This is a genomic window from Priestia sp. ABM2_011 (assembly GCF_056158845.1).
The window spans coordinates 162,501-215,000 of sequence record NZ_JBSWUB010000001.1 but is presented as its reverse complement, the minus strand read 5'-3'; the positions used below and the strand labels follow the sequence as shown (position 1 = coordinate 215,000).

The 52,500-nt window shown below is 38.7% G+C and carries 51 protein-coding genes, 2 tRNA genes and 3 rRNA genes (2 of these 56 running past the window's edge); 53 read left to right on the top strand and 3 right to left on the bottom strand.

Annotated elements, in window-relative coordinates:
• The 12 genes from ACXAE4_RS01235 to rsmI all read left to right on the top strand — a co-directional run.
• A 23S ribosomal RNA gene (locus ACXAE4_RS01235) occupies positions 1-1,701 on the top strand (it extends 1,235 nt beyond the left edge of the window).
• Between the two features lie 63 nt (positions 1,702-1,764).
• Positions 1,765-1,880: ribosomal RNA gene (gene rrf / locus ACXAE4_RS01230) — 5S ribosomal RNA — on the top strand.
• 138 nt (positions 1,881-2,018) lie between these two features.
• Complete coding sequence (locus tag ACXAE4_RS01225; protein ID WP_013081329.1) at positions 2,019-2,201, top strand: sigma factor G inhibitor Gin; 183 nt, start codon at positions 2,019-2,021, stop codon at positions 2,199-2,201.
• 152 nt (positions 2,202-2,353) lie between these two features.
• Positions 2,354-3,778, top strand: coding sequence for an aminotransferase class I/II-fold pyridoxal phosphate-dependent enzyme (locus ACXAE4_RS01220; RefSeq protein ID WP_154990949.1), 1,425 nt, complete (start codon positions 2,354-2,356; stop codon positions 3,776-3,778).
• A gap of 16 nt (positions 3,779-3,794) precedes the next feature.
• The gene (tmk, locus tag ACXAE4_RS01215; RefSeq protein WP_028412632.1) at positions 3,795-4,421 is read left to right on the top strand and encodes a dTMP kinase; all 627 of its coding nucleotides are present in this window, start codon (positions 3,795-3,797) and stop codon (positions 4,419-4,421) included.
• Between the two features lie 63 nt (positions 4,422-4,484).
• On the top strand, positions 4,485-4,814 hold the full coding sequence (locus ACXAE4_RS01210) for a cyclic-di-AMP receptor (protein ID WP_013054845.1): 330 nt from the start codon (positions 4,485-4,487) through the stop codon (positions 4,812-4,814).
• Positions 4,815-4,847: 33 nt separating this feature from the next.
• Positions 4,848-5,840, top strand: a complete 993-nt coding sequence (gene holB / locus ACXAE4_RS01205) for a DNA polymerase III subunit delta' (protein WP_013054846.1) — start codon at positions 4,848-4,850, stop codon at positions 5,838-5,840.
• Positions 5,841-5,844: 4 nt separating this feature from the next.
• Positions 5,845-6,672 carry a PSP1 domain-containing protein gene (locus ACXAE4_RS01200; protein WP_013054847.1) on the top strand — a complete coding sequence of 276 codons (828 nt, stop codon included), beginning with the start codon at positions 5,845-5,847 and terminating at the stop codon, positions 6,670-6,672.
• Between the two features lie 14 nt (positions 6,673-6,686).
• Entirely contained in the window at positions 6,687-7,052 is a 366-nt protein-coding gene (gene yabA / locus ACXAE4_RS01195) for a DNA replication initiation control protein YabA (RefSeq protein ID WP_013054848.1), read from the top strand.
• A 78-nt stretch (positions 7,053-7,130) separates the two neighbouring features.
• Positions 7,131-7,877 carry a tRNA1(Val) (adenine(37)-N6)-methyltransferase gene (locus ACXAE4_RS01190; RefSeq protein ID WP_028412633.1) on the top strand — a complete coding sequence of 249 codons (747 nt, stop codon included), beginning with the start codon at positions 7,131-7,133 and terminating at the stop codon, positions 7,875-7,877.
• Entirely contained in the window at positions 7,864-8,151 is a 288-nt protein-coding gene (locus ACXAE4_RS01185; protein WP_013054850.1) for a GIY-YIG nuclease family protein, read from the top strand. The genes ACXAE4_RS01190 and ACXAE4_RS01185 overlap by 14 nt, the downstream gene beginning before the upstream one ends.
• Complete coding sequence (gene rsmI / locus ACXAE4_RS01180; RefSeq protein WP_016762698.1) at positions 8,129-9,001, top strand: 16S rRNA (cytidine(1402)-2'-O)-methyltransferase; 873 nt, start codon at positions 8,129-8,131, stop codon at positions 8,999-9,001. The genes ACXAE4_RS01185 and rsmI overlap by 23 nt, the downstream gene beginning before the upstream one ends.
• A gap of 32 nt (positions 9,002-9,033) precedes the next feature.
• Here the strand turns inward: rsmI and ACXAE4_RS01175 are convergent, their stop codons facing one another.
• Positions 9,034-9,324 (bottom strand): AbrB/MazE/SpoVT family DNA-binding domain-containing protein, encoded by a 291-nt coding sequence (locus ACXAE4_RS01175; protein ID WP_170836841.1) that lies wholly within the window; start codon positions 9,322-9,324, stop codon positions 9,034-9,036.
• A gap of 565 nt (positions 9,325-9,889) precedes the next feature.
• Between ACXAE4_RS01175 and metG the strand changes: the two genes are divergently transcribed.
• The 25 genes from metG (at position 9,890) to ACXAE4_RS01050 (ending at position 33,266) form a co-directional block, all read left to right on the top strand.
• Positions 9,890-11,872, top strand: a complete 1,983-nt coding sequence (gene metG, locus ACXAE4_RS01170; protein ID WP_098627513.1) for a methionine--tRNA ligase — start codon at positions 9,890-9,892, stop codon at positions 11,870-11,872.
• Positions 11,873-11,943: 71 nt separating this feature from the next.
• Positions 11,944-12,714, top strand: a complete 771-nt coding sequence (locus ACXAE4_RS01165; RefSeq protein ID WP_028412635.1) for a TatD family hydrolase — start codon at positions 11,944-11,946, stop codon at positions 12,712-12,714.
• 223 nt (positions 12,715-12,937) lie between these two features.
• Complete coding sequence (rnmV, locus tag ACXAE4_RS01160; protein WP_028412636.1) at positions 12,938-13,501, top strand: ribonuclease M5; 564 nt, start codon at positions 12,938-12,940, stop codon at positions 13,499-13,501.
• Complete coding sequence (gene rsmA, locus ACXAE4_RS01155) at positions 13,495-14,373, top strand: 16S rRNA (adenine(1518)-N(6)/adenine(1519)-N(6))-dimethyltransferase RsmA (RefSeq protein ID WP_475235288.1); 879 nt, start codon at positions 13,495-13,497, stop codon at positions 14,371-14,373. Before rnmV ends, rsmA begins: the two co-directional genes overlap by 7 nt.
• 77 nt (positions 14,374-14,450) lie before the next feature.
• Positions 14,451-15,323, top strand: a complete 873-nt coding sequence (yabG, locus tag ACXAE4_RS01150; protein ID WP_028412638.1) for a sporulation peptidase YabG — start codon at positions 14,451-14,453, stop codon at positions 15,321-15,323.
• A gap of 273 nt (positions 15,324-15,596) precedes the next feature.
• Positions 15,597-15,830 carry a biofilm formation stimulator Veg gene (gene veg, locus ACXAE4_RS01145; protein ID WP_013054859.1) on the top strand — a complete coding sequence of 78 codons (234 nt, stop codon included), beginning with the start codon at positions 15,597-15,599 and terminating at the stop codon, positions 15,828-15,830.
• A gap of 194 nt (positions 15,831-16,024) precedes the next feature.
• Positions 16,025-16,195, top strand: coding sequence for a small, acid-soluble spore protein, alpha/beta type (locus tag ACXAE4_RS01140; RefSeq protein ID WP_016762700.1), 171 nt, complete (start codon positions 16,025-16,027; stop codon positions 16,193-16,195).
• Between the two features lie 193 nt (positions 16,196-16,388).
• A complete protein-coding gene (gene ispE, locus ACXAE4_RS01135) occupies positions 16,389-17,258 on the top strand; it encodes a 4-(cytidine 5'-diphospho)-2-C-methyl-D-erythritol kinase (protein WP_013054861.1) in 870 nt (289 codons plus the stop codon).
• A gap of 56 nt (positions 17,259-17,314) precedes the next feature.
• Positions 17,315-18,136: a pur operon repressor gene (purR, locus tag ACXAE4_RS01130; RefSeq protein WP_013054862.1), complete on the top strand. Its 822-nt coding sequence runs from the start codon at positions 17,315-17,317 to the stop codon at positions 18,134-18,136.
• Positions 18,137-18,157: 21 nt separating this feature from the next.
• The gene (locus tag ACXAE4_RS01125; RefSeq protein ID WP_013054863.1) at positions 18,158-18,535 is read left to right on the top strand and encodes a RidA family protein; all 378 of its coding nucleotides are present in this window, start codon (positions 18,158-18,160) and stop codon (positions 18,533-18,535) included.
• Positions 18,536-18,690: 155 nt separating this feature from the next.
• Positions 18,691-18,981 (top strand): septation regulator SpoVG, encoded by a 291-nt coding sequence (gene spoVG, locus ACXAE4_RS01120; RefSeq protein WP_013054864.1) that lies wholly within the window; start codon positions 18,691-18,693, stop codon positions 18,979-18,981.
• Positions 18,982-19,175: 194 nt separating this feature from the next.
• A complete protein-coding gene (glmU, locus tag ACXAE4_RS01115) occupies positions 19,176-20,555 on the top strand; it encodes a bifunctional UDP-N-acetylglucosamine diphosphorylase/glucosamine-1-phosphate N-acetyltransferase GlmU (RefSeq protein WP_475235282.1) in 1,380 nt (459 codons plus the stop codon).
• A gap of 18 nt (positions 20,556-20,573) precedes the next feature.
• Positions 20,574-21,527, top strand: a complete 954-nt coding sequence (locus ACXAE4_RS01110) for a ribose-phosphate diphosphokinase (protein WP_014462059.1) — start codon at positions 20,574-20,576, stop codon at positions 21,525-21,527.
• A 186-nt stretch (positions 21,528-21,713) separates the two neighbouring features.
• Positions 21,714-22,343, top strand: a complete 630-nt coding sequence (locus ACXAE4_RS01105; protein ID WP_028412640.1) for a 50S ribosomal protein L25/general stress protein Ctc — start codon at positions 21,714-21,716, stop codon at positions 22,341-22,343.
• Positions 22,344-22,482: 139 nt separating this feature from the next.
• On the top strand, positions 22,483-23,040 hold the full coding sequence (gene pth, locus ACXAE4_RS01100) for an aminoacyl-tRNA hydrolase (protein WP_028412641.1): 558 nt from the start codon (positions 22,483-22,485) through the stop codon (positions 23,038-23,040).
• Positions 23,041-23,099: 59 nt separating this feature from the next.
• On the top strand, positions 23,100-23,330 hold the full coding sequence (locus tag ACXAE4_RS01095; protein ID WP_013054869.1) for an anti-sigma-F factor Fin family protein: 231 nt from the start codon (positions 23,100-23,102) through the stop codon (positions 23,328-23,330).
• Positions 23,331-23,399: 69 nt separating this feature from the next.
• A complete protein-coding gene (mfd, locus tag ACXAE4_RS01090; protein WP_154990951.1) occupies positions 23,400-26,930 on the top strand; it encodes a transcription-repair coupling factor in 3,531 nt (1,176 codons plus the stop codon).
• A 249-nt stretch (positions 26,931-27,179) separates the two neighbouring features.
• Complete coding sequence (gene spoVT / locus ACXAE4_RS01085) at positions 27,180-27,716, top strand: stage V sporulation protein T (RefSeq protein WP_028412643.1); 537 nt, start codon at positions 27,180-27,182, stop codon at positions 27,714-27,716.
• A gap of 229 nt (positions 27,717-27,945) precedes the next feature.
• Entirely contained in the window at positions 27,946-29,550 is a 1,605-nt protein-coding gene (locus ACXAE4_RS01080; protein ID WP_475235276.1) for a putative polysaccharide biosynthesis protein, read from the top strand.
• Between the two features lie 12 nt (positions 29,551-29,562).
• Entirely contained in the window at positions 29,563-31,023 is a 1,461-nt protein-coding gene (gene yabN / locus ACXAE4_RS01075; protein ID WP_154990953.1) for a bifunctional methyltransferase/pyrophosphohydrolase YabN, read from the top strand.
• Between the two features lie 20 nt (positions 31,024-31,043).
• Positions 31,044-31,310: an RNA-binding S4 domain-containing protein gene (locus ACXAE4_RS01070; protein WP_013054875.1), complete on the top strand. Its 267-nt coding sequence runs from the start codon at positions 31,044-31,046 to the stop codon at positions 31,308-31,310.
• Positions 31,311-31,409: 99 nt separating this feature from the next.
• Positions 31,410-31,715 (top strand): sporulation protein YabP, encoded by a 306-nt coding sequence (gene yabP / locus ACXAE4_RS01065; protein ID WP_013054876.1) that lies wholly within the window; start codon positions 31,410-31,412, stop codon positions 31,713-31,715.
• Positions 31,712-32,335 (top strand): spore cortex biosynthesis protein YabQ, encoded by a 624-nt coding sequence (gene yabQ / locus ACXAE4_RS01060; RefSeq protein ID WP_028412646.1) that lies wholly within the window; start codon positions 31,712-31,714, stop codon positions 32,333-32,335. Before yabP ends, yabQ begins: the two co-directional genes overlap by 4 nt.
• A 129-nt stretch (positions 32,336-32,464) precedes the next feature.
• Complete coding sequence (locus ACXAE4_RS01055) at positions 32,465-32,710, top strand: FtsB family cell division protein (protein ID WP_372780677.1); 246 nt, start codon at positions 32,465-32,467, stop codon at positions 32,708-32,710.
• A gap of 88 nt (positions 32,711-32,798) precedes the next feature.
• Positions 32,799-33,266, top strand: a complete 468-nt coding sequence (locus ACXAE4_RS01050) for a S1 domain-containing RNA-binding protein (RefSeq protein ID WP_013054879.1) — start codon at positions 32,799-32,801, stop codon at positions 33,264-33,266.
• Positions 33,267-33,387: 121 nt separating this feature from the next.
• Here the strand turns inward: ACXAE4_RS01050 and ACXAE4_RS01045 are convergent.
• Both ACXAE4_RS01045 and ACXAE4_RS01040 read right to left on the bottom strand, forming a co-directional pair.
• Positions 33,388-33,459: transfer RNA gene (locus ACXAE4_RS01045), tRNA-Glu, on the bottom strand.
• A gap of 10 nt (positions 33,460-33,469) precedes the next feature.
• Positions 33,470-33,543: transfer RNA gene (locus tag ACXAE4_RS01040), tRNA-Met, on the bottom strand.
• Positions 33,544-33,855: 312 nt separating this feature from the next.
• Here ACXAE4_RS01040 and spoIIE point away from each other — a divergent pair.
• The 16 genes from spoIIE to ACXAE4_RS00960 form a co-directional block, all read left to right on the top strand.
• Positions 33,856-36,333 (top strand): stage II sporulation protein E, encoded by a 2,478-nt coding sequence (gene spoIIE / locus ACXAE4_RS01035; RefSeq protein WP_013054880.1) that lies wholly within the window; start codon positions 33,856-33,858, stop codon positions 36,331-36,333.
• A gap of 71 nt (positions 36,334-36,404) precedes the next feature.
• Entirely contained in the window at positions 36,405-37,145 is a 741-nt protein-coding gene (locus ACXAE4_RS01030) for a VWA domain-containing protein (protein ID WP_013054881.1), read from the top strand.
• Positions 37,114-38,079, top strand: coding sequence for a protein kinase domain-containing protein (locus ACXAE4_RS01025; RefSeq protein ID WP_154990954.1), 966 nt, complete (start codon positions 37,114-37,116; stop codon positions 38,077-38,079). The genes ACXAE4_RS01030 and ACXAE4_RS01025 overlap by 32 nt, the downstream gene beginning before the upstream one ends.
• Positions 38,080-38,175: 96 nt before the next feature.
• The gene (gene tilS, locus ACXAE4_RS01020) at positions 38,176-39,552 is read left to right on the top strand and encodes a tRNA lysidine(34) synthetase TilS (RefSeq protein ID WP_028412648.1); all 1,377 of its coding nucleotides are present in this window, start codon (positions 38,176-38,178) and stop codon (positions 39,550-39,552) included.
• Positions 39,553-39,579: 27 nt separating this feature from the next.
• On the top strand, positions 39,580-40,119 hold the full coding sequence (hpt, locus tag ACXAE4_RS01015) for a hypoxanthine phosphoribosyltransferase (protein ID WP_028412649.1): 540 nt from the start codon (positions 39,580-39,582) through the stop codon (positions 40,117-40,119).
• Positions 40,120-40,212: 93 nt separating this feature from the next.
• Entirely contained in the window at positions 40,213-42,123 is a 1,911-nt protein-coding gene (gene ftsH / locus ACXAE4_RS01010; RefSeq protein WP_013054885.1) for an ATP-dependent zinc metalloprotease FtsH, read from the top strand.
• A 220-nt stretch (positions 42,124-42,343) separates the two neighbouring features.
• Positions 42,344-43,111, top strand: a complete 768-nt coding sequence (locus ACXAE4_RS01005) for a type III pantothenate kinase (RefSeq protein WP_013054886.1) — start codon at positions 42,344-42,346, stop codon at positions 43,109-43,111.
• Between the two features lie 12 nt (positions 43,112-43,123).
• Positions 43,124-44,002, top strand: coding sequence for an Hsp33 family molecular chaperone HslO (gene hslO / locus ACXAE4_RS01000; RefSeq protein ID WP_028412650.1), 879 nt, complete (start codon positions 43,124-43,126; stop codon positions 44,000-44,002).
• 201 nt (positions 44,003-44,203) lie between these two features.
• Complete coding sequence (gene cysK / locus ACXAE4_RS00995) at positions 44,204-45,142, top strand: cysteine synthase A (protein ID WP_013054888.1); 939 nt, start codon at positions 44,204-44,206, stop codon at positions 45,140-45,142.
• A 97-nt stretch (positions 45,143-45,239) separates the two neighbouring features.
• Positions 45,240-46,655 (top strand): aminodeoxychorismate synthase component I, encoded by a 1,416-nt coding sequence (gene pabB / locus ACXAE4_RS00990; protein WP_154974717.1) that lies wholly within the window; start codon positions 45,240-45,242, stop codon positions 46,653-46,655.
• A gap of 2 nt (positions 46,656-46,657) precedes the next feature.
• Positions 46,658-47,239: an aminodeoxychorismate/anthranilate synthase component II gene (gene pabA, locus ACXAE4_RS00985; RefSeq protein ID WP_154990956.1), complete on the top strand. Its 582-nt coding sequence runs from the start codon at positions 46,658-46,660 to the stop codon at positions 47,237-47,239.
• A gap of 4 nt (positions 47,240-47,243) precedes the next feature.
• Positions 47,244-48,107 carry an aminodeoxychorismate lyase gene (gene pabC, locus ACXAE4_RS00980; RefSeq protein ID WP_033580816.1) on the top strand — a complete coding sequence of 288 codons (864 nt, stop codon included), beginning with the start codon at positions 47,244-47,246 and terminating at the stop codon, positions 48,105-48,107.
• A gap of 21 nt (positions 48,108-48,128) precedes the next feature.
• Positions 48,129-48,488: a dihydroneopterin aldolase gene (folB, locus tag ACXAE4_RS00975; protein WP_028412654.1), complete on the top strand. Its 360-nt coding sequence runs from the start codon at positions 48,129-48,131 to the stop codon at positions 48,486-48,488.
• A complete protein-coding gene (gene folK / locus ACXAE4_RS00970; RefSeq protein ID WP_033580815.1) occupies positions 48,489-49,034 on the top strand; it encodes a 2-amino-4-hydroxy-6-hydroxymethyldihydropteridine diphosphokinase in 546 nt (181 codons plus the stop codon).
• A 272-nt stretch (positions 49,035-49,306) separates the two neighbouring features.
• Positions 49,307-50,791 carry a lysine--tRNA ligase gene (lysS, locus tag ACXAE4_RS00965; RefSeq protein WP_013054894.1) on the top strand — a complete coding sequence of 495 codons (1,485 nt, stop codon included), beginning with the start codon at positions 49,307-49,309 and terminating at the stop codon, positions 50,789-50,791.
• 284 nt (positions 50,792-51,075) lie between these two features.
• Positions 51,076-52,500: ribosomal RNA gene (locus tag ACXAE4_RS00960) — 16S ribosomal RNA — on the top strand; it runs 127 nt beyond the window's last position.

The following is a 52,500-nucleotide window of genomic DNA, read 5'->3' as shown; positions in this document are numbered from 1 at the left end:
GAGAGCGTTCTAAGTGCTGTGAAGTTAGACCGTAAGGACTGGTGGAGCGCTTAGAAGTGAGAATGCCGGTATGAGTAGCGAAAGACAAGTGAGAATCTTGTCCACCGAATGCCTAAGGTTTCCTGAGGAAGGCTCGTCCGCTCAGGGTTAGTCGGGACCTAAGCCGAGGCTGAAAAGCGTAGGCGATGGCCAACAGGTTGATATTCCTGTACCACCTCCCCGCCGTTTGAGTAATGGGGGGACGCAGTAGGATAGGGTAAGCGCGCTGCTGGATATGCGCGTTCAAGCAGTTAGGCTGATGAGTAGGCAAATCCGCTCATCATAAAGGCTGAGCTGTGATGACGAGGGAATTATAGTACCGAAGTTCCTGATTCCACACTGCCAAGAAAAGCCTCTAGCGAGGCGGGAGGTGCCCGTACCGCAAACCGACACAGGTAGGCGAGGAGAGAATCCTAAGGTGATCGAGAGAACTCTCGTTAAGGAACTCGGCAAAATGACCCCGTAACTTCGGGAGAAGGGGTGCTCTGGTAGGGTGTATAGCCCGAGAGAGCCGCAGTGAATAGGCCCAGGCGACTGTTTAGCAAAAACACAGGTCTCTGCGAAGCCGCAAGGCGAAGTATAGGGGCTGACGCCTGCCCGGTGCTGGAAGGTTAAGAGGAGGGGTTATCCTTTGGGAGAAGCTCTGAATCGAAGCCCCAGTAAACGGCGGCCGTAACTATAACGGTCCTAAGGTAGCGAAATTCCTTGTCGGGTAAGTTCCGACCCGCACGAAAGGCGTAACGATCTGGGCACTGTCTCAACGAGAGACTCGGTGAAATTATAGTACCTGTGAAGATGCAGGTTACCCGCGACAGGACGGAAAGACCCCGTGGAGCTTTACTGTAGCCTGATATTGAATTTTGGTACAGCTTGTACAGGATAGGTAGGAGCCTGAGAAGCCGGAGCGCTAGCTTCGGTGGAGGCGTCGGTGGGATACTACCCTGGCTGTATTGAAATTCTAACCCGCGGCCCTGATCGGGCCGGGAGACAGTGTCAGGTGGGCAGTTTGACTGGGGCGGTCGCCTCCTAAAATGTAACGGAGGCGCCCAAAGGTTCCCTCAGAATGGTTGGAAATCATTCGTAGAGTGTAAAGGCACAAGGGAGCTTGACTGCGAGACCTACAAGTCGAGCAGGGACGAAAGTCGGGCTTAGTGATCCGGTGGTTCCGCATGGAAGGGCCATCGCTCAACGGATAAAAGCTACCCCGGGGATAACAGGCTTATCTCCCCCAAGAGTCCACATCGACGGGGAGGTTTGGCACCTCGATGTCGGCTCATCGCATCCTGGGGCTGTAGTCGGTCCCAAGGGTTGGGCTGTTCGCCCATTAAAGCGGTACGCGAGCTGGGTTCAGAACGTCGTGAGACAGTTCGGTCCCTATCCGTCGTGGGCGTAGGAAATTTGAGAGGAGCTGTCCTTAGTACGAGAGGACCGGGATGGACACACCGCTGGTGTACCAGTTGTCTTGCCAAAGGCATCGCTGGGTAGCTATGTGTGGACGGGATAAGTGCTGAAAGCATCTAAGCATGAAGCCCCCCTCAAGATGAGATTTCCCATAGCGCAAGCTAGTAAGATCCCTGAAAGATGATCAGGTTGATAGGTCAGAGGTGGAAGCGTGGCGACATGTGTAGCTGACTGATACTAATCGATCGAGGACTTAACCAAACTTTTAAAAGCGTAAGCTTTACTCAGCAAACTGTTACCTAGTTTTGAGAGAGCAATCTCTTGTCTGGTGGCGATAGCGAAGAGGTCACACCCGTTCCCATACCGAACACGGAAGTTAAGCTCTTTAGCGCCAATGGTAGTTGGGACTTTGTCCCTGTGAGAGTAGGACGTTGCCAGGCACTTGAAAAAAGACTAGCTATTTTAGCTAGTCTTTTTTTATTATTCACAAAGTATAAGCTATCTACATAAAATGGGGTAAATGAACTGCATAAAGAAGTTACATCTTGTCGATACTTATTTAGTGGAGGTGGAGAGTAATGGAAAAACAAATTAAAACATGTTCCGTTTGTCATGAACAGCATACAAAGGGTATTGAGGTGTTTTCCAGCTTTATATGCCAACACTGCGAGGTAGAGATTGTAGAGGTGGATTCATCTCATTTTCGTTATCAATTGTTAGTAAATCAATTAAAGAGAATATCAGGAGCGTTTTCTTACTAAAAGCCCTTTTTTATAAGGGCTTCTTTATATGGCTCAAAAAAATCATCTAAGTTTGTTATAATGAAAGAAAAATGAATTTTGATAGGAAAATGCTTACATATTCTTTTATCAAGTTAACAATGTTATATTTACAAAAAGTAAGGAATGGATGTATGGATACATATTTACCTTTATATAACCGTTTAGTAAGGCATAGCGAAAAGAGGTCACTCTCTTACCACGTGCCCGGCCATAAAAATGGTCAAATTCTACCTTCACATATTCAGTCTTCTTACGCAGATTTTTTGCAATACGATTTAACGGAAATTAGCGGATTAGATGATTTACATGAAGCAGAATCTGTTATTAAAGAAGCACAAGAGTTAACGGCAAAGTTGTATGGAGTAGATGAAAGCTTTTTTTTAGTTAATGGTTCTACTGTAGGCAACCTCTCAGCAATTTTATCTCTTTGTCAAGAAGGAGATAAAATTGCTGTTCAAAGAGATTCTCATAAATCTATTTTTAATGCTATTACTTTATCAAAGGCATCACCTATTTTTTTAGCTCCTGAAATAGATTCAAAAACACATCTTAGTACAGGTATATCCATTAAAACAATTAAAGCGGCTTTAGAGCGTTCTGAGGATATAAAAGCATTTGTATTAACAAATCCTACTTACTACGGGGTGGCACGAGATTTAAAGGAGACCATTGACTTTATTCATAGCTACAATATTCCTATAGTTATTGATGAAGCTCATGGAGCCCATTTTATTTTAGGCAATCCTTTTCCGTCGTCAGCTGTTACGTATGGAGCTGACCTTGTCGTTCAGTCAGCACATAAAACGCTACCAGCTATGACAATGGGTTCTTATTTACATATGCAGGGAACATTAGTGAATAAGCAAGCGGTGCGCCATTACCTACAAGTACTTCAGTCAAGCAGTCCTTCATACCCTATTATGGCTTCTCTCGATTTGGCACGGTATTATCTGCAGCAGTTTACACAGCATGATATCGATAGAATGACTGACAATATTCATTCGTTTGTTGAAAAGATTAATAAGATTGATACACTTTCAACTATTAATGTGGAAACAGATCAAACTGCTACCGACCTTTTGAAAATGACATTGACTTGTTCGGCGGCAACAGGATATGATTTGCAAAAGGAACTGGAAAAACAAGATATTTATACAGAACTAGCTGACGTTAACTATGTATTGTTTGTTCTACCGTTAAGCAGCAGTTGGGACTTTAATGATACAATTAAGCGGGTTAGACAAGCAGTAGCAAATATACAGCGTAAGTCGTATGAAAAACCACTAATCAAACCATTTCATTTTTCAAGGGCAACGGTTCTCCTGTCTATGGAAGAAAGAAAATTAAGGACAAAGCATATGTGTTCGTTTGAAGAAGCGATTGGGTGTGTAAGCGCACAATCTATTATTCCATATCCTCCTGGAATTCCTATTTTAATGGAGGGAGAAACGATTACGAGCAATCATATTGACTATATTTTGCATATTCAAAGGTTAAATGGTCATATTCAAGGCGGCTCTTGTATAGAAGAAGGAAAGATAGAAGTATTTAAATAGAGAAAGGAATTTATACATGTCAGGAACGTTTATTACATTCGAAGGGCCAGAGGGTGCTGGTAAGACGACCATCATCCATATGGTTCAACAAAAATTAATACAAGATGGCTATAACATTGTATTAACAAGAGAGCCTGGAGGCATACGAATTGCTGAACAAATTCGTGAAATCATCTTAAATCCATCTAACACGGAAATGGATGCCAGAACAGAAGCACTTCTTTACGCTGCGGCTAGGAGACAACATCTTGTAGAAAAAGTGATTCCTGAGCTAAATAAAGGGAATATAGTATTATGTGACCGTTTTATTGATAGCTCACTTGCTTATCAAGGAAATGCGCGGGGGATAGGTGTAGAAGATATTTTTGCTATCAATCAATTTGCTATTGAGCAAACGATGCCACAGGCCACTTTATATTTTGACATTGAGCCTGAGGTAGGATTAGAAAGAATTAATAAAGGTCGAAAAGATGAGATTAATCGATTAGATTTAGAATCCTTAGACTTTCATTACAAAGTACGAGATGGATATCTATCTCTTTTGAGTCAATTTCCAGAGCGTATTCGCCGAATTGATGCAAATCAATCCATTGAAAAGGTCTGTGAAGAAGCTTATAAACAGATACAATTGATTTTAAAATAAATACAGATGATTGTTATTCTTGCTATACTATTCTTAACAATAAAGTAAAATGAGGTGTTATTCATGAAATTAGTAATGGCCGTTATTCAAGATTCAGATAGCTCAAAGCTTTTAAATGCACTTGTAGAAAGAGGATTTCGTTCAACCAAATTATCAAGTACGGGCGGATTTTTAAAATCAGGGAATACAACAATTATGATTGGTACAGATGATCATAAAGTAGATGAAGTACTTGATATTATTAAGGGCCAATGTGAAAACCGCAGACAGATGATTTCTCCTGTGGCACCGATGGGTGGTAATGCAGATTCATACATTCCGTATCCTGTTGAAGTTGAAGTGGGCGGAGCTACAGTATTCGTACTACCAGTAGATCAATTTCATCAATTTTAAGAGAGAAGATTTTAAATAGAAAGTGATGATTGAATGGGAAATACATGGGAACAGCTTGAAGCTCTTCAGCCGAACGTATTAAAGATTTTGCAAAACAGCTTACTTAAAGAGCGAGTTGCTCATGCTTATTTATTTGAAGGAAGCAAAGGAACAGGTAAAAAACAAATTAGTTTTTTGTTTGCTAAAGCACTGTTTTGCCAAAATCCAGTTAATCATAGGCCATGCCATGAGTGCAGTAACTGCCGGCGAATTGATTCAGGTAATCATCCAGATATTCACTTGATTGAGCCAGCTGGTTTATCGATTAAAAAAGAGCAAATTCAATTCTTGCAATCAGAATTCACAAAAACCGGTGTTGAATCTAATAAAAAGTTATATATTGTGAATCATGTTGATAAAATGACAGTAAGCGCAGCAAATAGTTTACTGAAATTTTTAGAAGAGCCTGGCAACGGAACTTATGCAATTTTATTAACAGAAAATATACAGCGCTTATTAGATACGATTATCTCACGTTGCCAAGTAATATCATTTCGATCTCTTACACCAGAACAGTTAGCTGAAAAACTAGTAGAAAATGGCCTTTCCGCAGTAGATGCGTCCATCTTGTCTAATTTAACAAACAGCATTGATGAAGCAATTGAATTAAGTAAAGATGAATGGTTTGGACTTGCAATAAAGTTAGTGATACAATTATATGAAGTGTTAACAACGAGACCTCAACAAGCTCTTCTTTTTATTCATGAAAAGTGGGTAACACATTTTAAAGAAAAAGAACAAGCTCATATTGGTTTAACTTTATTGATGCTTCTTTACCGTGATTTGTTGACGCTGCAAGTTGGACAAGAGTCTAAAATCGTCTATCGTCATAAAATAGAAGAATTAAAACAGCAAGCTCTTCAGACAACGCAGGAAAAAGCGATTTATCGCTTAGAGGTTATCTTGAAGGCCAAAAATAAATTAAATTCAAATATGAATCTACAGTTATTAATGGAACAGCTGGTGTTGGATTTGCAGGAGGGATAAAAGCTTGTATGATGTAGTAGGCGTTCGCTTTAAAAAAGCGGGAAAAATATATTATTTTGACCCTGGAGAACTTACAATTCCAGATGGTGAGTTTGTTATTGTAGAAACAGTTCGTGGTGTTGAATTTGGCAGAGTGGTTATTAACAAAAAGCAAGTAAGTGAACATGATGTCGTGCTTCCTTTGAAAAAAGTAATCCGCATTGCTGAACAAAAAGACAGGCTGATTGTGGATGAAAATAAACAAGCTGCTAGAGAAGCGTATGACGTATGCGTGCAAAAAATTCAATCACACGATTTAGATATGAAGTTAGTAGATGTAGAATATACGTTTGATCGTAATAAAGTCATTTTTTATTTTACAGCAGACGGCCGTATTGATTTTAGAGAGCTAGTTAAAGATTTAGCTGCTATTTTCCGTACGCGAATTGAGCTTCGTCAAATTGGTGTACGAGACGAGGCAAAACTGTTGGGCGGGATAGGTCCTTGTGGACGTATGCTATGTTGCTCAACGTTTTTAGGTGATTTTGAGCCGGTTTCTATTAAGATGGCCAAAGACCAAAACCTATCGCTTAATCCAACGAAAATTTCTGGTTTATGCGGACGTTTGATGTGTTGTTTAAAATATGAAAATGATGAGTATGAAACGGCAAAAGAACAGCTTCCTGATATAGGCTCAACAATTAAAACTTCAGATGGTTCAGGACGTGTAGTAGGTTTGAATATTTTGGAAAGAATTATTCAAGTGGAACTGTCAGATCACGAACAAATTTTAGAGTATACTCTGGATGAGATCAATAATGAAGGTGCTGTTTCGTTTCAAGCCACAGATTAACGAGGTGGGCAAAGGTGGATAAAAAAGAGATTTTTGATTCGGTGACAAACATGGAGGAACAAATTGGTCATTTATATAAGCAGTTAGGTGAGTTGAAAGAGCATCTTGCTGAGCTAATTGAAGAAAATCATCATCTGCAAATAGAAAATGATCATTTGCGCCGTCGCCTTGACCAGACAAACTTCGAAACGAAGCTGAAAAATAGACATTCAAAAGCAAGCGCTCAAACAAAAGAGCAAAAACAAATTGATATCGGAGAAGGATATGACAATTTGGCTCGCCTTTACCAAGAGGGTTTTCATATTTGTAACATTCATTATGGAAGTGTGCGTAAAGATGGAGACTGTTTGTTTTGCTTGTCATTTTTAAATAAAAAGTAACAACACCTCTCCCTTTTGGAGAGGTTCTTTTTATGAGTAAAAGATGTAAATAATAGATGTACAAGGAGAAGAACGATTATGGTTGAGTTATATGGAGATGAACGTTTAGATTATCTATTAGCCGATGAGGAAATGCGCATTATTCAAAGTCCATCTGTCTTTTCCTTTTCATTGGATGCTGTGCTTTTATCTCACTTTGCTTATGTCCCAATTCGTAAAGGCAACTTGGTTGATTTATGTTCAGGAAACGGTGTAATCCCACTGTTTTTATCTAAACGAACAAAGGGAAAAATCATTGGTGTAGAAATTCAAGAGCGGCTACATAGTATGGCACAAAGAAGTATTGCGTATAATCAGCTGGATGGGCAGATTAAAATGATACATGGTGATTTAAAAAATGCACCTCAAGAACTGGGTTATGGAAAATATGATGTTGTAACATGTAATCCTCCTTATTTCACCACATCCAATAAAGAAGAAATAAATGAAAACGAACACTTTGCAATCGCTCGCCACGAAATTCATTGTTCGTTGGAAGATGTGATTAGAGCCAGTAGTCAACTAGTTAAGCAAGGCGGAAAAGTAGCATTGGTTCACCGTCCAGGGAGACTATTAGATATCGTTACGTTAATGAGGCAATACCGTTTAGAGCCAAAGAGACTTCAGTTTGTCTATCCTAAAGATGGGAAAGAAGCAAATACACTTTTAATTGAAGGTACGAAGGATGGAAGTCCAGATTTAAAGATTCTTCCTCCGCTGGTGGTCTACCAAGATAATGATGAATACACGGACGAATTAAAAAGGATTTTATATGGAACAGAATAATCATTATTTTTATGTAGTTGAATGCAAGGACTGTACGTATTACGCTGGTTACACGAATAATTTGCAAAAACGTATTTCTGTCCATAATGAAGGGAAAGGGGCAAAATATACGAGAGCAAGAAGGCCTGTTTCATTAATTTGGCATGAGGTGTTTACTTCTAAAACAGAAGCTATGCAAAAAGAGTATTGGTTCAAACAGTTAAGCAGAGTGCAAAAACAGGCTTACATTCGAAGGGAGCAAGAAAAGCAGAATGAAATCACAAAAAAGTTATGATGTATCGAATGAACGAGGCGTTTTATATTTAGTTCCCACTCCTATTGGAAACTTAGAGGATATGACATTTCGTGCGATTCGAATTTTAAAAGAAGTTGATTATATTGCCGCAGAAGATACGAGACAAACGAAAAAACTATGTAACCACTTTGAGATCGATACGCCTATTACAAGTTATCATGAACATAATAAACATACAAAAAGTGAACAGCTGTTAAGCGACTTGGACAGTGAAAAAAATATTGCTTTAGTAAGCGACGCGGGTATGCCCTGTATTTCAGATCCTGGTTATGAGTTAGTGGTAGCTGCCGTTAAAGAAGGATATACGGTTGTTCCGCTGCCAGGGCCTAACGCAGCATTAACAGCTTTAATTGCTTCTGGTCTACCTACAGGGCAGTTTTATTTCTATGGATTTTTAAACAGAAATAAAAAACAGCGTAAAGAACAGCTTCAAGAGCTTCAGTATATTAAAGAAAGCATGATATTTTATGAAGCCCCTCATCGATTAAAAGAAACGCTAAAGAGTATAGAAGAAATTTTAGGGAACCGATCTATTGTGTTATGTAGAGAGTTAACCAAACGCTATGAAGAATTTTTAAGAGGAAGCGTATTAGAAGCAATTGAATGGACAAATGCCACAGATATTAGAGGGGAATTCTGCTTAATTCTTGAAGGGACAAATGAAGAAGCGCCAGATGAAAGTAATCTATGGTGGGAACAGCTCACCATTATCGAGCACGTTGATCACTATGTAGAAGAAGGACTTTCAAACAAAGAAGCGATTAAACAAGTGGCAAAAGACCGAGATGTATCAAAACGAGACATTTATAGTGAATATCACGTACATTAAAAAAAGCTGTCTATCATAGACAGCTTTTCGTTTTATTTAGAAGCTTGTAAAGAATCTTGAAGTTCTTTCATGATTTGTTCTGCACCTTCACGGCTTAGAATTAATTTGCCGCTAGCAAGTTGAATGTTATCATCAGATACTTCACCTGTTACTTGGCAAGTCATGTTTGGTTTATATTTTTTTAAGATGATGCGCTCTTCATCTACATAGATTTCTAGAGCATCTTTCTCTGCAATTCCTAATGTACGACGTAATTCAATTGGAATTACTACGCGTCCTAATTCATCAACTTTACGAACAATACCTGTAGATTTCATGTTAATCGTTCTCCTCTCAATGATCATTTTTCTATGTTATTACTTTCGTCATTATTCGACAATTTCAACGTACTTTCATAATACCAGCGTTTCCAAAACTAGTCAATCATTTTATATGTAAAAAAATGTAGCTGGGAAAAAATTTTCCCCCGACTCGTTTAGAAGCTAATTGTGACCGTCAGTCAAGGAATGACAAGGGGTTTCATTGGAAAAAAGATTAATCGCCTAAATAGCTTGATATTAACTATTTTGAAGATAGGGTAAATATAATTCGACATAAAACGACAAAATTAGACCTATTTGTCGTTTTTATCAAAGTGACTTTTTGAATGGGGGTATATTTTATATAAAAATAGGGCGAAGCTGATACAATTAACAGGATTATTTTTTGGGAAAATAACGATTATTTAAAAATGAAGTGAATCCGTCATATTCCCGTGTATATAGGAAGAGAATGTTTTGAAATTATCATGTAAAATAGTATGATAGATAGTAGAATAAGAAGACAGGGTTTATATGATTACATCCATATAAATCAAAATGTTGAAATGGAATGTTGGAGGTTATGAACATGGCAGATGGAAATAATACATTTTACATTACTACGCCGATTTATTATCCGAGTGGTAAATTACATATAGGGCACGCATACACGACGGTAGCGGGAGATGCAATGGCTCGTTATAAACGTTTGAGAGGGTTTGACGTACGTTATTTAACAGGTACGGATGAACATGGTCAAAAAATTCAGCGAAAAGCAGAAGAGAAAAACGTGTCACCTCAGCAATACGTAGATGATATTGTCTCTGGAATCAAAGAGCTGTGGGATAAGATGGATATTTCGTATGACGATTTTATCCGTACAACAGAACCAAGACATAAAGAAATCGTGGAAAAGATTTTCGCGCGCCTTTTAGAACAAGGTGATATTTATCTTGATGAGTATGAAGGTTGGTATTCAGTTCCCGATGAGACGTACTATACAGAGCATCAACTAGTAGATCCAATCGTTGAAAATGGAAAAGTTGTAGGTGGGAAAAGCCCGGATAGCGGACACCCTGTAGAGCTCGTTCGAGAAGAGTCCTATTTCTTTAAAATGGGGAAATACGTAGATCGTTTACTAGCTTTTTATGAAGAGAACCCTTCATTTATTCAACCGGAGTCTCGTAAAAACGAAATGATCAATAATTTTATTAAGCCGGGTCTTGAAGACTTAGCTGTTTCTCGTACGACGTTTGATTGGGGGGTAAAAGTTCCAGGTAACCCAAAACACGTTATTTACGTATGGATTGATGCGCTTTCTAACTATATCACCTCTCTTGGGTATGATACTGAAAATGATGAAAACTATCGAAAATACTGGCCGGCTAACGTACATTTAGTAGGAAAAGAAATCGTACGTTTCCATACCATTTATTGGCCAATCATGTTGATGGCACTTGATTTGCCACTTCCTAAGAAAGTATTTGCTCACGGCTGGTTATTAATGAAAGATGGAAAGATGTCGAAGTCAAAAGGGAATGTAGTAGACCCAGTGACATTGATTGACCGCTATGGGTTAGATGCCCTTCGTTACTACTTGCTTCGTGAAGTTCCATTCGGTTCAGACGGTGTATTCACACCAGAAGCGTTTGTTGAACGTATTAACTTTGACTTAGCAAATGACCTTGGCAACCTAGTTAACCGTACAGTGGCGATGATTAATAAGTATTTTGATGGTGTTATTCCGACTTATGAAGGAAATGTAACAGAGTTTGATGCACTTATCGTACAAGCTCAAAAAGATACAGTGAATAAATATGAAGAAGCGATGGAGGATATGGAGTTTTCAGTGGCTCTTGCTTCTATCTGGCAATATGTAAGCCGCACGAATAAATACATTGATGAAACGCAGCCTTGGGCGTTAGCAAAAGATGAGAATAAGCGTGCAGAACTTGCTTCCGTTATGACACATCTAGCTGAATCAATTCGTCACATTGCGGTATTACTACAGCCATTCTTAACACGTACACCTGAGAAAATTTTTGCTCAGATCGGTGTAAAAGAAGATGTGTTAAAAACGTGGGAAAGCACGACGCGCTTTAATATGCTTAAAGAAGGCACAAAAGTAGAAAAAGGTGAGCCAATGTTCCCTCGTCTAGATCGAGAAGAAGAGGTAGCGTTTATTAAAGAGCAGATGCAAGGAAGTGCTCCAAAGGAAGAAAAACCTGTTGTGAAGGAAGAGCCTTCTGAAGAGATTACGATTGATGATTTCATGAAAGTAGAGCTTCGTGTAGCGCAAGTTACGCAAGTAGAACCAGTTAAGAAGGCAGATAAACTATTAAAGCTGCAGCTTGATCTTGGCTATGAAAAACGCCAAGTTGTATCAGGTATTGCCAAGTTTTATAAGCCTGAAGAATTAGTAGGTCGCAAAGTAATTTGTGTAACCAACTTAAAACCTGTAAAATTGCGCGGCGAACTATCACAAGGAATGATTTTAGCCGGTGAAGATGAGAATGGTCTTTCACTAGCAAGCGTAGATCAAAACTTAGCAAACGGCACGAAGATAAAATAAGTATAGGTAAAAGGGGTGTTTCACGTGTAACATGCGAGGACCCCCTTTTATTCATGGAAAGGATCGATTAGATGTTATTTGATACACATGTTCATTTAAACGCAGAACAGTATGAAGACGATTTGCAAGAAGTAATTAATCGCGCGTTAGAAAAAGGTGTTCAAAACATGGTGGTTGTTGGATTTGATGAACCTACCATTAAAAAAGCTATTCAAATAGCTGAAACGTACGACTTTATCTATGCTAGTGTAGGCTGGCATCCAGTAGATGCAATTGATATGACGGATGAGCATTTAGCTTGGATTGAAGAGTTAGCTCAGCATCCGAAAGTTGTGGCTTTAGGAGAGATGGGATTAGACTATCATTGGGATAAATCACCTAAAGAGGTTCAAAAGGACGTATTTCGCCGTCAAATTCGCTTAGCGCGCAAAGTGAATTTACCTATCATTATTCATAATCGTGATGCCACCGAAGACGTGGTAACAATTTTAAAAGAAGAGCACGTAGAGGAAGTAGGAGGTATTATGCATTGCTTCACGGGTAGTATTGAAGTAGCGAAGCAGTGTATGGATATGAATATGTATATTTCTTTTGGTGGACCTGTTACATTTAAAAATGCAAAAAAACCAAAAGAAGTTGCTGCAGAACTTCCTTTAGATAAACTATTAATTGAAACAGACTGTCCTTATCTAACTCCTCATCCATTCCGCGGCAAGCGTAATGAACCTGGTTATGTGTCATACGTAGCGGAGCAAATTGCAGAGTTAAAAGGCATAACGTATGAAGAGTTGGCTGATATTACAACAGCTAACGCTAAAAAGCTATTTGGCATTAATGATTAAAACTTTTTCTCATATAACAATCATTTTCGTGTTAAAGTAAAGATAGGCGCAGAGGAGAATGTTATCCTCTGCCTTTTTCAGTTAAAATAACAGATAGATGCTTTTTAATTTAGTTGATAATAAGATAAAACGTTGATTTCATAGAAGAAAAATGATGTGAGTAACGAGCATTTCATTTTTACTGAAAAGCAAATGAACAAAACTGAATGTTTTGGAGGAAGAAATGAAGATTAAAGAAATTATTGTAGTAGAAGGTCGGGACGATACCGTAGCGATTAAACGTGCAGTGGATGCGGATACTATCGAGACAAATGGATCAGCTGTAAATGAAGAAACCATTGAAAAAGTAAAATTAGCTCAAAAAACAAGAGGCGTAATTATTTTTACAGATCCAGATTATCCAGGACAGCGAATTCGAAATATTGTTTCAGAACGTGTTCCAGGATGTAAACATGCATTTTTAGATAAAGAAGAGGCTCGCCCTAAAAACGGCAAAGGTATTGGAGTTGAACATGCTTCTATTGCGTCTATTCAAAAAGCACTAAAAGATGTAAAGCAAGAGTGGGTAGAAGCAGATATGGAGATTTCTCAAGAGGATTTAATCGTAGCTCGTTTGGTAGGAGATAGTAAAGCCAAGTCTCGACGTGAAAGAATAGGAAAGTTATTAAAAATAGGCTATGCCAATGGAAAGCAGCTTCATAAACGATTACAGATGTTCCAAATTTCAAAAGAGGAGTTTATCAAAGCTGTTGAGCAGATAAATAAGGAGGAAAAGGAATCGTGTTAAAAGATATTGCAACGCCTAATCGAACCAAGGAAATTTTAAAGAAATACGGTTTTACATTTAAAAAGAGTTTGGGACAAAATTTTTTAATTGATACGAACATTTTAAATCGCATTGTTGATCATGCAGAAATAACAGAAGAAACGGGAGCAATTGAAATTGGACCCGGTATCGGAGCGTTAACTGAACAGCTAGCAAAGCGCGCAAAAAAAGTACTGGCATTTGAAATCGACCAGCGTCTGCTTCCGATTTTAGCCGACACTCTTTCTCCTTACCCAAATGCAAAAGTTATTCATCAAGATGTGTTAAAAGCGGATTTAAAAGAGACGCTCGAACAAGAATTCGAAAACATAGAAGATTTAATGGTCGTTGCGAATTTACCGTATTACGTGACGACACCCATTTTGATGAAATTATTAGAAGAGCAAATTCCGGTACGGGGAATCGTTGTTATGCTTCAAAAAGAAGTTGCCGACCGTATAGCAGCTAAACCGGGAACAAAGGAGTACGGTTCACTTTCTATTGCGATTCAATACTATACAGAGGCTGAGACGGTTATGATTGTGCCCAAAACAGTATTTAATCCGCAGCCTAATGTAGATTCAGCTGTTATTCGGCTGCTGAGAAGACCGAAGCCAGCGGTAGAAGTACAAGATGAAGCATTCTTCTTCCAAGTTGTACGAGCAAGTTTTGGACAGCGCCGAAAAACCATTTTAAACAATCTAGTGAACAACTTGCCAAATGGGAAACAGAAAAAAGCGGACATTGAGCAAGCACTTGCAACTGCTGAAATTGATCCGAAAAGAAGAGGCGAAACGCTGTCTATTCAAGAATTCGGAGCGTTAAGTGACCAACTTTTAAAATCATTTCGCTAAATCATCACATTTTTATCATGAAGTCATAGGCTATGAAGAGAATTTATTTTTGAAGTAGCAAAGACGGAGTGAAGCATATGAACATCAAAATTGGTGATATAGTTACACGACCTTCTTATCAAAGAGATTTGCTTTTTCGTGTTATAGCTATTAATGACAGCGAAGCGGGGAAATATGCGACTTTAATAGGAGAAGACGTTCGGTTGATTGCCGACGCTCCTTGTACAGATTTAGAGGTTGTGGATGCTAAAGAACAGGATCAAAGAAAAAAACAAGAAGAAGAACTTTTAGAAAGATCCTTGGAGCTTATTCAACAGGATTATCGGCTCGTTCGAGAGAAAACTGAATATAGCATGACTAATGGATACAGCCATTCACATCGCTTGTTTCAAATTCCTGGAAAGGTCCTGCACGTAGACGGAGACCCTAATTATTTACGTAAATGTTTGTTGGTTTATGAAAAAATTGGTGTTCCTGTTTATGGTGTTCATTGCGTAGAGTCAGAGATGCCGGAGAAAGTTGGAAAGTTAATTGAGGATGTAAGGCCTGATATTCTGGTGCTGACAGGGCATGATGCTTATTCCAAAGGAAAAGGAAATAAGGATGATCTTCTTGCTTATAGACATTCCAAGCACTATATTCGAACAGTCCAAGAAGCAAGAAAAAGAGTTGGTAATTTAGATCAGCTGGTGATTTTTGCAGGTGCCTGTCAATCGCATTTTGAATTATTGATTCAAGCTGGAGCAAACTTTGCTAGTTCACCTTCGCGTGTAAATATTCATGCGCTTGACCCCGTGTATGTAGTAGCAAAACTAAGTTTTACTCCTTTCACGGATCGTATTAATGTATGGGACGTCTTACGTAATACATTAACGGGTGCTAAAGGTTTAGGAGGAGTAGAAACAAAAGGGCTGCTTCGCACGGGCATGCCTTATGAAAGCGATGAGTAGAAATAAAAACAACTGGTTACAGCATGTACACGCATGATGTGCAACCAGTTGTTTTTTCGTATGAAGCCAAAGTATACGCTGAATTTCACAAAATCATTTTCAATATTTGCTAAAGATATACATATTTCGTTAAAAAACGAGCATACTAACAGCGAAATGTAGATTCATGTTGAAAATTATTTATTGACACAATTAGAGATAGATTGTTATAATTTTATGTTTTTGACTATTTTTCTAACATGTGTTACACTATACATAGTGAGGTGGACCAATATGGCGAAAACTTTGTCTGATATTAAGCAAGCGCTGGATTTGCACCTAGGCCAACGATTAACTTTAAAAGCAAACGGTGGTCGTAGAAAAACAGTAGAACGTTCAGGTGTATTAACAGAAACGTACCCATCTGTTTTTATCGTTGAATTAGATCAAGAGGAAAACTCTTTGGAGCGCGTTTCGTATAGTTACGCAGATGTGTTAACGGAAACAGTGCAACTAAAATTTTTCTAAGAATGACATAGGCAATATAGCAAGTGGTGATGAGCAGTGGACATTGGTTTACTGCTTTTTTATTGGTCTTTTTTTCAAATTATATATACATTATTTTTTATACATACTATACATATCGTCCTCGCATTTTCATGTATAAAGAGCGAGGAGATTCAGGTTGAAATTTCATTTTATACGTAAAGGAGCCATGTGCAATGTCAAGGCGTAGAGGGATTATGTCATCGAAGCTGAAAGAAGAACTGGCTAAAGAACTTGGTTTTTACGATACTGTACAAGCAGAAGGTTGGGGCGCTATTCGGGCAAAAGACGCAGGCAATATGGTGAAGCGAGCAGTGGAGCTTGCACAGCAGCAGCTAAGGCAATAGTGAAAATCAATGCTTATGCGATTATTTAAAGTGAAATGAGGAAAACCGAAGTGTATAACCGCTTCGGTTTTTTTGTCCCAAAATGAAAGATAAAATAGAGGATTAAACAAAGATGTTTAAATGAACAGCTATATCTTGTTCATTTTATGATAAAATAGCGTTAAACTCGATAAGATGAAGTAGGTGAAGTAAGTTGAAATTAATGGTGAAAGCACCGGCTAAAATAAATTTGTCACTTGATGTGTTACATAAACGCCCAGATGGTTACCATGAAGTTAAGATGATTATGACAACAATTGATTTAGCGGACAGAATTGAACTTTCTGATCGTGAAGATGGACGAATTGTTATTTATTCTCATAATCGCTTTGTTCCAGATGACCAGCGAAATCTCGCTTATCAGGCAGCGCAGATTTTGAAGCGACGTTATAACATTTCAAAAGGTGTAAATATATTAATTGATAAACATATTCCAGTAGCTGCTGGATTAGCTGGAGGCAGCAGTGACGCGGCTGCTACATTACGCGGTTTAAATACGTTATGGGAATTAGGGTTATCATTAGACACACTTGCAGAAATAGGGGCTGAGATTGGCTCTGACGTATCTTTTTGCGTGTACGGAGGGACAGCTCTTGCTACAGGGCGCGGAGAGATTGTAGAGCATATTGAGGCACCTCCAAGCTGCTGGGTGATTTTGGCTAAGCCTGAAATAGGTGTTTCTACAGCAGATGTATATCGAAACTTAAAAATTGAGGAAATGGATCATCCTAAAGTAGATGAGATGGTTCACGCCATACAATCAGGAAATTATGATCAAATGTGTAGCCTTGTCGGAAATGTATTGGAAGCAGTAACGCTGAAAATGCATCCGGAAGTAGCTCTCATTAAAGAACAAATAAAGCGTTTTGGCGCCGATGCTGTACTCATGAGTGGCAGTGGGCCAACTGTATTTGGACTTGTACAGCATGATTCACGTATGCATCGCATTTATAATGGATTACGTGGCTTTTGTGATAAAGTTTATGCAGTTAGGTTACTAGGTGAACGAATAACGCTTGAATAAATCCGTATGTTAATGTTATATTTACATTACAATATTCGGATTTTCAGGAGGATGTTATGAAGTTTCGACGTAGTGGACGATTAATTGATATGACCAACTATTTCATTCAAAACCCTCAGCGCCTTATCCCTCTTACGTATTTTGCAGATAAATATGATTCCGCAAAATCATCTATTAGCGAAGATATGGCGATTATTAAACAAACTTTTGAACAGCAGGGTATCGGAACTTTGGTTACGCTACCAGGGGCTGCCGGCGGAGTTAAATTCATTCCAAAGATGACGAATGAAGAAGCCGGTCAGCTTGTTCAAGAATTATGTGGGTTGATTGAAAAACCTGAGCGTTTATTGCCAGGTGGATATTTATATTTAACTGATATTTTAGGGAACCCCCGCGTTGTGAATAAAATCGGTCGCCTGTATGCATCGCTTTTTGCTAACCGCAAAATCGATGTGGTGATGACTGTAGCAACAAAAGGTATTCCTATTGCGTATGCGGTTGCTCAGTATTTAGACGTGCCCGTTGTTATTGTGCGCAGAGACAGTAAAGTAACTGAAGGATCGACCGTTAGTATTAACTACGTGTCAGGTTCATCTAAGCGCATTCAAACGATGCTGTTAGCTAAGAGAAGTTTAGCGGTGGGGTCAAATGTACTCATCATTGATGACTTCATGAAAGCCGGCGGTACAGTAAATGGAATGGTTAGTTTGCTTGAAGAGTTTGATGCAACTGTTGCTGGTATTGGAGTTTTAGTAGAATCAGAAGATATTGAAGAACGTTTAGTGGATGAGTATGTGTCTCTTGTACAATTAACAGATGTAAATATTAAAGATAAACAAATTCGTGTACAGGAAGGCAATTACTTAAAATATATTTGATCAAGTAAGGGAGAGGAACATATGTTACAGGTTCAAACAAAAAATGCACCGCAAGCTATTGGTCCATATTCACAGGGAATTGTTGTGAATAACTTGTTTTACAGTTCAGGTCAAATTCCACTTCGTCCAGATGGTACGTTGGTCGAAGGCGATGTTCAAGTACAAGCTACTCAAGTATTTGAAAATCTAAAAGCAGTTCTTGAAGAAGCAGGAGCTTCTCTAAATACAGTTGTAAAGGCAACCGTGTTCATTAAAGATATGAACGACTTCGCAGCATTAAATGAAGTCTATGGTGACTACTTCGGCGACCATAAGCCGGCACGTTCATGTGTAGAAGTAGCGAGACTACCTAAAGATGTACTTGTTGAAATTGAAGTTATTGCGCTTGTTAAAGGGTAATTAAATTAACAAATTTCTAACAAAAAGCAAGTAACTTCCAATTGTTCACTTTTTTTGCGAAAATTTTCTAAAAATTTTTTCTGAATAGCAGGAAAACACAAAATTCTGTGGAATTAAGTATGTAAAGCTTCGCATAGAAAAAGGTGGTGAACAAGATGGAAGTAACTGACGTAAGATTACGCCGCGTGAACACTGAAGGACGTATGAGAGCGATTGCTTCAATCACATTAGATGGTGAATTTGTTGTTCATGATATTCGTGTGATTGATGGTAATAATGGCTTATTTGTAGCCATGCCAAGTAAACGTACACCGGATGGTGAGTTCCGTGATATTGCACATCCAATCAATTCAAATACTCGCGGAAAGATTCAAGATGCTGTTTTAGCAGAATATCATCGTTTAGGTGAGGTAGAAGTTGAATTCGAAGAAGCGGGTGCTTCGTAAACATATGATACATTAAGAGTCTACTGAAAAGTAGGCTCTTTTCTTTTTGATTACCGCTTATATAATTTCACACCTTTGTAAAACTTTAGCATTACCAAAAAATAAAATTCATGACTTATAAATGATTCCTTGAAATGCTGTCATTTTTGATATAATATTCTTAATGGATAAAAAGGTAAAATTGGAGGCCTGTTATGTCAAAAAGATATGCAGTCATATTGGCAGCTGGTCAGGGTACACGTATGAAGTCATCTTTATATAAAGTGTTACACCCTGTGTGTGGCAAACCGATGGTGCAACACGTAATTGATCAGTTATCACGCTTAGATTTAACAAATTTAATTACAGTTGTAGGTCACGGTGCCGAAAAAGTGAAATCACATGTTGGAGATAAAAGCTTATTTGCTTTACAAGAAGAGCAGTTAGGAACAGCTCATGCAGTAATGCAAGCAGAATCTTTACTTGCACATGAAAAAGGTACGACAATTGTTGTATGTGGAGATACTCCGCTTATTACAGCTGAAACAATTGAATCTTTATTAAAGCATCATGAAGCAACAAATGCAATGGCAACTATTTTAACGGCTCATGCAGAAGATCCAACAGGATATGGACGCATCATTCGAAATGAACAAGGCTCTGTTGAAAAGATTGTTGAGCATAAAGATGCCACAGAACAAGAGCGTCTTGTACAGGAAATTAATACTGGTACGTACTGTTTTGATAATGAGAAATTATTTGAGACACTTTCAAAAGTTTCAAATGATAATGTACAGGGAGAGTACTATTTACCTGATGTTATCGAAATTCTAAAAAATGAAGGTCAAATTATTTCTGCATATCAAACATCCGATTTTGCTGAAACATTGGGCGTTAATGATCGATTTGCTCTGTCTCAAGCAGAAGAAACAATGAAAAAGCGTATCAACAAGCAGCATATGTTAAATGGAGTGACGATTGTGGATCCTTCTAACACGTACATTTCAGCAGATGCTGTCATTGGCAGAGATACGGTTATTTATCCTGGTACGGTTATTCAAGGAACAGTTGTAATTGGAGAGAACTGTGAAGTAGGACCTAACAGTGAAATTAAAGACTGCAAAATAGGTAATAATACTTCTATTCGCCATTCTGTTGCTCACGATAGTGAAATTGGTCACGAAGTCACAATTGGCCCATTTGCACATATTCGTCCTCAATCATTAATTGGAGATGAAGTGCGCGTAGGAAACTTTGTAGAAATTAAAAAAGCATCTTTTGGCAAAGGTAGCAAAGCTTCTCATTTAAGTTATATTGGAGACGCAGAGGTCGGAAAAGGTGTAAACTTAGGGTGCGGATTTATTACAGTTAACTACGATGGGAAAAATAAATTTTTAACAAAGATTGAAGATGGGGCATTCGTAGGATGTAACTCAAACTTAATTGCACCTGTAACAATTGGTGAAGGCGCCTATGTTGCAGCTGGTTCAACCGTAACGGATGATGTGCCAGGAAAAGCATTATCAATTGCTCGTGCGAAACAAGTAAATAAAGAAAACTATGCTGAAAAGCTTGATATTAATAAAAAATCCTGACGGAGGTTTCACAATAAAATGTCAAATGTATATGCTGATGAAAATTTAAAGTTATTTACGCTAAATTCAAACAAGGCTTTAGCTGAAGAGATCGCAAAAGTAATTGGTGTGGAATTAGGTAAATGTTCGGTTGATCGTTTCAGTGACGGTGAAATTCAAATTAACATTGAAGAAAGTATCCGTGGTTGTGATGTATTTATCATTCAATCAACAAGTGCTCCAGTTAACGAACACTTAATGGAATTATTAATTATGATTGATGCATTAAAACGTGCATCAGCTAAAACAATTAACATCGTTATGCCTTACTATGGCTATGCTCGTCAGGATCGTAAAGCTCGTGCACGTGAACCAATCACTGCCAAATTAGCAGCAAATATCATTGAAAAAGCGGGAGCTACTCGTATTATCACATTAGATTTACATGCTCCTCAAATTCAAGGTTTCTTCGATATTCCAATTGACCATTTAGTAGGTGTTCCAATTTTAGGTGAATACTTCAAGAGTAAAAACCTTGATGACGTTGTTGTTGTATCTCCGGACCACGGTGGCGTAACGCGTGCTCGCCGTTTAGCGGAACGTCTAAAAGCGCCGATCGCTATCATTGACAAACGTCGCCCACGTCCAAACGTAGCAGAAGTTATGAACATTGTTGGACAAGTGGAAGGGAAAACAGCAATCTTGATTGATGACATGATTGATACAGCTGGTACAATTACAATTGGTGCAAGTGCATTAATTGAAGCAGGTGCAAAAGAAGTATATGCTTGTTGTACACACCCAGTTCTTTCAGGCCCTGCGATTGAGCGTATTCAAAATTCTACAATCAAAGAGCTAGCTGTAACAAACTCTATTGCTTTAACAGAAGATAAGAAAATTGGTAAAGTAACAGAACTTTCGGTAGCTCCGTTAATTGGTGAAGCGATTATTCGTGTTCACGAAGAGCAATCAGTTAGTACGTTATTTGATTGATAAACAGAACCTCTTTCCATTTGGAAAGAGGTTTTTTTGAAAAAAATTAAATGGGCTAATCCTTGGTTTTAAAGGGATTTGGAAGGGATGAGCAAAGATATATTGCTGATTGAAACGAGTTTTATGTTTAGCAGCCTTCTAAAAAGGGTACATTTTAAGTAGAAAACATACTGGAAGGTGAATAAAATGAGTATTTCAATTCAAGCAAATAAAAGAACGGATTTCAAAAATTCTACAAATAGAAAAATTCGCGACGAAGGAAACTTCCCAGCGGTTGTTTACGGAAATAAAACAGAATCCACGCCTATTTACTTAAACAGTGCTGATTTTATTAAGACTATTCGTGAAGCAGGACGCAATGGAGTGTTAACATTACAAGTGGACAAGCAAAAATATTCCGTAATGTTACATGATATTCAAACCGATCCATTAAAAAACGAAATTGTCCACGCCGATTTCCAAGTGGTCGACATGAAGAAAGAAATTGATACTGAAGTTTCTTTATCTCTAGTAGGAGAAGCAAAAGGAACAAAAGAAGGCGGCGTATTACAGCAGTCTCTATATGAAATTTCATTAAAAGGCTTGCCGCAAGATATCCCATCATCTATTGATGTAGATGTATCAGATTTGGGAATTAACGATACAATTACAGTAGGGGATATTAAGGTAGATAAAAAGCTAGAAATTACGCATGATGCAGAAGATACAGTTGCTTCTGTACTACCTCCTCAACAGGAAGAAGAGCCGGATAGCGGCGAAGTTCAGGATGCTGAAGGCGACGTTGAAGCAACAAAAGAAAAAGATAGCGAAGAATAATATAAAAAGACGTAACCAAAAGGTTACGTCTTTTTGTGTGAATTGATTATAATAAAAGTGATACTATATAGTAATGTAAAACATTAAAGACATTTACCTATTATGTACAACTTACATAGAGTGGAAAGGAGTATCTATTTTGAAATTAATCGTTGGTTTAGGGAATCCTGGAAAAGAATATGACCGTACTCGTCATAACATAGGATTTATGGCAATTGATAAAATTGCCGAACAGTTTATGATTTCATTAGATAAAACAAAGTTTAACGGAATATATGGAACAGGTATAATAAGAGGAGAAAAAGTCATATTATTAAAGCCTCTAACATATATGAATTTATCAGGAGAAAGTATTCGCCCGTTAATGGACTATTTTGATATAGACGTCGAAGACTTGCTTGTTATTTACGATGACTTAGATTTACCGTGCGGAAAAGTAAGATTGCGTACAAAAGGAAGTCCAGGCGGCCACAACGGAATAAAATCAATTATTCAGCATTTAAAAACCCAAGAGTTTAACCGAATTCGTATTGGGATTGATCGTCCGAAAAACGGTATGAAAGTAGTTGACTATGTACTAGGGCGCTTTACAGAAGATGAAATGGTTCATATGGAAGAAGCGATGAAAACGTCTGTGCACGCGAGTGAAGACTTTTTAGGTCAAACGTTCTTAGAAGTAATGAATCGCTATAATTAAGCAGAATAAAATTTCTCTCAATCGTCCATACTAACACTAAAAGATTTGGGAGGATTTGTATGTCTATTCATTATTTCTGTAGACATTGTGGCGCAAAAGTCGGTATGATAGAAAAGACAGCTCACAATACAGAAGCACTCGGTTTTAATCACCTGACCGCAGATGAACGAAAAGACTTTATTCACTACCATAATAGTGGAGACATCGTGGTTAAAATTATTTGTGAAGACTGTCAAGAAGCGCTAGAACGAAATCCAGACTATCATCAGTACGAAACATTTATACAATAAAAAGCTTTGGTCTCAAACCAAAGCGTTTTTCTGTTTAGTTTAGACATATCATGGGAGGAGGGAATTCCTTTGCGAGGGATTAGACAGCAATTTGAAGAAAATAAAGAAATTGGAGCTGTTGTCAGCAGTTTAGAAGAAGGTTTGAAAGAACAGTTAGTAACGGGAATTTCCGGTTCAGCTCGATCTGTATTAATGGCACTCTTAAATGAGGATAAAAAATACCCCTTATTAGTAGTGACTCATAATTTATATCAAGCCCAAAAAGTGTATGAAGACCTTTTGCACCTTTTACCGGAAAAAGACGTTTTCTTATACCCTGTTAACGATTTAGTTGCTACAGAAGTGGGGATTGCAAGTCCAGAATTAAAGGCTCAGCGAATTGAAGTACTCAATTATTGGAGTCAACATACAGGTGGAGTAGTTGTAACCCCGCTTGCAGGAATTCGAAAGCTGCTGCCTCCTAAAGCAAGATGGGAGCAAACGCAGCTGCCGTTTCAAATGGGAATTGACATCGACGTTGATCATTATTTAAAAAGGTTAGTTGAGTTGGGTTATGAGCGGGCATCGATGGTTTCAGCTCCGGGTGAGTTTAGTGTGCGCGGAGGAATCATTGATATTTATCCGTTAACAGAAGAGCTACCTGTCCGAATTGAACTATTTGATACCGAGATCGATTCCATTCGTACTTTTACAATTGAGGATCAACGCTCTCAAGAACAGTTAAAAGAAATTTCAATCGGCCCTGCTACGGAAATCATTGTGAGCCAAAATGAAGTGGCCCAAGGAATTGAAGAACTAGAAGCACAGCTGGCTTCGACGCTGCAGCAAGTGAAAAACGCAGCGCTAAAAGCTACCTTAACAGAAAATATTAAAGGTGAAATCGAACAGCTGCGTCAAGGTCAACTTCTTGAAAATATGTTCAAGTATTTATCATTCTTTTACGAATCGCCTGCTAGTTTACTAGATTATTTACCAGAAGGTGGCCTTGTCATCTTTGATGAAACAACTCGAATTCAAGAGACGTCTGATCAGCTTGAAACAGAGGAAGCTGAATGGATAACAGAATTATTAGGACAGGGGCAAATTGTTCGAGATGTTCAATTATCTCATAAGCTCCCATCTCTTATTCAGCGAGCAAAACATCAGTTTTTATACTTATCGTTATTTTTGAAGCACGTATCGTATACGAGTCCGCAAAATATTATTAATATTTCATGTAAGCAGATGCAGCAGTTTTACGGCCAAATGAACTTATTAAAAAGTGAAATTGAACGTTGGAAAAATGCTAATTATACGGTAGTCCTCTTAGGAGCAGATAAAGAGCGCGTGAAAAAACTCGAAGGGGTGCTAGCAGATTATGATATTGATTCATCTATTTTAGATGGAAATGGTCAGCTTGTGCCAGGTCTTGTTCAAATTATTGAAGGCGATTTACAAATGGGCTTTGAACTGCCGATGCAAAAATTAGCAGTTTTAACCGAGGAAGAATTGTTTAAAAAACGGATCAAGAAATCAAAGCGGCGTCAAAAGCTTTCCAATGCAGAGCGTATTAAAAGCTATTCAGAGTTAAACGTAGGTGACTATGTCGTTCACGTGAACCACGGTATTGGCCGTTATTTAGGAATGGAAACGTTAGAGATTAACGGTAATCATAAAGATTATATCCATATCAAATATGAAGGCTCTGACAAGCTGTACGTTCCTGTTGAACAGATTGATCAAGTACAAAAATATGTAGGCTCTGAAGGGAAAGAGCCAAAAGTATATAAACTTGGCGGAAATGACTGGAAGAAAGTGAAACGAAAAGTTGAGTCTTCTGTTCAAGACATCGCTGATGACTTAATTAAACTGTATGCAGAGCGCGAAGCAAGTAAAGGTTATGCATTTTCCCCGGATGGCGATTTACAGAGAGAATTTGAAACAGCTTTCCCTTATCAAGAAACCGAAGATCAGCTTCGTTCTGTACAAGAAATTAAAAAGGATATGGAACATGAAAGACCAATGGATCGTCTGCTTTGTGGGGACGTTGGATACGGAAAAACGGAAGTAGCCATTCGTGCTGCGTTTAAAGCTGTGACAGATGGAAAACAAGTGGCTATTTTAGTGCCAACCACTATTTTAGCTCAGCAGCATTATGAAACCATCCGTGAGCGTTTTCAAGACTATCCAATCAATATAGGGCTGTTGAGCCGCTTTCGCAGCCGTAAACAGCAGCAGGAAACAATTAAAGGGCTAAAAAACGGGACCGTAGATGTAGTGATTGGTACACATCGTTTACTATCTAAAGACGTGATTTATAAAGATTTAGGGTTGTTAGTTATCGATGAAGAGCAACGTTTTGGTGTAACGCACAAGGAAAAAATCAAACAAATGAAAGCAAACGTTGATGTCCTTACACTTACAGCAACACCTATTCCACGAACATTACATATGTCTATGTTGGGCGTAAGGGATTTGTCTGTTATTGAAACGCCGCCTGAAAATCGTTTTCCGGTTCAAACATATGTAGTGGAGTATAATCCGGTTCTAGTTCGTGAAGCGATTGAGCGTGAGTTAGCGCGTGATGGCCAAGTTTACTTTTTATATAATCGCGTAGAAGATATTGAACGAAAAGCAGAAGAAATTTCGATGCTCGTGCCTGATGCTAGGGTAACGTATGCCCACGGAAAAATGAATGAAACAGAACTCGAAGCGGTTATCTTAAGCTTTTTAGAAGGCGAATATGATGTGATTGTGAGTACAACTATTATCGAAACAGGAGTAGATATTCCAAATGTAAATACGCTCATTGTCAACAATGCTGATAAGATGGGATTATCACAACTGTATCAATTAAGAGGACGCGTAGGTCGTTCAAATCGCGTGGCATATGCGTACTTTACGTATCATAAAGACAAAGTACTGACAGAAGTAGCTGAAAAGCGTCTGCAAGCTATTAAAGAATTCACCGAATTAGGTTCTGGTTTTAAAATTGCTATGCGTGATCTTTCAATACGTGGCGCCGGAAACCTACTGGGTGCTCAGCAGCATGGATTTATCGATTCTGTCGGTTTCGATCTCTACTCACAAATGCTTAAAGAAGCGATAGAGGAAAGACGCGGGTCTGACGGAGAAAGTGTGAAATTTAATGTGGAAATGAATCTGGACTTAGACGCGTATATCCCTGATCAGTACATTACAGACGGCCGCTTGAAAATTGAGATGTATAAGCGCTTTAGAGGAATTGAAGCACTAGAGGATATTCAAGAATTGCAAGATGAAATGATTGATCGTTTTGGGGAGTATCCGGCTGAGGTTGAGTATTTGTTTAAAGTAGCTGAAACAAAAGTATATGCAACGCAGAACCTAGTAGAATCTATTCTTCAGTCAAAACAAGAAATTTCTATTCTGCTTTCTGAAGAAGCGAGCTCAACGATAGACGGCCAAAAATTATTCATGCTAGGTGATCAATTTGGCAGAATGGTCAGCTTAGGTATGGAAGGCAAGAAAGTAAAATTAGTGGTTAACGTAAAAGGACTTGCTCAAAAAGAATGGCTCAATATTGTGTATCAGTTAGTAAAAGGAGTAGCCACTGTTAAAAAAGAACAAGTTATGAATTAAAAAGAAGGCTCATTTTTGAGCCTTCTTTTTATATAGCCGAAATAAAAATGTCCAAATCCCCATGTTTTGGCGGTTTTTTGGACATTTTTTTAATAAAAGCACACTTTTTAACAAAAAAAGAGATGGTTGGTGAATAGAAGTTGTAGAGTGAAGAATACTAACCTCAACAAAGGTGAACCTTTTATCATATAGCCATCAGTGATATTCACCAACTATTTTAATCATCATATGAAAGAGAGGCTTCAATGAATGAAAGCAACAGGTATTGTTCGTCGTATTGATGATTTGGGTCGCGTTGTGATTCCAAAAGAAATTAGAAGAACACTTCGCATCCGAGAGGGAGACCCGCTAGAGATTTTCGTCGATCGCGATGGAGAAGTTATTTTAAAGAAATATTCGCCAATTAGTGAATTAGGAGATTTTGCAAAAGAGTATGGCGAAGCGCTATACGATAGCTTAGGTCATCCTGTACTTATTTGTGACCGCGATGTATTTATTGCGGTAGCAGGAAGCTCTAAAAAAGAATACTTAAATAAAAACATTAGTTCTTTAGTAGAATCTGTTATGGAAAGCCGCAGTTCTTCTTTAGTAACTGATGGGAAAAACCTTGAATTTGTCGATGGATACGAAGAAAATATTTCTTCTTACACAATCGGTCCGATTATTGCAAATGGAGATCCGATTGGAGCTGTTGTCATCTTCTCAAAAGAGAAGTCTCTTGGTGAAGTAGAGCATAAAGCAGCCGAAACGGCAGCTAGCTTCTTATCTCGTCAAATGGAGCAGTAAGCGTAATTATCTTTATTTTACATTATTTACTGAAAAGGTAGCAGTTTCTGCTACCTTTTTTCATGCTGTCTTACCTTAGAAATAAAGAGAACATGATATAATGGTACGGTATTTTATTTATTGGAAAGTGCAGGATGTTTTATAAGAACAAAGCGCTATTCTTCTACAGTTAGCGGCTCATAAAAAGCGTTGTTCACATAATTACAAGCTGCAGGTGAAAGGTGTAGGAATGCAGAAACAATCAAAGCTCTATTCTATTTTTAACGGCGCGATTATTTTAACGCTCGCAGGTTTATTTACGAAAATCTTAAGTGCTACTTACCGTATTCCATATCACCATATTGCGGGAGATATAGGGTTTTATATCTATCAGCAAGTTTATCCGCTATATGGAATTGCGCTACAGCTAGGTACATACGGTTTCCCTGTAATTATTTCAAAGTTAGTAGCCGATTATGTGGCAACAAATCGGAGAAAGGAAATCCGAGGAATACTTCAAGTTTCATTTGCTTTTTTGTTTGTAGTAGGCTGCATAATGTTTTCCCTCCAATATATCTTTGCAGAAACGATTGCCGAGTGGATGGGAGATCGTCAGTTAACGCTTCTCATTCAAATTATTTCATTTTCGTTTTTACTTATTCCGTTTATTGCTGTCATTCGTGGTTATTATCAAGGATTATATAATATGTTTCCTACTGCGTTGTCTCAAATCGCAGAACAAATTGTTCGAGTAGGGACTATTTTGTGCCTATCTATTTTCTTTATCCACCATGGGTATGGTCCTTATACTGCAGGAGCAGGAGCTATTTTTGGTTCCATAACAGGCGGTATAACATCTCTTATTATTTTATGTTTATTTGTTTTTAGAACAAAGACAAATTCTAAGGGAGTATTTCAACGCATAAAAAAAGCAGACATCAAAAAAGTAGTGAAAATCCTTATTATTCAAGGTTTATTAATTTGTATCAGCGCTATGGGTCTGCTGTTTATTCAGCTTATTGATTCCTTTACATTATATTCCGGCCTGACGGCGCATGGCATGGCTGAACAGGCAGCAAAAGTTTCAAAAGGTATTTATGACCGTGGACTTCCGTTGATTCAATTAGGTACAGTAGTAGGTACAGCTTTTTCACTTTCACTTGTACCCGTTATTTCTTCAGCCATTGCGAAAAAGAACTTGTCATTTGTGCTTGAAAAAGTTCAGCTGTCTCTCCGACTATCGCTTGTAGTCGGAGTTGGAGCAGCCTTTGGCTTGATTGCGCTGATGAAACCCATTAATATGCTTTTATATAGTAACTCCGACGGAACGGACGTTTTACAAATTTTGAGCTTGTTAGTTATATTTACAACCGTAGCAGCAACTGCTGGAGCTGTGCTTCAGGGGATGGGAGCTGTTTTCGCACCTGTAATAGCCGTCATTGCTGGCATGACGGTTAAACTGATATTGAATCTTTGGCTAATACCAGATTTTCAAACCATAGGAGCAGCCATTGCTTCCTCAGCTGGATTCGCTATTGTTGCAGCAATCAATCTATTTTGTCTGTATAAAAAGCTAGCTGTATCGCTCGTTCCGAAAAAGGCGAGTAGAGGTATTTTTATAACGGGCATAGCAATGGTCATTCTTTTGCAAAGCTATTTATTTTGTTTACATCACTTTGTATGGTCTAATGGTTTAGATACAAGCAAACAAGTGGTTGAAACAGGATTTGGTGTTTTAATAGGCGGTTTGTTTTATTTGTTTATCATTATGAAACAACATATTTTTACCGAAGAGGAATTACGTTTACTTCCAATTGGAAGTGTTTTAGCTAAATACGTATTAAAAAATAAATAAGAAGGTGAAGCAATGACAGGTAAAGTAACAGTTATTGGTTTAGGAGCAGGCGATTTAGAGCAGCTACCCGTAGGCATCTATCGCTTGCTGCAGCAGGAAAAGCATATTTATATGCGCACAAAAGAACATCCTGTAATCAAAGAATTAGAAAGTGAAGGCTTGACGTACGTATCCTATGATGACGTATACGAATCTTATGATGGATTTGAAGAGGTATATGAACATATATCAAATGATTTAATCGATAAAGCTTCAGTAGAAGAAGTGGTGTATGCCGTTCCCGGGCATCCTTTAGTGGCAGAACGTACGGTTCAATTACTTTTACAAAAAGGAAAAGAACGCAGCATTCCTGTTGAAATTAAAGGGGGACAAAGCTTCTTAGATCCAATTTTTGGCGCACTAAAGATCGATCCTATTGAAGGATTTCAGCTGCTAGACGGAACAGACTTAAAGCGAAGCGAAATAGAGTTAACGGGTCATATTCTAATTGCTCAAGTGTACGATCAGTTCGTTGCTTCAGAGGTAAAACTAACGCTGATGGAACACGTTCCTGATGATTACCTCGTTTACATTGTAACGGCAGCGGGAAGCAGTGAAGAAAAAATCCAGCCGGTCAAGCTGTATGAATTAGATAGAGAAATGTCGCTCAATAACTTAACGACTATTTATGTCCCTCCAGTAGCGGACGAAACGGTTTTATACCATCAATTTGACTCATTCAGAAGGATTATTGCCACGCTCAGAGGGCCAAACGGATGTCCTTGGGATCAAAAACAAACGCATGAATCGCTCAAGCGCTATTTGCTAGAAGAGTCTTATGAGTTATTAGATGCAATTGACCGTCAAGATGACGATAATATGATTGAAGAGCTCGGTGATGTATTGCTGCAGGTATTGCTTCATGCACAAATCGGTGAAGATGAAGGAATGTTTTCAATTGATGACGTCATTCGCAGTGTTTCAGAGAAAATGGTAAGACGCCATCCGCATGTATTTGGGGAAGTGAGCGTGAATGATGCAGATGAGGTCTTAAAAAATTGGGATGAAATCAAAAAAGAAGAAAAAGGAGAGGAGCCTTCTTCTCTGTTAGCTTCTGTACCTGGGGCTATGCCTTCTTTAATGAAAGCGCACGGATACCAAAAACAAGCTGCAAAAGTTGGTTTCGATTGGTCAGAAGTTGAACCTATGTGGGAAAAAGTACAGGAAGAACTTGCTGAATTCCAAGATGAAGTACAGCATGCTGATAAAGAAAAAATGAGCGATGAATTTGGAGATATTTTATTTGCTTTAGTGAATATTGCAAGATTTTATAAAATCGACTCTGAAGCTGCATTAGCTAAAACGAATACAAAATTTTTAAATCGATTTCAATATATTGAAGAAAAAGTGAGAGCTTCTGAAAAACCATTTGAATCTTTTTCGTTAAAAGAGTTAGATGAATTTTGGGAAGAAGCCAAAAAAACAGGTTTGTAAAACAGAAAGGTGAGGGAATTATGAGGTTAGATAAATTTTTAAAAGTATCACGTTTAATTAAGCGCCGTACATTGGCAAAAGAAGTATCAGACAAGGGCCGTATTACGATTAATGGTATCGTTGCAAAAGCAAGCACAAATGTGAAAGTAGGAGATGAATTAGCCATCACATTTGGCACGAAGAAAATTACCGTTAAAATAGAGGCTCTTCAAGAAGCAGCTAAAAAAGAAGAAGCAGCTAATTTGTACTCAATTGTCAAAGAAGAGCGTATTTCATCTGAAGTATAACTGATGAAGGCTTGTTCTAAATCACCTTTCTCATTCATATGTTTTAAACAACAGATAACAAGAGCGAATGCTCTTAATGAATGAGGTGGGGATGAAGATATGAGCCAATTTTATGAAACAAGCAATTCAAACAAAGACCATACTCCAAATCATGATTTAGTGATGAAGGGTCGGCGTCTCTTAGATATCACGGGTGTGAAGCAGGTAGAGAGCTTTGACAATGAGGAATTTTTACTTGAAACAGTGATGGGTTTCTTGTCAGTTAGAGGGCAAAATCTGCAAATGAAAAATTTAGACGTTGATCAAGGAATTGTATCGATAAAAGGAAAAATCTTTGATATAGTTTACTTAGATGAGAACCAATCGGAGAAGGCTAAAGGATTCTTTAGTAAGTTGTTTCGATGAGTTTAAACATTCAGCTCTATACAATGCTTGCGATGGTATCGATGGGAAGCGGTTTAGGTGCTTCTCTCGATACTTATCGTTACTTTGTTAATCGCTCTAAATCACGCCCATGGTTTGTATTTGTAAATGACGTATTGTTTTGGATGGTGCAAGCTCTTCTCATTTTTTATGTGTTGTTTTTAGTGAATGAAGGAGAACTGCGTTTGTATGCGTTTCTTGCTTTGTTTTGCGGCTTTGCCGCGTATCAAAGCTTATTTCAATCACTGTATTTAAAAGTATTAACATTTACTGTCTCGAGCGTATTAAGTTTATATCGAGGTGTTTTAACGCTTAGTAATATTTTTTTGGTCAAGCCTATCCGCTTCTTTATTCATATTCTACTTGTAGTCGCTTTAGGGATCTACCGAGCTGTTCATAAGCTGCTCGTATTCTGTCTAAAGCTTATTTACTTACCGACTAGGTGGGTTCTTTTCGTATTTTGGAGAATGATGCCTAAACCTGTAAAACGATTTTTACATATGGGTTTTCGGTATATAGAAGGAATTTACAATCGTGCAAAGAATATGATAATGAGAGTCGTTGCATGGGTGAACACTTTAAAAAACAAGGGGGACGACTAATTCAATGAGTGCGGTACGAAAAAAAAGGTCGCGAAGTTAAATACTGATTATAGCCATAAACAAGAACAAATTAAACAAAATACAGATCGAAAGCGTATCGGTTTAATTAGGCGTTTGACTGTTTTCGGAGTGTTGGCCTTAATCATTGGTGGATTGATGGTATCAGCTTTAATTACGCAAACCTCAGCTATTGAGAACAAAAAAGCTGAGAAGGTAAAATTAGAACAGCAGCTGACAAAATTACAAAGCAAGCAAAAACAGTTAAAAGGTGAAATCGTCAAGTTAAATGACGATGATTATATTAAAAAGATTGCCCGCAGAGATTATTTTTTATCAGAAGACGGGGAAATTATCTTTAATGTAAAAAAAGACTAAACGTATGGTTCGTTGACAGTGTATTTTTGCTTTTTGTATAATATAATAAATTGATTTCTTTTATCATTTAAGGAGGAGCATTTTTTTTATGTCAATCGAAGTAGGCAGCAAGTTACAGGGAAAGGTAACAGGTATTACGAACTTTGGAGCTTTTGTTGAGTTACCAGGAGGTTCAACAGGCTTGGTTCATATCAGTGAAGTAGCTGATAATTACGTAAAGGACATTAACGACCATTTAAAAGTGGGCGACGAAGTTGAAGTCAAAGTAATTAACGTTGAGAAAGATGGTAAAATTGGTCTTTCAATTAAGAAAGCGGTAGACAAACCAGAACGTCCAGAAAGACCAGAGCGTCCTGCAAGAGCGCCACGCTCAGACCGTCCACGTGATTCACGCCCACAACGTAATAACAATCGTGGTGGCGGTAATGATTTCCGTACAAAAGAAACATTCGAACAAAAAATGAATCGTTTCTTAAAAGACAGTGAAGAACGTTTATCTTCCCTAAAACGCCATACCGAATCAAAACGCGGTGGACGCGGTGCAAAACGCGGTTAACTTGCTGCTTATATCAAATAGATAGCGAGTTTTTGGAAAGTACCTTTTATCTAAAAGGTGCTTTTTTTATATGTAAAAAAGAGTAGAAAAAAAGCATGTACTTGTTGTACATGCTTTTTGATGACCCGTACGGGATTCGAACCCGTGTTACCGCCGTGAAAGGGCGGTGTCTTAACCGCTTGACCAACGGGCCGTTATTCGAGTAGCGGCGGAGGGGATCGAACCCCCGACCTCACGGGTATGAACCGTACGCTCTAGCCAGCTGAGCTACACCGCCATTATACGTTCTCTAAAAGACATTTATAATAATATAAAAAAGCAGGGTTATTGTCAATAACTTTTTTGTTATTTTTATAGACTTTTATTTGCTTTTAAAAAAGAATGATGAGCATAGGCTTTCTCTGGGGCGAACAGTATCTCTCATATTTTTTAAATCTCCATGTAAGATTGTACATCTTTTTGTATAGTTTTCAATATAATACTAGAAAATAGTCGAACGATTATAGGTATTTTGCTAGTCCGTTTGACAAAATTTCACCTTTCGCCGCGATATAATAACGAATAAGTATAATTAGCGGGTGGTGGGAGAATGCAAAAGACGGAAAGAGATTTTGCAAGTCCAACAACAGAGGCGGTATTTAACCGAACTAGATTAGAAATGTCCCGTGTATTTACAAAGGCGGGTATGAAAACGGAAAAGGTGTTATTTCAATGGGGATTATTGCTGCTAGTCGTAGGTTTCTTATTAGGACGAGCGTTAATTTTAATGAAAATCATGCCATTTGCTTTGCCATTCTTTGCAGCCGTAATGGCTATAAAGAAAGAAAAAGCACCGTTAGCAAGTTTAGCCGTATTGGCAGGGGCATTTAGTGTTTCCATTCAAAATGGAGGTACCGTATTTGCTACACTATTTGTTTTCTTACTAATTCATCGATTTAGCGGCATACTGACAATGGATCCGTTAAAGAAACTGCCGTTCACTGTATTTAGCGCGATGTTACTTACAAAACTAACTATTTTTTATGTGTTTACCAAGGAATTCACCATGTATGATTTTACATTTGTGGCAGTAGAAGCAGGGTTGAGCTTTATCTTAACAATGATTTTCCTACAAAGCGTGCCTTTAATTTCATATCGAAAGCGAAAACAATCATTAAAAACAGAAGAAGTGATTTCTCTTATTATTTTGTTGGCATCTGTTATGACAGGGACAATAGGGTGGATGATTTACGGCCTTTCGGCTGAACATATATTATCTCGTTACTTAGTACTAGTTTTTGCGTTTGTATCTGGCCCTACGATAGGAGCTACGGTCGGGGTCGTAACCGGTTTAATTTTAAGTTTCGCGAATGTTTCTAGTTTGTACGAAATGAGTTTACTCGCTTTTTCTGGCTTGCTTGGAGGACTTTTAAAAGACGGTAAAAAGCTAGGGGCAGCTCTAGGGCTGGTTGTTGGTTCATTGCTAATTGGCCTATATGCTCAGGCAGATCAAGGATTGACGACTAATTTGTATGAATCACTGACGGCCGTTGTCCTATTTTTATTAACCCCATCTTTTGTTTTGAAAAACTTAAGTAAACTAGTACCAGGGACATCTGAAAATATGCTTGAACAACAGCAGTACGTGCGTAAGATCCGAGATGTAACAGCAAATCGCGTAGAACAGTTTTCAAATGTTTTTCAAGCACTTTCCAAAAGCTTTACGCAAAATGGATTTTACGATGAAAAGCCAAGCGCTGATAAAGAAGTTGATTATTTCTTAAGCAGCGTTACCGAAAGGACGTGCCAATTTTGTTTTAAAAAAGAACAATGCTGGGCACAGCAGTTTGATACAACCTATGAATATATGAAGGAAATTATGCTTGAAGTTGATAATGGCACTCTTGAACAAAATCCAAGGCTAATTCGAGAAATGGACAAACATTGCGTGAAATCGAAAAAAGTCATCGATGTGATTGAGCATGAACTTACGTATTTTAAAGCCAACCAGCACTTAAAAGCACAAATTCAAGAAAGTAGAAGGATTGTAGCAGAACAGCTTCACGGTGTCTCTGAAGTCATGGGGAATTTTGCAAAAGAAATTAAGCGAGAGCGCGAAAATTTAAATGTACAAGAAGAACAGATTTTAGAAGCTCTTCGTAACTTTGGGATGGAAATCAATCAAATTGAAATTTATAGCTTAGAACCTGGAAATGTAGATATTGAAATGTGGGTGCCATATTGTCACGGAAGAGGAGAATGCGAGAAAATTATTGCGCCAATGCTTACGGATATTTTAGGTGAAAGTATTGTAGTAAAGAACGAAGAATGTGCTAAATATCCTCAAGGCTATTGCCACGTTTCGTTTGGCTGTACAAAAGCATACGTTGTTGATACAGGCGTAGCACATGCTGCTAAAGGCGGAGGGTTTGTATCCGGTGACAGCTATTCCATGATTGAGCTAAACGCCGGTAAGTATGCACTAGCTATTAGTGATGGCATGGGAAATGGAGAGCGTGCCCACTATGAAAGCAGCGAAACGCTTCAGCTGTTAAAACAAATTTTACAAACAGGAATAGAAGAGACAATTGCAATCAAATCGATTAACTCTATTTTATCCCTGCGTACAAACGATGAGATCTTTTCGACCTTAGATTTAGCGATGATTGATTTACAAGATGCCAATGTAAACTTCTTGAAAATCGGTTCTACGCCAAGCTTCATCAAACGCGGAGATAAGGTTATTAAAATACAGGCAAGCAATTTGCCAATGGGCATTATTGAAGAATTTGAAGTGGATGTTGTGAATGAACAAATGAAGGCGGAAGACTTGTTAATTATGATGAGTGACGGTGTATTTGAAGGACCGAAACACGTTGAGAACTACGAAATGTGGATGAAGCGAAAAATTGGCGAGCTTCAAACAAACGATCCACAAGAAATTGCAGACTTAATTATGGAAGAAGTTATTCGAACAAAATCAGGTTTAATTGAAGATGATATGACGGTAGTTGTGGCAAAACTTCAGCACAATACCCCGAAATGGTCATCGATTCCTTCTTACGCTTATCGTAAAAAAGCACAATAGTTAGATAGAAGTATATTTTATCTCCTCCTCGTCTATCATGTTAATACTGATAATGAGGAGGGGATTTTTTTATGAAAAAAGGTACATTGAAACAGATGTTGGTCATTACGGACGGTGGTTCGAATACAGGTGAAGATCCGGTAGCAATGGCTGCACTGGCTAAAGAACAAGGAATTAGTGTAAACGTTATTGGTGTGATGGAAGAGGATACAATTGATGAGCAAAGCACGAATGAAATAGAAGGCATTGCCATGTCAGGCGGTGGCGTGAGTCAAATTGTTTACGTAAAACAGCTGTCTCAAACTGTTCAAATGGTTACAAGGCAGGCAATGACGCAAACACTTCAAGGCGTTGTAAATAAAGAACTTCAGCAAATTCTAGGTTCCTCTAATTCAAGATTAGAAGAGTTATCTCCTGAGAAGCGAGGAGAAATCATGGAAGTAGTTGATGAACTTGGGGAAACGGTTGACTTAGAGATTCTTATTTTAGTTGACATGAGCGGAAGTATGAAAAATAAGCTCCCTACTGTAAAGGAGTCGCTGTTAGATTTATCGTTAAGCTTGAATGCTCGCATGGGGCACAATCAATTTTCAATCTTTTTATTTCCTGGGAAAAAGAAAGATGTAGAGAAGCTAATGGACTGGAATCCAAGATTAGAGTCGCTTTCAACGATTTTCCCAAAACTAACAGCAGGAGGTATTACGCCTACTGGACCGGCTATCAAAGAGGCTACTCATTATTTCACCAAAAAGCGCTCATTGAGAGGGTTGTTAAAAAATAATGAACAATACATTGAAGAATCAGGTATGTAACCTATCTCCGGGAACAGAAATTCACGGGAAATGGCATCACGTCCATTATAAAATTCTTGAGAAATTAGGCGTGGGAGCAACTGGAGTTGTCTACTTAGTCCAATTAGTAAACGGAACGCTAGCGGCGTTAAAAATAAGCTTTTCCAACATGTCCGTTACAGCAGAAGTGAATGTATTAAAAAAGTTGTCTCAAGTCAAAGACAAAGTGCTAGGACCGCGTTTACTTGATGTAGATGATTGGAGCTATGGTTCTCACGCTCTTTCTTTCTATGTAATGGAGTATGTGAAAGGGAAGCCTCTCCTTTCTTTTATCTCAACAAGAGGGACAGAATGGTTGCAAGTGTTTGCAAGTCAGCTCTTAACAGACTTAGAAAACCTTCATGAAGAAGGGTGGGTATTTGGCGATTTAAAACCCGAAAACCTGGTCGTAACATCTAACCCTGTAAAAGTTCGATGGATCGACGTGGGAGGAACAACTCTGCAAGGGCGGTCAATAAAAGAATTTACCGACTTTTATGATCGAGCGCACTGGGGGCTTGGCTCCCGAAAAGCAGAACCGACCTATGATTTGTTTGCCGTATCTATGGTTTTGATTCACGCGGCTTATGGCAAGCGAATTAATAAAACAGACAAACCGGCTGAACAATTAAAACAATTTATATTAACAACAAAGCAGTTGGAGCCTTTCGGAGACGTTTTGTATCAAGCGGTTACGGGAAAGTATAAGTCAGCTAAAGAAATGAAAACAGAGGTGTTATCGGTCGAAAAAAGAAGAGGGGCAAAAAGTAGAGGAACAAAGCCTCAAAACGTTCGTCAACCGTCTGCCCCTCGTGTTAAAGTAAAGAAGAAGCGTTCTCACGTGTTAGAGACGCTACTACTTTGTACGTCTGTAATGTTGATTTATATTTTGTATCTATTTATTCAAGTGCTATAAAGTTTGGAGAAATTGTGAAACTTTCCTTATAGTCATTCGTATAAAGTAAATTAATGATACATTATTGCGTGTACATTATAAGGATGAGTCATTCCTATGGAAAAGCAAGTGAACAATTTTATGACAAAACATCAGTTATTATCCGCAGGCTCTACGGTGGTTGTAGGTATTTCTGGTGGTCCTGATTCTTTAGCGCTGCTGCATTTCTTATGGAGTCTGAAAGAGCAAAAATCTCTTACGATTATTGCTGCTCATGTTGATCATATGTTCCGGGGCCAAGAGTCACAGCAAGACATGGAATATGTGCAGAACTACTGCAAACAATTGAATATTAAATGTGAGGCGAAGCAGATTGATGTTACTGCCTATCAGAAGGAAAGAAAGCTATCTTCTCAAGTAGCTGCCAGAGAATGCCGCTATGCATTTTTTACTCATGTTATGAAGAAGCACAAAGCAAACCTTCTTGCATTAGGACATCACGGAGATGATCAGATTGAAACGATGTTAATGCGAATGGTTCGAGGTAGTACGATGAATGGATACGCAGGGATGCAGCCCAAGCGGCCATATGGGCATGGATTTATTATTAGGCCTTTCCTAGCCGTAACGAAAGAAGAAATCAATCGCTACTGTAAGCTACATGGGCTTACACCTCGAATTGATCCGAGTAATGAGAAAGACTCGTACACGAGAAATCGGTTTCGTCATTACGTTTTGCCATTTTTAAAGCAAGAAAACGTCGCTGTACATGAAAAATTTCAACAATTTAGCGAGAACTTGCATGAAGATCAAGCATACTTAGAGGAATTAACGACTGATGTGATGAATAAAGTAATGAGAAAGAAATTGCAAAATGAAATTCTCATTGATAGAGATTGTTTTCTAAGGATACGCAAGCCTTTACAAAGGCGTGGTATTCAACTAATATTAAACTATCTCTATAAAGAAATTCCTCCAACCCTTTCCTCAGCGCATGTTGACACGTTAGTAGGATTTTGTGAAAGTGAAAAACCGTCTGGGACGCTTGACTTTCCAAATGGTTTACGCATTATCCGATCTTACAACGACTGTCTTTTCACCTTTAATGAGGGGAACATCGAGCCATATGAATTTATTGTTCCGATTCCAGGGGTCGTTGAGCTTCCAAATGGTCACCAGCTTATTTGTGAAATACATAATAAAGTCGAAGATATAAAAGGAAACGATGTTTTTCTTTTAGATGAAGCTCACGATTTACAATCATTAAAGGTAAGGACACGAAAAAATGGCGATAAAATGCGAGTAAAGGGCATGAAGGGACATAAAAAAGTAAAGGATATTTTTATCGATGAAAAAATCCCTTTACACTTCAGAGATCATTGGCCGGTAGTGGAAGATAGCCAAGGAACTATTTTGTGGCTACCTGGTTTGAAAAAATCTGCTTATGAACTGCATACACATAAGTCCAGATATGTTATTTTATACTATAAGTAGCGAAAACTTCTAGGAGGCAAGTAAGGAATGAAGCAGGATATTCAAGAAATTTTGATTTCAGAAGAAGAAATACAACAGAAAGTAAAAGAATTGGGTAAGCTATTATCTGAGGAATACGCTGACCGTTTTCCTTTGGTAATCGGTGTACTAAAAGGCGCTATGCCTTTTATGTCTGATCTAATTAAGCGTGTTGATACATATTTAGAAATGGATTTTATGGATGTATCAAGTTATGGCAATGCGATGGTTTCTTCTGGTGAAGTAAAAATCCTAAAAGATTTAGATACATCAGTTGAAGGTCGAGACATTCTTATCTTAGAGGATATTATCGACAGCGGCTTAACACTTAGCTATCTTGTAGAGTTATTCAAGTACCGTAAAGCTAAGTCAATTAAGATTGTCACACTCTTAGACAAACCAACAGGTCGTAAAGCAGCTATTAAAGCAGATTACGTTGGATTTGAAGTACCTGATGCGTTCGTAGTAGGGTATGGATTGGATTATCAAGAAAAATATCGTAACCTGCCGTATATTGGGGTTCTTAAACCGCAAGTATACAGCAATTAAGAAGCACATATCCAAGTGCAATTTATTGGATAGGATAAATGTTCTATGTTAGTATTGAATACAGTATTTGTTTATCGTGGGAGGAGGTAAGAAATGAATCGGATCTTCCGTAATACCATCTTTTATTTACTTATATTTTTAGTCATTATTGGCGTGGTAAGCTTCTTTAGTGGCTCTAATCAAAAAGCAGAACCAATGAGATACGATACATTTGTTCAACACTTAGACAAAGGTGATGTGAAATCACTCTCTATGAAGCCTGAAAGAGGCGTGTATGTTGTGCAAGGAAAGTTAGATTCTTATAAAAAGGATCAAACGTTCCAAACTTACATCGTAGATGGTGACAAAGCACTTGATCGTATTGACGCTGCTTCAGAAAATAATCAAGTAGAAGTTGATTTTAAACCTGCTGATGAAACAAGCGGCTGGGTAACGTTCTTTACGTCAATCATTCCGTTTGTTATTATTTTCATCCTATTCTTCTTCTTACTGAACCAAGCTCAGGGCGGCGGAAGTCGTGTTATGAACTTCGGTAAGAGTAAGGCTAAGCTTTACAGCGAAGAAAAGAAAAAGGTTAAATTTAAAGACGTAGCTGGTGCAGACGAAGAAAAGCAAGAACTTGTGGAAGTTGTTGAGTTCTTAAAAGATCCTCGTAAATTCGCAGAGCTAGGTGCAAGAATTCCGAAGGGTGTCTTACTTGTGGGACCTCCTGGTACTGGTAAAACATTATTAGCAAGAGCTGTTGCTGGTGAAGCAGGCGTTCCTTTCTTCTCTATCAGTGGTTCGGACTTTGTTGAAATGTTTGTTGGGGTCGGTGCTTCTCGTGTTCGTGATTTATTCGAAAATGCGAAGAAGAATGCTCCATGTATTATCTTTATTGATGAAATCGATGCTGTAGGTCGTCAACGTGGTGCAGGTCTTGGTGGTGGACACGATGAGCGTGAACAAACATTGAACCAGTTGCTTGTTGAGATGGATGGTTTTGGTGCTAACGAAGGTATCATTATTATTGCAGCAACAAACCGCCCGGATATTTTAGATCCAGCGTTATTACGTCCAGGCCGCTTCGACCGTCAAATTACGGTAGATCGTCCAGATGTAAATGGCCGTGAAGCAGTGCTTAAAGTACATGCTCGCAATAAGCCTTTAGATGAATCAGTAAACTTAAAAGCAATTGCTATGCGTACGCCAGGTTTCTCAGGTGCAGATTTAGAAAACTTGTTAAACGAAGCTGCCTTAGTAGCTGCTAGACAGGACAAAAAGAAAATTGAAATGGTCGATATTGACGAAGCAACAGACCGCGTAATTGCAGGTCCAGCTAAGAAAAGTCGAGTTATTTCTAAAAAAGAACGCAATATTGTTGCTTATCATGAAGCAGGACATACAATTATCGGTGTCGTATTAGACGAAGCTGATATGGTACATAAAGTAACCATTGTTCCACGTGGGCAAGCTGGTGGATATGCTGTTATGTTACCAAAAGAAGATCGCTACTTTATGACGAAGCCAGAGCTGCTGGATAAAATTGTTGGATTGCTTGGTGGTCGCGTAGCTGAGGAAATTATTTTCGGCGAAGTGAGTACAGGTGCTCACAATGACTTCCAGCGTGCAACAAGCATCGCTCGTAAAATGGTAACAGAATACGGTATGAGTGAAAAGTTAGGACCAATGCAATTCGGTCAATCACAACAAGGCCAAGTATTCTTAGGTCGTGATTTACACAGTGAACAAAACTACAGTGATGCGATTGCTCATGAAATTGATAATGAAATCCAACGTTTCATTAAAGAAAGCTATGAGCGTGCGAAGCAGATCTTAACGGAAAACCGTGACAAGTTAGAGCTTGTAGCTCAAACATTGTTAGAAGTAGAAACGTTAGACGCTGAGCAGATTAACCACTTAGTAGATCATGGAACTCTTCCAGACCGTTCTAGTCACGTAACAGATGAAGATGTTAAAGTAAACATCCAAACAAAGACAGACGATGAAGAGCCAAAAGCATAAGACCAAAAAAGATCAGTGGAGACAGTCTCCACTGATCTTTTTTTATTGGGTAGAAGTTAGGTTTGGCAAAAAGTTTTTCATATATAGTGGATAAGTAGGATATCCACTAGAGAATTGTGTCATTATATTCCTATTTTATCTAGAATATACACGTCTATTTACCAGTTATGGTATGATGGTTTCAGTGTGAATACTGAATTTAAATAAAGTGGTGATTGAAATGATTTTTGTATTAGATGTTGGAAATACCAATACGGTATTAGGTGTATACGATGGAGATGAATTAAAGTACCATTGGCGTGTAGAAACAAGCCGTAATAAAACAGAAGACGAGTATGGCATGACAATCAAAGCCTTGCTTGAGCACGTTAGTTTATCTTTTAAAGATATTCATGGTATTATTATTTCCTCTGTTGTTCCTCCTATTATGTTTGCATTGGAGAGAATGTGTCAAAAGTATTTTCATTTAAAGCCGCTTGTTGTTGGTCCTGGAATTAAGACGGGTTTAAATATTAAATATGAAAATCCACGTGAAGTGGGAGCAGACCGTATTGTCAATGCTGTTGCTGGAATTCAGCTGTACGGAAGCCCTTTAATTATCGTTGATTTTGGTACCGCAACCACATATTGCTACATTGATGAAAATAAGCAATATATGGGTGGTGCAATTGCCCCTGGTATTAATATTTCGACAGAAGCTCTTTATTCAAGAGCATCTAAGCTTCCGCGTATTGAAATTGCGCGACCAAATAGCATTGTTGGGAAAAATACAGTATCTGCGATGCAAGCAGGTATTTTATATGGATACGTTGGACAAGTAGAAGGAATTGTAGCAAGAATGAAAGAGCAAGCAACAGTAAATCCTAAAGTTATTGCTACTGGAGGACTCGCAACATTGATTGCTAAAGAGTCGGATATTATTGATATTGTGGATCCATTTTTGACTTTAAAAGGATTACAAATAATCTATACAAAAAATATGGAGTAAGAGGTGTATATTATGGGCGACTATTTAGTAAAAGCACTAGCTTACAATAGTCAAGTTCGCGCTTATGCGGTAAAAACAACGGATACAGTTGGAGAAGCGCAGCGCCGTCACTATACATGGCCTACAGCCTCTGCAGCATTGGGACGTTCAATGACTGCGGGAGTTATGATGGGGGCTATGCTAAAAGGTGAGCAAAAGCTAACAATTAAAATTGAAGGCCGCGGCCCAATTGGTGTTATCTTAGTAGACAGCAATGCCAAGGGTGAAGTGCGTGGATATGTAACGAACCCGCAAACGCACTTCGATTTAAATCAGCATGGAAAATTAGATGTAGCACGTGCTGTAGGTACAGATGGTACGCTGAGTGTTGTAAAAGATATCGGGATGCGTGATCAATTTAATGGACAAGTACCTATCGTATCGGGAGAATTAGGAGAGGATTTCACGTATTATTTCGTGACATCTGAGCAAGTTCCATCTTCAGTAGGTGTAGGTGTACTTGTTAACCCTGATAACACAATCTTAGCTGCGGGTGGATTTATCATTCAGCTTATGCCAGGAACAGATGATCAAACGATTACAGCTATTGAACAACGTTTACAAACGATTGAACCCATTTCAAAACTGATCCAAAAAGGTCTTTCTCCTGAGGAAATCTTAGAAGAAGTTCTTGGAAAAGAAAACGTAAAGTTTCTAGAGACAATGCCTGTAGAGTTCAAATGTCAGTGCTCAGAAGAAAGAATTGCTAATGCCATTATCAGCTTAGGAAAAGAAGAGATTCAATCGATGATTGAGGAAGATGGCCAAGCTGAAGCACAGTGTCATTTTTGTAATGAAACCTATCGTTTTGATAAAAAGCAGCTAGAAGAAATGAAAGAACAAGCAATTTAAATGAAATAAAAGATTCTTTAAAGGCGTCATTTTATAAATGAACGCCTTTTTTTATAAGTGTTAAGTCCTATTTATGTATATATTGATCTAAAAATATAACAAAAATAGGTAAATGGAAAGACAAAATGATTGACAATTTAGAAAACATCTGATAAATTGTATACAAAATCAATAAAATTAGTTGGTATTAGGAGTGGTCATATGGCACGTATTGCAAATTCAATTACAGAGTTAATTGGTCAAACACCAATCGTAAAACTAAACCGTCTAGTTGAAGAAGATATGGCGGATGTATATTTAAAATTAGAATTTATGAACCCAGGAAGCAGCGTAAAAGATCGTATCGCATTAGCAATGATCGAAGATGCTGAAGCAAAAGGTGTATTAAAGCCTGGAGACACCATCATTGAACCAACAAGCGGTAACACAGGAATTGGCTTAGCAATGGTAGCTGCAGCAAAAGGATACCGTGCTATTTTAACAATGCCTGAAACGATGAGTATTGAGCGTCGTAATCTGCTTCGTGCGTACGGTGCAGAGTTAGTGTTAACACCAGGTCCAGAAGGAATGAAAGGTGCGGTTAATAAAGCAACTGAGCTTGCAAAAGAGCACGGCTACTTTATTCCTCAGCAGTTCCAAAATGAAGCGAACCCAGAAGTGCACCGTCAAACAACGGCTAAAGAGATCATCGAGCAGTTTGGCGATCAGCTAGATGGATTTGTGGCAGGTATCGGTACTGGCGGTACTATTACAGGTGCTGGCGAAGTATTAAAAGAAAAGTATCCAAACATCAAAATTTATGCGGTAGAGCCAGCTGATTCTCCAATCTTAAGTGGTGGTCAACCAGGACCTCATAAAATTCAAGGAATCGGTGCAAACTTTGTTCCGGATACGCTTAACACGGAAGTATATGACGAAGTTGTCGCTGTTCAAAACGACCAAGCTTTTGAATATGCACGTAAAGTAGCAAAAACAGAAGGCGTACTAGTAGGTATCTCTTCTGGGGCTGCGATTTATGCTGCGTTAAAAGCTGCAAAACAGCTAGGAAAAGGTAAAAAAGTGTTAGCGATTATTCCAAGTAACGGTGAGCGTTACTTAAGTACTCCATTGTTCCAATTCGAGGAACAAACACAAGCATAAAAACCATAAAAGAACAGCTTCTATATGAAGCTGTTTTTTTTCATCTGAGAATCATGTAAAATGAAAGCAGGTGATTTATTTTTAGGAGAGTGAACAAATGCAGCAAAGAATGACTTGGGGCGAATCTATTTCTATCTCTAAAAACCAATGGTTCAAAAAATATCAAGAGTTGTCAAAAGAGGAACCGAATCATATCCTGCTTGAAAGCGGTCGAGGCGGAAAGTTTCAAATGATGGGATTAAAACCTGTAGCCATTTTGCGAGGCGAACAAGACGAGCTTCATATCAAAACGGATGGCCAAGCTACTGTTCAAAAAGGTAATCCGCTTCATCTTATGCGAGACTGGATGAAGAAGTTTGAAGCAGAGGTGAATCCAGATCTTCCTCCTTTTCAAGGTGGAGCAATTGGCTTTATTAGCTATGATTATATCCGCTATGTAGAAACCATACCTGATCTTGCTGAAGATTCATTGAAAACGCCGGACGTTTATTTCCTTATTTTCGATGACGTATTTGTATATGATCAAGAAAAGGAAAAGCTCTGGATTATCGTTAACGATGAAGCAGATTGTAAAGAGCAGGCACATAAGCGTATTGATCAATACAAAAAGGACTGGATGGAGGCAAGTGCTGAAGGGCTCTCATATGAGCGTATTCATCGTGTTGCCGAAAAGAGTGAGGTTTCAATGTCTGAAGCTGCTTTTTCAGATGCCACAACTCGCGTACATGAGTACATCGGGCAAGGCGATGTGTTTCAAGTGAACTTATCTGTTCGACAGTCTCAACAGCTTCAAACTCATCCTATGCATATCTACGAACAGGTACGAAAAATCAACCCGTCTCCTTATATGTCTTATATGCAGACAGAAGAATTTCACATTGTGAGCTGTTCACCAGAACTATTAGTGAAAAAAGCCGGTGACGAAATCAGTACGAGACCAATTGCGGGAACGCGCTCTCGCGGTAAGGATGATCAAGAAGACCAACAGTTAGCGGATGAGCTTATTCATAACGAAAAAGAGCGTGCAGAGCATGTGATGCTTGTTGATTTGGAGCGTAATGACCTTGGTAGAGTAAGCGACTATGGTACCGTTCATGTTGACGAGTTTATGGTTATTGAAAAGTATTCACATGTGATGCATATTGTGTCTAATGTAAAAGGCAAGCTCGCGCGCAATAAAGATTTTGTAGATATTGTAGATGCGGTTTTTCCTGGAGGAACGATTACTGGAGCGCCTAAAGTTCGTACAATGGAAATCATTGAAGAACTTGAACCTGTAAGGCGAGGAATTTATACAGGATCGATTGGTTGGATTGGGTTTAATGGAGATATGGAATTAAATATTGCGATTCGCACTATGATTATTCAAGACGGCCAAGCTTATGTGCAGGCTGGTGCGGGTGTTGTAATTGATTCAAATCCGAAACACGAATACAAAGAATCACTGAAAAAAGCAATTGCACTATGGAAAGCAAAAGAGCAGAGCGAAAATGAGCTGAGTGAGGGTGAGTAAAGATGATATTAATGATTGATAATTATGATTCTTTTACGTTTAATTTAGTACAGTATTTAGGTGAGCTAGGGCATGAGCTTCTTGTAAAAAGAAATGATGAAATTACACTTTCTGAAATTGAAGTGCTAAATCCAGATTTCTTGATGATCTCCCCGGGACCTTGTAGTCCCAACGAAGCGGGAATCAGTTTAGAAGCCATCGAGTATTTTGCAGGTAAGATTCCAATATTGGGCGTATGCTTAGGGCATCAGTCGATTGGGCAAGCTTTTGGAGGGAATGTGATTCGTGCGGATAAATTAATGCACGGTAAAACATCTGAAATGCATCATGATGGCCGTACTATCTTTAAAGATCTTGATAATCCGTTCACGGCAACTCGATATCATTCTTTGATTGTAGAAAAAAGTTCACTGCCGGATTGCTTTGAGATTTCAGCGTGGACAGCAGAAGATGAAATTATGGCGATTCGCCATAAATCATTACCTATTGAAGGGGTACAGTTCCACCCTGAATCTATCATGACTTCTTACGGTAAAGAAATGCTGAAAAATTTTATTGAAACTTACGAAAAAAAGCGAGTGTAATGATATGTATATATACGTAAATGGTGAAGTAAAGCCTGCGTCTGAAGCCACTATTTCTCCGTTTGATCACGGATATATGTATGGTCTAGGGCTATTTGAAACGCTACGAGTTTATGATGGTCATCCATTTTTAGTGGAAGACCATCTGGATCGACTGCGTAGCAGCTTACGTGAATTAAATATTGTATGGGACTACTCCACACAGGACGTGTTGGCAATTATTAATAGTCTGTTAATGAAAAACAATGAGAGAAATGCGTATGTTCGATTAAATGTTTCAGCAGGAAATGGCGGAATTGGACTGCAAGTGGAAGAATACGACAAGCCATCTACAATTGTATACATGAAATCAATGCCTCATCCATCGAGCCCCCTTGTAAAAGAGGGGCTTATTCTTGAGACAAAGCGAAATACGCCCGAAGGAACCGTGAGGTTGAAGTCTCATCATTATTTAAACAATGTACTGGCTAAGCGAGAAGTTGGTTCAGACTTAAATAAAGAGGGTATTTTTTTAACAAAAGAAGGGTTCTTAGCCGAAGGTATTGTGTCCAATTTATTTTTTGTAAAAGATGATTGTGTATATACACCGTCTCTTGAAACAGGTATCTTAAATGGAATTACGAGACAGTTTATCTTTACGCTTTTAAAAAAGAAAAACATAGAAGTTGTAGAAGGTTTATTTACGGCGGAACAGCTTTTGGAGAGTGATGAAGCTTTCGTTACAAATTCCATTCAAGAAATCGTACCTCTTCGAAGTATAAAGGATAAGAAGTTTTCAGTCGGAGACCATACGTTAACAGCTCAGTTGCAAAAAGAGTATCGCTCTTACACGATGTCGCTAATGAGTCGACGCGAGCTACATGTATAAAAGCGAAAGGAGAGGCTAAAGATGGATAAAATTTATGTGAATGATATGCGTTTCTATGGATATCATGGTGTATTTCCAGAAGAAAATAAATTAGGGCAGCGTTTTCACGTGGATTTAACTGTAGAACTAGATTTAAAACAAGCTGGTACTACGGACAATTTAGAATACTCGGTGAGCTATGCAGATTTATACCAAACATGCCAGGAAGTTGTAGAGAAGCGCACGTTCAAGTTAGTTGAAACGGTGGCCGAAACGATTGCATCTGAATTGCTTGCTAATTACGAACTCGTGCAGGCTTGTACAGTAAAGGTATATAAGCCTGATCCGCCAATTCCCGGTTATTATCAATCGGTAGCTATTGAAATTAAAAGGAGCCGTTGAATGACAACAGAAGCATATATTGCATTAGGATCAAATATTGAAAATCGAATGGAACATTTGAAGTCGGGAGTTACTGGCTTGATGAAACATTCTGAGGTTAAGGTAGTGGCTGTTTCATCTGTTTATGAAACGGCCCCGGTCGGGTATACGAATCAAGCAAGCTTTTTAAACATGGTAGTAAAAATACAAACAACGTATTCGTCAGAGCAACTTTTAGATTGTTTGCAAGCCATTGAACAAGCGGCAGGTCGAAAAAGAGAGATTGTATGGGGACCTAGAACCCTTGATTTGGATATCTTACTTTATAGTAATGAAATCATTCATACGGATAGGCTGAACGTCCCTCATCCCCGAATGTTTGAACGGGCGTTTGTGATGGTTCCTCTAAACGAACTAGCTCCATCTCTTATTCTCCCTGTAGCAGAAGAAAAAGTTGAAACCATCACAAAACGGTTATCGGATTTAAAAGATGTAAAATTATTTCGAGAGCAAACAACTGATATACTAGATATGTTCGAAAATAATAGGAATGATTTACATAAGTAAAAATGCATCTTATTAGTTGATTCATTTTTATATTGGCGTAAAGTAGAGTTCACAGTGAAAACTTTAAGGTTTGGGTTCGCAGGTTGTTGGTTTATTCGGTAGCTTGTTAGAGAAATCGAAGAAAAAGAGAAGCGAAGCAAGAATAAAGCGATTTGACATAGAGAAACGACTGAACCTATAATAATTTTAAAGAAACGTAGTAGTTGCCAGTAAACATGCTGGCCTTTTTTCTGTTTCGGAAAACTTAATTATACGATGGAGATGAGTAAACGATGAGTCATGAAGAATTAAATGATCAATTTCTCGTTCGTCGCGAAAAAATGAGCAACCTACGAGATCAGGGTATTGATCCGTTTGGTCAACGTTTTGAACGTACACATACATCACAGCAATTAATTAGTGAGTATGACGAGTTAACAAAAGAACAGTTAGAAGAAAATGAAGTGCCTGTGTCACTAGCTGGTCGTATTATGACAAAGCGTGGAAAAGGAAAAGCAGGTTTCGCTCACGTTCAAGATTTAACAGGACAAATTCAGCTTTATGTACGTAAAGATGCAATTGGCGAAGAACAGTACGAAATCTTCAGCAGCGTAGATATCGGTGACTTGGTAGGGGTTGAAGGTGTTTTATTCAAAACAAAAGTTGGCGAACTTTCTATTAAAGTAAAAGATTTCACGTTACTAACAAAAGCGCTTCGTCCACTTCCAGATAAATATCATGGTTTAAAAGATATTGAACAGCGCTACCGTCAACGTTACTTAGATTTAATTACAAACCCAGAAAGTAAACAAACATTTATCTCAAGAAGCCGCATTATTCAATCGATGCGCCGTTACTTAGATAATCACGGATACTTAGAAGTTGAAACACCGATGATGCATTCAATCGCAGGTGGAGCAGCAGCTCGTCCGTTTGTGACACACCACAATGCGCTTGATATGGAACTTTATATGCGTATTGCGATTGAACTTCATTTAAAACGTTTAATCGTAGGTGGATTAGAAAAAGTATATGAAATTGGCCGTGTATTCCGTAATGAAGGTGTATCTACACGTCACAATCCTGAATTTACAATGATCGAATTGTACGAAGCGTATGCGGACTACAAAGATATCATGGCTTTAACAGAGAACTTAATTGCACACATTGCGCAAGAAGTACTTGGCACAACAAAGATTCAGTATGGTGATCAAGAGGTAGACCTAACGCCAGAATGGACAAGACTTCATATGGTCGATGCTATTAAACAATATACGGGCGTAGACTTCTGGGGAGAAACATCTGTTGAAGAAGCTCGTGCTTTAGCAAAAGAACACGGGGTAGAAATCACTGAACATATGCAATATGGACATATTGTAAATGAATTCTTTGAACAAAAAGTAGAAGAGCAGTTAATTCAACCGACGTTCATTTACGGACATCCTGTAGAAATCTCTCCACTTGCTAAGAAAAATGCGGAAGATCCGCGTTTTACTGACCGTTTTGAGCTGTTTATCGTTGCGCGTGAACACGCGAACGCATTTACAGAGCTAAATGATCCAATTGACCAACGTGAGCGCTTTGAAGCTCAGTTGAAAGAGAAAGAACAAGGAAACGATGAAGCACATGAGATGGATGATGACTTCATTGAGGCATTAGAATACGGTATGCCACCTACAGGTGGTCTAGGAATCGGTATTGACCGCCTTGTTATGTTACTAACAAATGCACCGTCAATCCGTGATGTACTATTATTCCCACATATGCGTCAACGCTAAAAAAAGAGATGGCTACGGCCATCTTTTTTTAGGTATTAATATTAGAAAATTTAAACTTTTAATTTACCTCTTGTTTTTATGAAAACGATTTGGTATATTTATATCTGTTGCTAACGCAGATAAGCGAAAACAACAAAAAGAAATAAAAAAAGTTGTTGACATTACGTTGATAACTTGATAAGATAGTAAAGTCGCTTAAGAGCGGCGGTTGAACTTTGAAAACTGAACAAAGCGACAAACGTCAACGTTAATTTTTATTTTTTAAATTGAGCAAGTCAAACATTTCTTCGGAGAGTTTGATCCTGGCTCAGGATGAACGCTGGCGGCGTGCCTAATACATGCAAGTCGAGCGAACTGATTAGAAGCTTGCTTCTATGACGTTAGCGGCGGACGGGTGAGTAACACGTGGGCAACCTGCCTGTAAGACTGGGATAACTTCGGGAAACCGAAGCTAATACCGGATAGGATCTTCTCCTTCATGGGAGATGATTGAAAGATGGTTTCGGCTATCACTTACAGATGGGCCCGCGGTGCATTAGCTAGTTGGTGAGGTAACGGCTCACCAAGGCAACGATGCATAGCCGACCTGAGAGGGTGATCGGCCACACTGGGACTGAGACACGGCCCAGACTCCTACGGGAGGCAGCAGTAGGGAATCTTCCGCAATGGACGAAAGTCTGACGGAGCAACGCCGCGTGAGTGATGAAGGCTTTCGGGTCGTAAAACTCTGTTGTTAGGGAAGAACAAGTACGAGAGTAACTGCTCGTACCTTGACGGTACCTAACCAGAAAGCCACGGCTAACTACGTGCCAGCAGCCGCGGTAATACGTAGGTGGCAAGCGTTATCCGGAATTATTGGGCGTAAAGCGCGCGCAGGCGGTTTCTTAAGTCTGATGTGAAAGCCCACGGCTCAACCGTGGAGGGTCATTGGAAACTGGGGAACTTGAGTGCAGAAGAGAAAAGCGGAATTCCACGTGTAGCGGTGAAATGCGTAGAGATGTGGAGGAACACCAGTGGCGAAGGCGGCTTTTTGGTCTGTAACTGACGCTGAGGCGCGAAAGCGTGGGGAGCAAACAGGATTAGATACCCTGGTAGTCCACGCCGTAAACGATGAGTGCTAAGTGTTAGAGGGTTTCCGCCCTTTAGTGCTGCAGCTAACGCATTAAGCACTCCGCCTGGGGAGTACGGTCGCAAGACTGAAACTCAAAGGAATTGACGGGGGCCCGCACAAGCGGTGGAGCATGTGGTTTAATTCGAAGCAACGCGAAGAACCTTACCAGGTCTTGACATCCTCTGACAACTCTAGAGATAGAGCGTTCCCCTTCGGGGGACAGAGTGACAGGTGGTGCATGGTTGTCGTCAGCTCGTGTCGTGAGATGTTGGGTTAAGTCCCGCAACGAGCGCAACCCTTGATCTTAGTTGCCAGCATTTAGTTGGGCACTCTAAGGTGACTGCCGGTGACAAACCGGAGGAAGGTGGGGATGACGTCAAATCATCATGCCCCTTATGACCTGGGCTACACACGTGCTACAATGGATGGTACAAAGGGCTGCAAGACCGCGAGGTCAAGCCAATCCCATAAAACCATTCTCAGTTCGGATTGTAGGCTGCAACTCGCCTACATGAAGCTGGAATCGCTAGTAATCGCGGATCAGCATGCCGCGGTGAATACGTTCCCGGGCCTTGTACACACCGCCCGTCACACCACG

Bases quoted from the DNA above. Each gene is read 5' to 3' on its own strand.
- yabN (WP_154990953.1), top strand. From the start codon at position 29,563: ATGACAGGTAAAGTAACAGTTATTGGTTTAGGAGCAGGCGATTTAGAG.
- lysS (WP_013054894.1), top strand. From the start codon at position 49,307: ATGAGTCATGAAGAATTAAATGATCAATTTCTCGTTCGTCGCGAAAAA.
- tilS (WP_028412648.1), top strand. From the start codon at position 38,176: ATGGAAAAGCAAGTGAACAATTTTATGACAAAACATCAGTTATTATCC.
- purR (WP_013054862.1), top strand. From the start codon at position 17,315: ATGAAGTTTCGACGTAGTGGACGATTAATTGATATGACCAACTATTTC.
- hslO (WP_028412650.1), top strand. From the start codon at position 43,124: ATGGGCGACTATTTAGTAAAAGCACTAGCTTACAATAGTCAAGTTCGC.
- ACXAE4_RS01005 (WP_013054886.1), top strand. From the start codon at position 42,344: ATGATTTTTGTATTAGATGTTGGAAATACCAATACGGTATTAGGTGTA.
- pabA (WP_154990956.1), top strand. From the start codon at position 46,658: ATGATATTAATGATTGATAATTATGATTCTTTTACGTTTAATTTAGTA.
- yabQ (WP_028412646.1), top strand. From the start codon at position 31,712: ATGAGTTTAAACATTCAGCTCTATACAATGCTTGCGATGGTATCGATG.
- pabB (WP_154974717.1), top strand. From the start codon at position 45,240: ATGCAGCAAAGAATGACTTGGGGCGAATCTATTTCTATCTCTAAAAAC.
- ACXAE4_RS01165 (WP_028412635.1), top strand. From the start codon at position 11,944: ATGTTATTTGATACACATGTTCATTTAAACGCAGAACAGTATGAAGAC.
- ACXAE4_RS01080 (WP_475235276.1), top strand. From the start codon at position 27,946: ATGCAGAAACAATCAAAGCTCTATTCTATTTTTAACGGCGCGATTATT.
- spoIIE (WP_013054880.1), top strand. From the start codon at position 33,856: ATGCAAAAGACGGAAAGAGATTTTGCAAGTCCAACAACAGAGGCGGTA.
- ACXAE4_RS01070 (WP_013054875.1), top strand. From the start codon at position 31,044: ATGAGGTTAGATAAATTTTTAAAAGTATCACGTTTAATTAAGCGCCGT.
- ACXAE4_RS01050 (WP_013054879.1), top strand. From the start codon at position 32,799: ATGTCAATCGAAGTAGGCAGCAAGTTACAGGGAAAGGTAACAGGTATT.
- ACXAE4_RS01110 (WP_014462059.1), top strand. From the start codon at position 20,574: ATGTCAAATGTATATGCTGATGAAAATTTAAAGTTATTTACGCTAAAT.
- ACXAE4_RS01220 (WP_154990949.1), top strand. From the start codon at position 2,354: ATGGATACATATTTACCTTTATATAACCGTTTAGTAAGGCATAGCGAA.
- ACXAE4_RS01095 (WP_013054869.1), top strand. From the start codon at position 23,100: ATGTCTATTCATTATTTCTGTAGACATTGTGGCGCAAAAGTCGGTATG.
- ACXAE4_RS01210 (WP_013054845.1), top strand. From the start codon at position 4,485: ATGAAATTAGTAATGGCCGTTATTCAAGATTCAGATAGCTCAAAGCTT.
- glmU (WP_475235282.1), top strand. From the start codon at position 19,176: ATGTCAAAAAGATATGCAGTCATATTGGCAGCTGGTCAGGGTACACGT.
- metG (WP_098627513.1), top strand. From the start codon at position 9,890: ATGGCAGATGGAAATAATACATTTTACATTACTACGCCGATTTATTAT.
- cysK (WP_013054888.1), top strand. From the start codon at position 44,204: ATGGCACGTATTGCAAATTCAATTACAGAGTTAATTGGTCAAACACCA.
- folB (WP_028412654.1), top strand. From the start codon at position 48,129: ATGGATAAAATTTATGTGAATGATATGCGTTTCTATGGATATCATGGT.
- tmk (WP_028412632.1), top strand. From the start codon at position 3,795: ATGTCAGGAACGTTTATTACATTCGAAGGGCCAGAGGGTGCTGGTAAG.
- ACXAE4_RS01140 (WP_016762700.1), top strand. From the start codon at position 16,025: ATGTCAAGGCGTAGAGGGATTATGTCATCGAAGCTGAAAGAAGAACTG.
- rnmV (WP_028412636.1), top strand. From the start codon at position 12,938: ATGAAGATTAAAGAAATTATTGTAGTAGAAGGTCGGGACGATACCGTA.
- spoVT (WP_028412643.1), top strand. From the start codon at position 27,180: ATGAAAGCAACAGGTATTGTTCGTCGTATTGATGATTTGGGTCGCGTT.
- ACXAE4_RS01030 (WP_013054881.1), top strand. From the start codon at position 36,405: ATGAAAAAAGGTACATTGAAACAGATGTTGGTCATTACGGACGGTGGT.
- ACXAE4_RS01025 (WP_154990954.1), top strand. From the start codon at position 37,114: ATGAACAATACATTGAAGAATCAGGTATGTAACCTATCTCCGGGAACA.
- ACXAE4_RS01190 (WP_028412633.1), top strand. From the start codon at position 7,131: ATGGTTGAGTTATATGGAGATGAACGTTTAGATTATCTATTAGCCGAT.
- rsmI (WP_016762698.1), top strand. From the start codon at position 8,129: ATGAAATCACAAAAAAGTTATGATGTATCGAATGAACGAGGCGTTTTA.
- hpt (WP_028412649.1), top strand. From the start codon at position 39,580: ATGAAGCAGGATATTCAAGAAATTTTGATTTCAGAAGAAGAAATACAA.
- folK (WP_033580815.1), top strand. From the start codon at position 48,489: ATGACAACAGAAGCATATATTGCATTAGGATCAAATATTGAAAATCGA.
- yabG (WP_028412638.1), top strand. From the start codon at position 14,451: ATGAACATCAAAATTGGTGATATAGTTACACGACCTTCTTATCAAAGA.
- ACXAE4_RS01125 (WP_013054863.1), top strand. From the start codon at position 18,158: ATGTTACAGGTTCAAACAAAAAATGCACCGCAAGCTATTGGTCCATAT.
- ACXAE4_RS01225 (WP_013081329.1), top strand. From the start codon at position 2,019: ATGGAAAAACAAATTAAAACATGTTCCGTTTGTCATGAACAGCATACA.
- holB (WP_013054846.1), top strand. From the start codon at position 4,848: ATGGGAAATACATGGGAACAGCTTGAAGCTCTTCAGCCGAACGTATTA.
- ftsH (WP_013054885.1), top strand. From the start codon at position 40,213: ATGAATCGGATCTTCCGTAATACCATCTTTTATTTACTTATATTTTTA.
- spoVG (WP_013054864.1), top strand. From the start codon at position 18,691: ATGGAAGTAACTGACGTAAGATTACGCCGCGTGAACACTGAAGGACGT.
- pabC (WP_033580816.1), top strand. From the start codon at position 47,244: ATGTATATATACGTAAATGGTGAAGTAAAGCCTGCGTCTGAAGCCACT.
- ACXAE4_RS01185 (WP_013054850.1), top strand. From the start codon at position 7,864: ATGGAACAGAATAATCATTATTTTTATGTAGTTGAATGCAAGGACTGT.
- ACXAE4_RS01105 (WP_028412640.1), top strand. From the start codon at position 21,714: ATGAGTATTTCAATTCAAGCAAATAAAAGAACGGATTTCAAAAATTCT.
- yabP (WP_013054876.1), top strand. From the start codon at position 31,410: ATGAGCCAATTTTATGAAACAAGCAATTCAAACAAAGACCATACTCCA.
- veg (WP_013054859.1), top strand. From the start codon at position 15,597: ATGGCGAAAACTTTGTCTGATATTAAGCAAGCGCTGGATTTGCACCTA.